General features: G+C 34.6%; 55 protein-coding genes and 2 tRNA genes (2 of these 57 cut by a window edge). 18 read left to right on the forward strand and 39 right to left on the reverse strand.

Annotated features, from left to right (window positions below; translation table 11 throughout):
* The 9 genes from secA to rho form a co-directional block, all read right to left on the reverse strand.
* Positions 1-2,941 carry the 5' portion of a preprotein translocase subunit SecA gene (gene secA, locus HX049_RS03030; RefSeq protein WP_286413956.1) on the reverse strand. The gene continues 161 nt to the left of window position 1, outside the view, so 2,941 of the gene's 3,102 nt are visible here — the first part of the coding sequence; the start codon lies at positions 2,939-2,941; its stop codon lies off the left edge, out of view.
* Between the two features lie 90 nt (positions 2,942-3,031).
* Positions 3,032-3,253, reverse strand: coding sequence for a DUF2795 domain-containing protein (locus HX049_RS03035; protein ID WP_002986941.1), 222 nt, complete (start codon positions 3,251-3,253; stop codon positions 3,032-3,034).
* Positions 3,254-3,387: 134 nt separating this feature from the next.
* The gene (locus tag HX049_RS03040; protein ID WP_286413957.1) at positions 3,388-3,963 is read right to left on the reverse strand and encodes a cob(I)yrinic acid a,c-diamide adenosyltransferase; all 576 of its coding nucleotides are present in this window, start codon (positions 3,961-3,963) and stop codon (positions 3,388-3,390) included.
* 166 nt (positions 3,964-4,129) lie between these two features.
* Positions 4,130-4,819 carry an ABC transporter ATP-binding protein gene (locus tag HX049_RS03045; protein ID WP_286413959.1) on the reverse strand — a complete coding sequence of 230 codons (690 nt, stop codon included), beginning with the start codon at positions 4,817-4,819 and terminating at the stop codon, positions 4,130-4,132.
* A 120-nt stretch (positions 4,820-4,939) separates the two neighbouring features.
* Positions 4,940-5,428, reverse strand: a complete 489-nt coding sequence (locus HX049_RS03050) for a hypothetical protein (protein ID WP_286413961.1) — start codon at positions 5,426-5,428, stop codon at positions 4,940-4,942.
* Positions 5,429-5,500: 72 nt separating this feature from the next.
* Positions 5,501-5,574 (reverse strand) — tRNA-Arg (locus HX049_RS03055).
* A 53-nt stretch (positions 5,575-5,627) separates the two neighbouring features.
* Positions 5,628-5,701: transfer RNA gene (locus HX049_RS03060), tRNA-Arg, on the reverse strand.
* 286 nt (positions 5,702-5,987) lie between these two features.
* Entirely contained in the window at positions 5,988-6,317 is a 330-nt protein-coding gene (locus HX049_RS03065; RefSeq protein ID WP_286413963.1) for a hypothetical protein, read from the reverse strand.
* Between the two features lie 261 nt (positions 6,318-6,578).
* A complete protein-coding gene (rho, locus tag HX049_RS03070; RefSeq protein WP_286413965.1) occupies positions 6,579-8,489 on the reverse strand; it encodes a transcription termination factor Rho in 1,911 nt (636 codons plus the stop codon).
* A 189-nt stretch (positions 8,490-8,678) separates the two neighbouring features.
* On the opposite strand from rho, the gene HX049_RS03075 reads away from it, so the two are divergent.
* A complete protein-coding gene (locus HX049_RS03075) occupies positions 8,679-9,095 on the forward strand; it encodes a DUF4293 domain-containing protein (protein WP_286413966.1) in 417 nt (138 codons plus the stop codon).
* A gap of 41 nt (positions 9,096-9,136) precedes the next feature.
* Here HX049_RS03075 and HX049_RS03080 read toward each other — a convergent pair whose 3' ends face one another.
* Entirely contained in the window at positions 9,137-9,649 is a 513-nt protein-coding gene (locus HX049_RS03080) for a metallophosphoesterase family protein (protein ID WP_286413967.1), read from the reverse strand.
* 52 nt (positions 9,650-9,701) lie between these two features.
* The gene (locus HX049_RS03085) at positions 9,702-10,970 is read right to left on the reverse strand and encodes a M64 family metallopeptidase (RefSeq protein ID WP_286413968.1); all 1,269 of its coding nucleotides are present in this window, start codon (positions 10,968-10,970) and stop codon (positions 9,702-9,704) included.
* 544 nt (positions 10,971-11,514) lie between these two features.
* Between HX049_RS03085 and truA the strand changes: the two genes are divergently transcribed.
* The 3 genes from truA (at position 11,515) to lpdA (ending at position 15,729) form a co-directional block, all read left to right on the forward strand.
* A complete protein-coding gene (truA, locus tag HX049_RS03090) occupies positions 11,515-12,252 on the forward strand; it encodes a tRNA pseudouridine(38-40) synthase TruA (RefSeq protein WP_286413971.1) in 738 nt (245 codons plus the stop codon).
* Entirely contained in the window at positions 12,249-13,997 is a 1,749-nt protein-coding gene (locus HX049_RS03095) for an ABC transporter ATP-binding protein (RefSeq protein ID WP_286413973.1), read from the forward strand. The genes truA and HX049_RS03095 overlap by 4 nt, the downstream gene beginning before the upstream one ends.
* 340 nt (positions 13,998-14,337) lie before the next feature.
* A complete protein-coding gene (gene lpdA, locus HX049_RS03100; protein ID WP_006257123.1) occupies positions 14,338-15,729 on the forward strand; it encodes a dihydrolipoyl dehydrogenase in 1,392 nt (463 codons plus the stop codon).
* 85 nt (positions 15,730-15,814) lie between these two features.
* Here the strand turns inward: lpdA and HX049_RS03105 are convergent, their stop codons facing one another.
* The 8 genes from HX049_RS03105 to HX049_RS03140 form a co-directional block, all read right to left on the reverse strand.
* Positions 15,815-16,243, reverse strand: a complete 429-nt coding sequence (locus HX049_RS03105) for a YjdF family protein (protein WP_286413974.1) — start codon at positions 16,241-16,243, stop codon at positions 15,815-15,817.
* 31 nt (positions 16,244-16,274) lie between these two features.
* The gene (locus HX049_RS03110) at positions 16,275-17,030 is read right to left on the reverse strand and encodes a helix-turn-helix domain-containing protein (protein ID WP_286413975.1); all 756 of its coding nucleotides are present in this window, start codon (positions 17,028-17,030) and stop codon (positions 16,275-16,277) included.
* Between the two features lie 91 nt (positions 17,031-17,121).
* Positions 17,122-18,471: an adenylosuccinate lyase gene (purB, locus tag HX049_RS03115; protein WP_286413977.1), complete on the reverse strand. Its 1,350-nt coding sequence runs from the start codon at positions 18,469-18,471 to the stop codon at positions 17,122-17,124.
* A 278-nt stretch (positions 18,472-18,749) separates the two neighbouring features.
* A complete protein-coding gene (locus tag HX049_RS03120) occupies positions 18,750-19,595 on the reverse strand; it encodes a DUF2911 domain-containing protein (RefSeq protein WP_286413979.1) in 846 nt (281 codons plus the stop codon).
* A 243-nt stretch (positions 19,596-19,838) separates the two neighbouring features.
* Positions 19,839-21,824 carry a protein-disulfide reductase DsbD family protein gene (locus HX049_RS03125; protein ID WP_286413981.1) on the reverse strand — a complete coding sequence of 662 codons (1,986 nt, stop codon included), beginning with the start codon at positions 21,822-21,824 and terminating at the stop codon, positions 19,839-19,841.
* A complete protein-coding gene (tilS, locus tag HX049_RS03130; RefSeq protein WP_286413983.1) occupies positions 21,821-23,140 on the reverse strand; it encodes a tRNA lysidine(34) synthetase TilS in 1,320 nt (439 codons plus the stop codon). Before tilS ends, HX049_RS03125 begins: the two co-directional genes overlap by 4 nt.
* A 177-nt stretch (positions 23,141-23,317) precedes the next feature.
* Positions 23,318-24,373, reverse strand: a complete 1,056-nt coding sequence (locus HX049_RS03135; RefSeq protein WP_286413985.1) for an RluA family pseudouridine synthase — start codon at positions 24,371-24,373, stop codon at positions 23,318-23,320.
* Positions 24,374-24,391: 18 nt separating this feature from the next.
* The gene (locus HX049_RS03140; RefSeq protein WP_286413987.1) at positions 24,392-25,027 is read right to left on the reverse strand and encodes a PASTA domain-containing protein; all 636 of its coding nucleotides are present in this window, start codon (positions 25,025-25,027) and stop codon (positions 24,392-24,394) included.
* A gap of 124 nt (positions 25,028-25,151) precedes the next feature.
* Between HX049_RS03140 and HX049_RS03145 the strand changes: the two genes are divergently transcribed.
* Entirely contained in the window at positions 25,152-26,132 is a 981-nt protein-coding gene (locus HX049_RS03145; RefSeq protein WP_286413988.1) for a D-alanine--D-alanine ligase, read from the forward strand.
* A gap of 11 nt (positions 26,133-26,143) precedes the next feature.
* Positions 26,144-26,596 (forward strand): pantetheine-phosphate adenylyltransferase, encoded by a 453-nt coding sequence (gene coaD, locus HX049_RS03150; protein WP_286413989.1) that lies wholly within the window; start codon positions 26,144-26,146, stop codon positions 26,594-26,596.
* Between the two features lie 60 nt (positions 26,597-26,656).
* Here the strand turns inward: coaD and HX049_RS03155 are convergent, their stop codons facing one another.
* Positions 26,657-27,265, reverse strand: a complete 609-nt coding sequence (locus HX049_RS03155; RefSeq protein WP_286413990.1) for an NUDIX hydrolase — start codon at positions 27,263-27,265, stop codon at positions 26,657-26,659.
* Between the two features lie 7 nt (positions 27,266-27,272).
* Between HX049_RS03155 and pyrE the strand changes: the two genes are divergently transcribed.
* Complete coding sequence (gene pyrE, locus HX049_RS03160; RefSeq protein WP_286413991.1) at positions 27,273-27,914, forward strand: orotate phosphoribosyltransferase; 642 nt, start codon at positions 27,273-27,275, stop codon at positions 27,912-27,914.
* 23 nt (positions 27,915-27,937) lie between these two features.
* Positions 27,938-28,330 (forward strand): SRPBCC family protein, encoded by a 393-nt coding sequence (locus HX049_RS03165; RefSeq protein ID WP_286413993.1) that lies wholly within the window; start codon positions 27,938-27,940, stop codon positions 28,328-28,330.
* Positions 28,331-28,390: 60 nt separating this feature from the next.
* Here the strand turns inward: HX049_RS03165 and HX049_RS03170 are convergent, their stop codons facing one another.
* The gene (locus tag HX049_RS03170) at positions 28,391-29,143 is read right to left on the reverse strand and encodes a hypothetical protein (RefSeq protein WP_286413994.1); all 753 of its coding nucleotides are present in this window, start codon (positions 29,141-29,143) and stop codon (positions 28,391-28,393) included.
* Between the two features lie 469 nt (positions 29,144-29,612).
* Here HX049_RS03170 and HX049_RS03175 point away from each other — a divergent pair, with 469 nt between their 5' ends.
* Together HX049_RS03175 and prfH are read left to right on the forward strand one after the other, a co-directional pair.
* Positions 29,613-31,004: an RtcB family protein gene (locus tag HX049_RS03175; RefSeq protein ID WP_286413996.1), complete on the forward strand. Its 1,392-nt coding sequence runs from the start codon at positions 29,613-29,615 to the stop codon at positions 31,002-31,004.
* Positions 31,005-31,006: 2 nt separating this feature from the next.
* Positions 31,007-31,627 carry a peptide chain release factor H gene (gene prfH, locus HX049_RS03180; RefSeq protein WP_286414000.1) on the forward strand — a complete coding sequence of 207 codons (621 nt, stop codon included), beginning with the start codon at positions 31,007-31,009 and terminating at the stop codon, positions 31,625-31,627.
* Positions 31,628-31,906: 279 nt separating this feature from the next.
* Here prfH and HX049_RS03185 read toward each other — a convergent pair whose 3' ends face one another.
* Both HX049_RS03185 and prmA read right to left on the reverse strand, forming a co-directional pair.
* Positions 31,907-32,182, reverse strand: a complete 276-nt coding sequence (locus tag HX049_RS03185; protein ID WP_286414002.1) for an ATP-dependent Clp protease adaptor ClpS — start codon at positions 32,180-32,182, stop codon at positions 31,907-31,909.
* A 21-nt stretch (positions 32,183-32,203) separates the two neighbouring features.
* Entirely contained in the window at positions 32,204-33,037 is an 834-nt protein-coding gene (gene prmA / locus HX049_RS03190) for a 50S ribosomal protein L11 methyltransferase (protein WP_286414003.1), read from the reverse strand.
* Positions 33,038-33,158: 121 nt separating this feature from the next.
* Here prmA and HX049_RS03195 point away from each other — a divergent pair, with 121 nt between their 5' ends.
* Both HX049_RS03195 and HX049_RS03200 read left to right on the forward strand, forming a co-directional pair.
* Entirely contained in the window at positions 33,159-34,394 is a 1,236-nt protein-coding gene (locus tag HX049_RS03195) for a porin (protein ID WP_286414005.1), read from the forward strand.
* Positions 34,395-34,544: 150 nt separating this feature from the next.
* Entirely contained in the window at positions 34,545-35,024 is a 480-nt protein-coding gene (locus HX049_RS03200) for a hypothetical protein (protein WP_286414007.1), read from the forward strand.
* A gap of 80 nt (positions 35,025-35,104) precedes the next feature.
* Here HX049_RS03200 and HX049_RS03205 read toward each other — a convergent pair whose 3' ends face one another.
* From HX049_RS03205 to HX049_RS03230, 6 genes are all read right to left on the reverse strand, one after another.
* Positions 35,105-35,341 (reverse strand): hypothetical protein, encoded by a 237-nt coding sequence (locus tag HX049_RS03205; RefSeq protein ID WP_006257142.1) that lies wholly within the window; start codon positions 35,339-35,341, stop codon positions 35,105-35,107.
* 83 nt (positions 35,342-35,424) lie between these two features.
* Entirely contained in the window at positions 35,425-36,591 is a 1,167-nt protein-coding gene (lysA, locus tag HX049_RS03210) for a diaminopimelate decarboxylase (protein WP_286414009.1), read from the reverse strand.
* 12 nt (positions 36,592-36,603) lie between these two features.
* Positions 36,604-37,923 (reverse strand): aspartate kinase, encoded by a 1,320-nt coding sequence (locus tag HX049_RS03215; protein WP_286414010.1) that lies wholly within the window; start codon positions 37,921-37,923, stop codon positions 36,604-36,606.
* Positions 37,924-38,269: 346 nt separating this feature from the next.
* Positions 38,270-38,938 (reverse strand): hypothetical protein, encoded by a 669-nt coding sequence (locus HX049_RS03220; RefSeq protein ID WP_286414011.1) that lies wholly within the window; start codon positions 38,936-38,938, stop codon positions 38,270-38,272.
* A 133-nt stretch (positions 38,939-39,071) separates the two neighbouring features.
* Positions 39,072-39,533: a hypothetical protein gene (locus HX049_RS03225; protein ID WP_286414012.1), complete on the reverse strand. Its 462-nt coding sequence runs from the start codon at positions 39,531-39,533 to the stop codon at positions 39,072-39,074.
* A gap of 47 nt (positions 39,534-39,580) precedes the next feature.
* Positions 39,581-40,408 carry a siderophore-interacting protein gene (locus HX049_RS03230; RefSeq protein ID WP_286414013.1) on the reverse strand — a complete coding sequence of 276 codons (828 nt, stop codon included), beginning with the start codon at positions 40,406-40,408 and terminating at the stop codon, positions 39,581-39,583.
* Positions 40,409-41,208: 800 nt separating this feature from the next.
* Between HX049_RS03230 and udk the strand changes: the two genes are divergently transcribed.
* From udk to scpA, 4 genes are read left to right on the forward strand one after another with little or no spacing between them, the layout of a single operon-like run.
* On the forward strand, positions 41,209-41,817 hold the full coding sequence (gene udk, locus HX049_RS03235) for a uridine kinase (protein WP_006257147.1): 609 nt from the start codon (positions 41,209-41,211) through the stop codon (positions 41,815-41,817).
* A gap of 17 nt (positions 41,818-41,834) precedes the next feature.
* On the forward strand, positions 41,835-42,158 hold the full coding sequence (locus tag HX049_RS03240) for an FtsB family cell division protein (protein WP_286414015.1): 324 nt from the start codon (positions 41,835-41,837) through the stop codon (positions 42,156-42,158).
* 22 nt (positions 42,159-42,180) lie between these two features.
* Positions 42,181-43,551 (forward strand): methylmalonyl-CoA mutase subunit beta, encoded by a 1,371-nt coding sequence (locus HX049_RS03245; protein WP_286414017.1) that lies wholly within the window; start codon positions 42,181-42,183, stop codon positions 43,549-43,551.
* Positions 43,552-43,554: 3 nt separating this feature from the next.
* Positions 43,555-45,684, forward strand: a complete 2,130-nt coding sequence (gene scpA, locus HX049_RS03250) for a methylmalonyl-CoA mutase (protein ID WP_286414019.1) — start codon at positions 43,555-43,557, stop codon at positions 45,682-45,684.
* Between the two features lie 493 nt (positions 45,685-46,177).
* Here the strand turns inward: scpA and HX049_RS03255 are convergent, their stop codons facing one another.
* The gene (locus HX049_RS03255; protein WP_286414021.1) at positions 46,178-46,777 is read right to left on the reverse strand and encodes a hypothetical protein; all 600 of its coding nucleotides are present in this window, start codon (positions 46,775-46,777) and stop codon (positions 46,178-46,180) included.
* Positions 46,778-46,978: 201 nt separating this feature from the next.
* Here HX049_RS03255 and HX049_RS03260 point away from each other — a divergent pair, with 201 nt between their 5' ends.
* Both HX049_RS03260 and HX049_RS03265 read left to right on the forward strand, forming a co-directional pair.
* Positions 46,979-48,226, forward strand: a complete 1,248-nt coding sequence (locus HX049_RS03260; RefSeq protein ID WP_286414022.1) for a DEAD/DEAH box helicase — start codon at positions 46,979-46,981, stop codon at positions 48,224-48,226.
* Positions 48,227-48,278: 52 nt separating this feature from the next.
* Positions 48,279-48,944 carry a SanA/YdcF family protein gene (locus tag HX049_RS03265; RefSeq protein WP_286414024.1) on the forward strand — a complete coding sequence of 222 codons (666 nt, stop codon included), beginning with the start codon at positions 48,279-48,281 and terminating at the stop codon, positions 48,942-48,944.
* Positions 48,945-49,027: 83 nt separating this feature from the next.
* Here HX049_RS03265 and HX049_RS03270 read toward each other — a convergent pair whose 3' ends face one another.
* From HX049_RS03270 to recR, 9 genes are all read right to left on the reverse strand, one after another.
* On the reverse strand, positions 49,028-50,419 hold the full coding sequence (locus HX049_RS03270; protein WP_286414025.1) for a hypothetical protein: 1,392 nt from the start codon (positions 50,417-50,419) through the stop codon (positions 49,028-49,030).
* Between the two features lie 33 nt (positions 50,420-50,452).
* Positions 50,453-51,388: a hypothetical protein gene (locus HX049_RS03275; protein WP_286414027.1), complete on the reverse strand. Its 936-nt coding sequence runs from the start codon at positions 51,386-51,388 to the stop codon at positions 50,453-50,455.
* 8 nt (positions 51,389-51,396) lie between these two features.
* Positions 51,397-52,344: a DUF6175 family protein gene (locus tag HX049_RS03280; protein WP_286414029.1), complete on the reverse strand. Its 948-nt coding sequence runs from the start codon at positions 52,342-52,344 to the stop codon at positions 51,397-51,399.
* Positions 52,334-52,840 (reverse strand): hypothetical protein, encoded by a 507-nt coding sequence (locus HX049_RS03285; protein ID WP_286414031.1) that lies wholly within the window; start codon positions 52,838-52,840, stop codon positions 52,334-52,336. Before HX049_RS03285 ends, HX049_RS03280 begins: the two co-directional genes overlap by 11 nt.
* 45 nt (positions 52,841-52,885) lie before the next feature.
* Positions 52,886-53,386, reverse strand: a complete 501-nt coding sequence (locus HX049_RS03290) for a hypothetical protein (protein WP_286414033.1) — start codon at positions 53,384-53,386, stop codon at positions 52,886-52,888.
* Positions 53,387-53,814: 428 nt separating this feature from the next.
* Entirely contained in the window at positions 53,815-54,345 is a 531-nt protein-coding gene (locus HX049_RS03295) for a hypothetical protein (protein ID WP_286414034.1), read from the reverse strand.
* Positions 54,346-54,605: 260 nt separating this feature from the next.
* The gene (feoB, locus tag HX049_RS03300) at positions 54,606-56,783 is read right to left on the reverse strand and encodes a ferrous iron transport protein B (protein WP_286414036.1); all 2,178 of its coding nucleotides are present in this window, start codon (positions 56,781-56,783) and stop codon (positions 54,606-54,608) included.
* A gap of 23 nt (positions 56,784-56,806) precedes the next feature.
* Positions 56,807-57,040 carry a FeoA family protein gene (locus HX049_RS03305; protein WP_006257162.1) on the reverse strand — a complete coding sequence of 78 codons (234 nt, stop codon included), beginning with the start codon at positions 57,038-57,040 and terminating at the stop codon, positions 56,807-56,809.
* A gap of 596 nt (positions 57,041-57,636) precedes the next feature.
* Positions 57,637-57,671, reverse strand: partial view of a recombination mediator RecR gene (gene recR, locus HX049_RS03310; RefSeq protein WP_025126055.1) — the end only. Its footprint extends 586 nt past the window's final position; 35 of the gene's 621 nt are visible here — the last part of the coding sequence; the start codon falls outside the window, past its right edge; the stop codon is at positions 57,637-57,639.

The raw sequence follows: 57,671 nt of genomic DNA on the forward strand, positions 1-57,671 counted from the left end.
CTAACTGAACAGATTGCTTTAATTCATCCATTTTTCTTAAATGCTTCTTCCATGCCTCATCTAGGATAGTCAAAGTAATGTTTTTCTCAAAATCATTAATTAATGACATTCCTTCAGTAGCATAAGCTTCTTCTAAGTTAGTTACGATATTAATCGTTTTAACACCGTCTGTAAAAGGAACTACGATACGCTCAAACTGACCTGCATTGTTCTCATAAACATTTTTGATCACTTTGAATGCTTCTGTTGCACTACGTTTACATTTATCAGCATAAGCATTATAAACGATATCGTATTGCTTATTAGCGATAGCAACTACATCGCCTTTTGCAAATTCTTCTTCACTAACTACATTGTTCGTACCGAAATTACGGATAATATCAAATTCGTAATTTTTATAGTCACTAGCTAATTTGTTAGTTTCTACAATACGCTCACATAGGTCATACATCATATTCGCGATATCCACTTTAAGGCGCTCTCCGAATAAGGCATGCTTTCTACGTTTATAGATTACTTCACGTTGTGCATTCATTACGTCATCATATTCTAATAAACGCTTACGAATACCGAAGTTATTCTCTTCTACTTTTTTCTGAGCTCTTTCTATAGACTTTGTCATCATAGAGTGTTGGATAACTTCTCCATCCTCTAATCCCATTCTATCCATTAATTTAGCTACACGGTCAGATCCGAATAGACGCATCAAGTTATCTTCAAGTGACACATAGAACTGTGAGCTACCTGGATCCCCTTGACGACCTGCACGACCTCTTAACTGACGGTCTACACGACGAGAGTCATGGCGCTCAGTACCGATGATAGCAAGACCTCCTAAGTCTTTTACTTCTTGAGAAAGCTTAATATCCGTACCACGACCTGCCATGTTTGTAGCAATAGTTACGATACCTGATTGTCCTGCTTCTTCTACGATTTGAGCCTCTTGTTTATGCAATTTAGCATTCAACACATTGTGTCTAATACCACGCATTTTCAATGATCTACTTAATAACTCAGAAATTTCAACTGATGTTGTACCGATCAACACTGGACGTCCAGCATTTGATAACTCTACTACATCCTCGATTACTGCTTTAAATTTCTCACGTACCGAACGATAAATCTTATCTTCTTTATCATGACGAGCAATACCTCTATTTGTAGGAATCTCTACAACGTCTAATTTATAAATCTGTAAGAACTCACCTGCTTCTGTAATCGCCGTACCAGTCATACCTCCTAGTTTGTTATACATACGGAAGTAGTTCTGTAATGTAATTGTAGCAAATGTTTGAGTAGCTGCTTCAATTTTCACATTCTCTTTAGCCTCGATAGCTTGGTGTAATCCATCTGAGTAACGACGTCCATCCATGATACGTCCTGTTTGCTCATCTACGATCATAATTTTGTTATCCATTACTACATACTCTGTATCTTTTTCGAATAGAGTATAAGCTTTTAATAACTGGCTTAAAGTGTGGATACGCTCACTTTTCACTCCGAAGTCTTGGAACAATACTTCTTTTGCTTCAGCCTCTTCATCCTTAGATAAGTTTAGCGCTTCGATCTTAGCGATTTCAACACCGATATCTGGAAGTACAAAGAAGTTTTGATCTGTATCTTTTGATAAGAATTGAATACCTAAGTCCGTTAACTGTACTTGATTATTCTTTTCTTCGATCACGAAGTATAAAGCCTCATCTACTTTATGCATTTCTCTATTGTTATCCTGCATATAGTAGTTCTCTGTTTTTTGAAGTAATTGTTTTACTCCTTCTTCACTTAAGAACTTAATTAACGCTTTATTCTTAGGTAAACTTCTATATGCTCTAAACAATAAGAATCCACCTTCTTTAGTATTTCCTTCACGAATTAATTTTTTAGCTTCTGCTAAGAATCCGTTAGCTAGCTTTCTTTGCATTTCTACTAGGTTAGCTACTTCTGGTTTTAATTCATTAAATTCATGACGATCTCCTTGCGGTACAGGTCCAGAAATAATCAATGGCGTTCTAGCATCATCGATTAATACAGAATCCACCTCATCCACGATTGCAAAGTTGTGTTTTCTCTGTACTAATTCTTCTGGAGTATGTGCCATATTATCACGTAGGTAATCAAAACCGAATTCGTTATTTGTACCGTATGTAATATCTGCTGCATAAGCCGCTTTTCTACCTGGAGAGTTTGGTTGGTGATTATCAATACAATCAACAGTCATTCCGTGGAACTCGAACAATGGAGCTTTCCACTGACTATCACGTTTTGCTAAGTAATCATTCACTGTTACTAAGTGAACTCCATTTCCTGTTAATGCATTCAAGTACAATGGTGAAGTTGCTACTAATGTTTTCCCTTCCCCTGTATGCATCTCTGCAATTTTACCTTGGTGTAATACGATTCCCCCGATTAACTGTACATCATAGTGAATCATGTCCCAAGTAACTTGTTTTCCTGCTGCAGACCAGGTATTAGCCCAGTGTGCCTTATCCTCTACGATAGTCACATAAGGTTTAGTCTCTGCGAAGATTCTATCTTGTTCTGTTGCAGTAACGATTACTGTTTCATTTTCTTTGAATCGACGAGCTGTTTCTTTTACTACTGCGAATGCCTCTGGTAGAATATCCAATAGCAATTTCTCAGAGTTGTTATAAGCCTCTTTTTCTAAGCTATCAATGCTAGCGTAGATAGACTCTCTCTTATCGATATCTTGCGTTTTCTCAATTTCTTCTTTATAAGAAGCGATTTTAGCATCTTGATCTGCTCTAGACTGCTGTATCTTTTCTTTGAAGTAAATTGTTTTCGCTCTTAGTTCATCGTTTGAAAGGCTAGATAAAGCTCCTTCATACGTTTTTATTTTCTCAATTAAAGGCTTGATGTCTTTGATATCTCTTTCTGATTTATCTCCTACAAACACCTTTAATATGCTGTTTATGATACTCATAAATTTATGTGGTTTATTTTTTTATTACTGTCAAATCGTAAAATTAAATAAAAAAAAAGCCTTTTTAGAGGCTTTTTTCTTATCTATATCTTAATACTCATCCTCGTTCCAAAGGTAATCTTCGTCAGTCGGATAGTCTGGCCATATCTCTTCCATTGATTCATAGATCTCTCCCTCATCTTCTATAGATTGAAGGTTTTCTACTACCTCTAGAGGAGCACCTGTTCTAATTGCATAATCAATAAGCTCATCTTTCGTCGCAGGCCATGGAGCATCACTTAGGTAAGATGCTAATTCTAATGTCCAATACATCTCTATTCGTTTTAAATTTTTAATGCAAAAATAATTTTTATTATGAAATTATCAAGCTTTTTTTTATTTATTTCAGCTGTTTTCAAGAACGTAGCTTTTTAAAATCTACAGATTTTAAGAAAAATAACACTTTTTTAGTCTTCTTTTCTTGGAATCCATTTCACTTCTTCAGCCTGTAAATCAAAAGTCAACTTTCGTGCCAACACAAAAAGATAGTCAGAAAGTCGGTTTAAATATTTTAAAACTGACTCGTCTACAGGCTCTGACTCATTCAGACTCACTGACAAACGCTCTGCTCTACGACAAACACATCTTGCAATATGACAATATGACACAGTAGTATGTCCACCTGGCAAAACGAAATGAGTCATCTGTGGTAATGATTCTTCCATACGGTCAATTTCATTTTCTAACAGCTCTATATCCGCCACACTTATTTTTGGAATATTTAGTCTTTCTTTTCCATTTTTCAAAATTGCTTTCTCTGGATCAGTTGCTAATATAGCTCCCACAGTGAATAATCTATCCTGAATCTCTATCAATACTTTTTTATACAAGGGATTCATCTCTTGATCGCGGATTAAACCGATATACGAATTCAATTCATCTACAGTACCATAACTTTCTATTCTGATATGATGTTTTGGCACACGTGTACCGCCAAATAACGCTGTTGTTCCCTTATCTCCAGTTTTTGTATATACTTTCATAATATTGTTCTTGGTTTAATTAACTCACAAAGTACAACAAAAAAAGAATTGTATAATATTTATTCTCTAATCAAATAGCTATTATTTCTAGTTGAAGACTTATACTCACTAAATAAAACAATGCTATCCCTAAAGCTAGTTACTTTTAAACATCAAATATCAACGTCTACTTAATACGTTCATCACTTTCTATCACACCATCTCTAAGTCTAATGATGCGATGTGCATGCGCAGCTATATCTTCTTCATGTGTTACTAGTATAACTGTATTTCCATTCGCATGTATTTCATCGAATAGACTCATTATTTCTACAGAAGTCTTAGTATCTAAATTTCCTGTTGGCTCATCAGCTAATATAATAGCTGGTTTATTCACTAGAGCACGAGCTACAGCTACACGTTGCCTCTGCCCTCCTGAGAGTTGATTAGGATGATGATCTATACGATCACTTAATCCCACCTGATCTAGTACTTCTTTTGCACGCGCATTGCGTTCTGCTTTAGAATTACCAGCATATACCATAGGTAGCGCCACATTGTCTAACGCAGTCGTTCTAGGCAATAAATTAAAAGTCTGGAATACAAAACCGATATGCTTATTTCGAATCTCTGCTAATTGATCATCTTTTAGAGCACTAACATCTTTACCATCTAGGTAATAGCTACCCGAAGTAGGTGTATCTAAGCACCCCAATATATTCATCAAGGTAGACTTGCCGCTTCCTGAGGGTCCCATTAGAGCAACATAATCTCCTTTTGCTATTTCTAAATTTACACCTTTCAACACATATACTGTTTCAGAGCCTAATTTAAAATCGCGTTTAATATCTTTTATTTGAATAATATGAGTAGACATAATAGATAGTTTAGTTATGCTTTTAGTTCATTATCTTTTCTGACGATCTGAAAGACTCTTCTAAGATAAATAAATTACTAGAAATAATACATCTACGTGCTAACTATCTGATAGAAACTATTACATACGTAGAATAAAATGTTGTTTTAATTGCTCTGATCTAACAAATGCCACACCGTAATAATAGAAATCTACCGTAGCACTGAAGCCTTCATCTAACACAATCTGTTTCCATAAAGCCTCCACATCTTCTCGTCCTTCTCTTCTATCAATCACAAGGACGCTATCATTATGCATTCGAGTACGTAGTTTAGTTATATCGACGTCATTAACACTAGACATATAGATCATATCTACTACATCAGAAGATTCATTCAGTGATTCAGCACAAGCCACCTCCACAGATAAGACTCCATGTACAGCAAGAGACTGAGGTTGATAATAGCTTAGCATGCGCAACATAAAAGCATCTTTCTTAGCCATTCCTCTCCATCTGCTATCTTTAGGATATAATCCTTTAGTCAGTAAATTAAATATAAATGGAGAGTGTACCCCATGTTCATTACTTGACTTCCACCAATATCTAAAATAGTTCTCTTTCTTAGTCATCCCATTATAGTAAAGATTCTTCTACAAAAATACATATAAATAAAAAAAGCTTCTCAAATGAGAAGCTTTTAGTGACCGCGGCAGGATTCAAACCTGCAACCTTCTGAGCCGTAATCAGATGCGCTATTCAGTTGCGCCACGCGGCCATTAATTCTTTTATTTATTTCTATCACAGTCTTGATTCAAATCAAGACTTTAGTGACCACGGCAGGATTCAAACCTGCAACCTTCTGAGCCGTAATCAGATGCGCTATTCAGTTGCGCCACGTGGCCTATTGCTTAATTGCGAGTGCAAATATAGGACGATATTCTGTAAATACAAACCCAGCAATAAAAAAATATCAATTAATTTTCACCTCTATTTTTTAACTTTCTTACTATTAATCGTTTAATGATTTGAAAAAAAATAATTTTAACATCTCTTTTATTAGATCTTTTCTACCAAAACCTTAGCTTCTTTCATTTCTTAGGTAATATTTATTTGAATCTATAAGAGAAAAACAAATCAAAAGTGAGTCTATATCTAATACCACAGAGAGTATTACAAACAAATAAAACTTTAAAAATCTCCTTTAGACGGTAAAAAATGTAGGAATAATATCGCTGTAATAACGAAAATCATCAAAACAAAATAGAATGGATTACCTGTAAAAAGACCACAGACCAAAAATAACACAGTTGCCACAACTCCTATAAATAAGAAGTCAAAACTCTTTTTATCGATTAAATCATCGTCCCATTCCTCTTCTTCTTCTCTCAACATTTCCTCTTGTTCCTGTTTATATTGAAGATATTCTTCCTTGGTATTAAAACGCTTAATAGAGAAAAACCTTCTAACGATAAAATAGGCTAGTATAGCTACTACTATAAATATTGTTAGTTCATACATAATCTTCTTCTTTTACACCCTATACTCTGACAAAAAACAACTAGACAAAAACCAATACAGCATTCTACTACTGACTTCTCTTTATATCGTCATTTCTTCTGTCATTAAAACTGAGTCAAAGAAACAACTTTTGTTTTATTCTCAAAACATTTTATATTGAAAATTACACATTTACATAATATTTAAGAAATTAATCATAAAAAAAAAGAGAACACTTATAAATTATAAATGTCCTCTTTTCCAATATACATACAGGTTATTTTACTTGCTTAATGTTTTTAATACCTCGTCATTATTCGTAGTATTTTTCACATTGTCAATGATAGATGTCATCGCTTCTACAGAGTTCATATCATCTATATATCTTCTAACCATAAGAGCACGCTTAAGCTCCCATTCGTTTAATAATAAATCATCTCTACGTGTACTAGATGAAGTAATATCTATCGCAGGGAAAATACGTTTATTTGCCAACTTACGATCTAGCTGTAACTCCATATTACCAGTGCCTTTAAATTCTTCGAAAATCACCTCGTCCATTTTAGATCCCGTATCCACTAAAGCTGTAGCAATAATACTAAGAGATCCTCCATTTTCTATATTACGAGCCGCTCCGAAGAAACGTTTTGGTTTTTGTAATGCATTAGCATCTACCCCTCCACTTAACACCTTTCCAGATGCTGGCTGTACAGTATTATAAGCTCTTGCTAAACGCGTGATAGAGTCTAATAAGATTACTACATCATGACCGCACTCTACTAATCTCTTTGCTTTCTCTAATACGATATTAGCTACCTTCACATGTCTTTCTGCTGGTTCGTCGAATGTAGAAGCAATTACCTCAGCATTCACACTACGTTGCATATCTGTCACCTCTTCAGGACGCTCATCTATAAGTAATACGATTAAGTATGCCTCAGGGTGATTAGCAGCGATAGCATTCGCTACATCCTTTAAAAGAACAGTCTTACCTGTCTTTGGTTGAGCTACGATCATACCACGTTGCCCTTTACCGATAGGAGCAAACATATCCATTAGACGGGTAGAAATAGTACTACTCTTCGCATCTAGATTAAATTTTTCATTCGGGAACAAAGGAGTCAAATGCTCAAAAGAAACTCTATCTCTAACAGACTGAGGGTCATGACCATTAATTTTTAACACCTTTACTAATGGGAAGAACTTCTCTCCTTCTTTTGGAGGGCGCACCACTCCTTTTACTGTATCACCAGTCTTAAGACCAAATAATCTAATCTGTGACTGAGATAAATAAATATCATCCGGAGATGATAAATAGTTGTAATCCGCAGAACGCAAGAATCCATATCCATCAGGCATCATCTCTAATACCCCTTCACTCTCTATAATACCATCAAATTCATAATCAGGTTCTCTGAAATTATTCTTTTTGTTGTTATTATTTCTATTCTGTTGATTGTTATTTCTTTTTTGATTGTCGTTTTCAGACTGTTGCGTAGTAGTATTGTCTACAGTAGACACTTCCTCTTTCGTTACAGGCTCTCTATCTACTGCTGTAGCATTACCTCCTTCAGTAGAAGTATTATTCTTTGGTTGTGATTGTTGTTGACGAGATTTAAAATCACGTTTTTGTCCATCACGTCTATTATTATCAGATTGTCTCTTTTTGAAATCCCTTCTATTTTCGTTTGTAGAACCTACTTTTTCTTCAGCAGTTGATTCACTTACGGTTTCTTTCTTCTGTTCTTGTTTCGCAGGAACTTCTTCATTTCTGTGCTGAGATGTTTTGCGTTGCGCATTATCAGCTAAAACACGAGAAGCCTGTTCCACTTTACTCTCTACCTTACCCTCATCCTCATTAGGTTTACCTAGTCTAGGTCTTTTTGATTTCTCAGTAGTAGGAGTTGTATTTTGATTAGCTATTTTATCTGTTTTTACATCGTTATTAGCATTATCTACAGCTACTTTTTTAGCCACTGCAGGAGCCTTCTTTTCCTCTAAAGGAGCTTTATCCACAGGTTTAGCTTTTACAGGTGCTTTTTTTCCCTCTGCATTTGTCGCTTGTTGATGTTCTAATATCTGCCCTATAAGTTCGTCTTTTTTCAAAGAAGCCACCTTAGCAATTTTTGCTTTTTTAGCAATCTCCTGAAGATCTGCGACCTTCATTTTTTTTAGTTCGGAAATTTCAAACATATAAATGTTTATAGATTATAAAAATATTGAGTTGTGTAATTTTAAATAAGAATGGAAATTTAAAATAGAATTGTCGTATTATGAAGAACTTACGACAGTACTGATGCAATATTACGAATAAAATTTTATAAACAATAGGTTTTTATAAAAAAGAAACACTATTTTTGTACTTCATACATTTTTACAATTATGTTACAGAGAATACAGACTGTTTATTTGATTCTTGTTTTTATCATTATGGGAGTGCTACCTTTTTTCTTCCCATTATGGACAAATGGTGCGAATGAACCTATCTATTTCATGATGATGCCTTCATCTACTATCCTATTTGGATTATCTACTGCTCTTACTGTAGTAGCTATTATGGGGTATAAAAATAGAAAGAGACAGTTTGTAATTAATAGATTGAATATAATATCAAACTTTATACTATTAGGATTATTTGTATATCGTACACTAACAGTATCTGGAGAAACTGCGGAAGCTATTTCTGAGAAAGGTATTGGGATGTTCCTCCCTATTATTTCTATCCTGTTCCTTGTCTTAGCGAACAGAGCCATTAAAAAGGATGAAGATCTCGTAAAATCTGTGGATCGTTTACGATAAACCTAACATCTTAGTTTATTAGTGCGTTAAAAAAGCCGAACCTATATGAGTTCGGCTTTTTTGTTTTTAGGCCATTCGATAATTTCCATATCCTTTATAGTTCCATTATCTATCACAAAACGCAACATCGTACGTACCTGATGAAAACCACTTATACCGGCAGCACCAGGATTTAGATGAAGTACTCCCATCATCTGATCATACTGCACCTTCAGTATATGAGAGTGCCCACAGATATAGATGCCTGGTTTTTCTAGCTTTATTCGCTCTTTTACTTGAGCTCTATACTTCCCAGGATAGCCCCCTATGTGGATCATATAGACTTTCATCCCTTCACAATCAAAGAATAACTCTTCTGAAAATTCTAGTCGAGCCTCTTTACCATCTATATTCCCCCATACGCATCTAAGCGGTTTTAACGCCTTTATGGTATCGGTCACTACTAAGTCTCCTATATCACCTGCATGCCATACCTCATCTGCCTGTCTGACATACTTAAGAATAGACTCATCTATAGTGCCGTGCGTATCTGATAGTAATAATATTTTTTTCACCTGTATCTATTTATAATAAGATAGCCTCTCTTAGTGAGAGGCTATACTATGATTACTCTGTATAAAACAAAATTAATTCTTCTATTGCATTCTGACAAACAGGACAGAACTCTGGGTACTGATTCGTTTTCATTCTACAGTCTAATGTACCTTTATACACCTTGCGTCCTTCTAATCCTTCATATACTCCTAACGGGTATTTCTTACTGTCTTTTTCTAAAGTAGGTACCGGAGTTCCCTTTTTAAGCATTTTTTTCCACTTGCTATCAAAGTCTACTAACGTAGTTATATTCTGCTCCCAAGGTTCTGTCTGATTAGAAATCAAATCACTCAACACATCATTTGGATAAAAATACTCATCTGCTAATCCTGCAAAACTATGCCCAAACTCGTGTACTACCACAGGTTTAAAATCCTTATGTCCTGTAGTCGTCAATGTATACGAATTATAGATTCCTCCTCCTCCATACACATCTGTATTTGCAAGAATGATGATGTGCTCATAAGGAATACCTGCCAATACATCATGTAACTTCTTAATTCTATTTGTAGTCAAATAACGCTCCGAATAAAAAGTATCAAAATTAGACTCTACAGCTGTCTTTTTCCAATCTCCTTGTCTTGGAACACTTACCCCTGAGTCTTTAGAAGCGCTCTGTACAGCAATAAAATTAAAATTATCAGCAAATTTATCGAAAGGCTTATGCGCTAATAATTGTTCTATAGACACCTTTACAGCATCCATAAATTTTCCCATTTCTTCTTCTTTAAATCCTTCTGCTACGAATACAACATTGATTGCCTTAGCGTTATCTTTCGCTTTATGTACATATTCATGTTTAGTTACGTCTTTAGTTCCCTTAGTATGGATTAATATATCTTTAGGATCCACATGGTGTACTAATTTATCTTTTTCTTTTCCATCCGCATCGAAGAGTATTAGCTCTATACGCACATTATCTTTCGGAAACGGTACTAAAAACACATTCTCAAAGCTTTTTGTATTCTTCTGTGCTTCCTCTGTAGATAACCACTCTTGGAATAGTGTACTGAAGCTATTGGTATAGATTAATGTATTTGTTTGCTCATCATATACACGCACTTGTCCATTTCCTTTTAAGGCATTCTCTCCTAAGTTATGTGTACGCCCAGCCCATGAAGGCAAAGAGATTAATTCATCTAACAAAATAAATTGTCTCTCGTTATTTCCTCCGAATACATAATCTAGACGCAATGTTTTGTCTTCAAAATATTGATTAAAATCCTGTGCCTGTACATAAGAGCCTATACACAAGCCCAGTAATACTAGTAGTTTTTTCATTATTAATATAGTTAGGTTAATTGGGTTAATTACTTGTTACAACAAGTCAAGTCGTAAAAATAAACATTATTCTAAACTATCTCTTGGTTTTAACGTTGTTTACTTCGTATAGAGTTAATTGACCTGTCCATAGAGTTAGTCTTTCTGCTATAATCAACATAATTTTATCAGAGCCATCAGCCTAATGCACTGCTCACAGTAGAGTTATACACATTAAGCACGCAATTACGAAAGATCAAAAAATTGATTTTTTCTGAAGTCATCGCATAGTGGTCGGATAGTGATCGCATAGTGGTCACATAAAAAAAGGATAATACTATGCGATCACTATACTATCAAACTACGATCATTATTCTATCATAATAGCTCTAAATAAATCTAATTTTCATTCTTGCCTAACACGAATAGCAATTCATCTAGCCCTTTCACTTGATAATTATTTGTTCTTCTATTAAAAATATGAGTTCCTAATTTTATAATAACATCAACTACCTAGTCCCGATTTTAAAGTATATTTGCGTTTTACAAAACAAAGAGAATTACATTGAGATACTTTTTAGAATTCGCATATAACGGAACACATTATCACGGATGGCAATTACAACCTGATGCTATATCAGTACAGGAAGTACTGACTAAAGCAATCTCTACCCTACTACGCACCACTATAGAGCTAGTGGGAGCAGGTAGAACAGATGCTGGAGTACATGCTAAGCAGATGTATGCACACTTTGATCACGAGTTACCTTTTGACAAAGATTCTTTAGTACAACGAATGAATTCTTTTTTACCTGAAGACATTGTTATTTATAATATACATACCGTAGCAGATGATGCCCACGCACGCTTCGATGCGACGGCACGTACCTACGAGTATCACATTCATCAGTATAAAGATGCGTTCTGTAACGCGGGTAGCTACTACCACTTTAGACCACTGAATGTAGCATTAATGAATCAAGCTGCTCAAATCTTATTTGAGTATGAAGACTTTGAATGTTTCTCTAAGACACATACAGATGTATTCACCTTTAATTGTACTATTTATAAAGCACATTGGGACATTCTACCTGATAACAGACTAGTATTCACCATATCTGCTAATCGCTTCCTCCGCAATATGGTCAGAGCGATAGTGGGTACCTTAGTCAATGTAGGACTTGAAAAAATAACACTAGATGACTTCAGAACGATAATAGAAAGTAAAGACAGAGGCAAAGCTGGCTTTTCTGTACCTGGAAAAGGTCTTTATTTAACTCAAGTTAGTTACCCTTACTTATGAAAAAACTAAAATCATTATCTCTACAGAAATTATTACAATATACTAAGCCGTATCAAAAGCGATTTAATTGGGTAGTTGTATTTGCGATTTCCCTTTCTATATTCGCTGCCATACGTCCGTATATGCTAAAGATAACTGTAGACGAATACGTACAGAAACAAGATCAATCTGGACTCTTACTCTATATCCTACTGATGGGATTAGTACTCGTACTAGAAGTATCTTCACAATTCTTCTTTACCTATTGGGCGAACTGGTTAGGACAAGATATCGTAAAAGACATTCGAGAGAAACTATTTGATAAAATCATCAACTTCAGAATGCGCTATTTCGATAACGAACCCGTAGGAAAATTAGTGACACGTGCAGTCTCTGACATAGAATCTATCGCTAGTATCTTCAGTCAAGGGCTCTTTATGATCGTCAGTGACTTACTAAAGATGTTCGTGGTACTGTGTATCATGTTCTATATGAACTGGAAGTTGAGCTGTATCGTACTGATAGCTATGCCTATTCTATTATATGCTACGCGAGAGTTCCAACGACACATGAAAACTGCGTTCCAAGAAGTGCGTACACAGATATCTAATCTAAATACATTCGTACAAGAGCGATTAACCGGAATGAAGATCGTACAACTCTTTACGAGAGAAGAAATAGAATACGAAAAATTCAAGGAGATTAACCATAAGCACAATGTAGCTTGGCTAAAGAATATTCTGTATAACTCTATCTTCTTTCCGATAGCAGATATCGTATCTTCTCTTACACTTGGTTTTGTGATTTGGTATGGAGGGATGTCTATCGTACAAGGGGACAACCTAACTTCTTTCGGAGATTTATTCGCTTATACGATGTTGATCACCATGCTATTTAACCCATTGAGACAGATAGCTGATAAGTTTAATGTCATGCAAATGGGGATTATCGCAGCAGAGCGTGTATTCGAAGTATTAGAAACGGAAGAACAAATAGATGATAGCGGAACAGTCACTGCTCCACAGTTTGACGGTAAAATAGAGCTAAAAGATGTTCGCTTTAGTTATATCGAAGGAACAGAAGTACTGAAAGGGATTAACCTAGATATAGCACCTGGTAGCACTATTGCGATCGTGGGAAGTTCTGGTGCTGGTAAGTCTACTATCATCAATCTATTAAATAGATTCTACGATATAGACAGTGGTACGATCTGTATCGATGGTATTAATATCAATGACTATAAACTGGCTACACTGCGCAAACAAGTAGCAGTAGTACTTCAAGATGTATTCTTATTTAGTGACACGATATATAACAATATTACGCTACACGATAAGAGCATCACAAGAGAAATTGTCATCCAAGCTGCTAAGAAAATAGGGATACACGACTTCATCTTACAACTCCCTGGTGGGTATGATTATAATGTGAAAGAACGCGGTGTCATGCTATCATCTGGACAGCGCCAGCTGATCGCTTTCTTACGTGCGTATGTTAGTAACCCTAGTATTCTGATACTAGATGAGGCCACCTCTTCTATCGATACGCATTCAGAAGAGTTATTACAGAAAGCGACTGACTATCTAACTAAAGATAGAACGTCTATCATTATAGCACACCGATTAGCAACGATAGTAAACGCTGATCAAATCATCGTAATGGATAAAGGTAAAATAGTAGAAAAAGGAACGCATAAAGACCTATTAGAAATCCAAAACGGATACTATAAAAATCTACATGAGTCACAGTTTAACAAACAAATATAGCTCAATATACAGAAGCGATAGGTTCACATCTATCGCTTTTTTATTGTTCATTATAAAGATGGTTTCTCTACTCAACATGAATTAGACGAAAACTTCCGAAGAGTAGAAATACTTTTGTTCTAAAATTTCAATATTTTTAGCACACTATTCTATCCTAGTTTTTTAAAAGATTATCAACAATATTGCCTTTTTGATAATAATTGTCACGTCCTAATAGCCAAATAAGCTACACTCCTTGCAATTACCTTAGTTACAGCCTATCAACTTTTCGTATTGAAAGTTTCAATAACAGAAATAAATGATTATTTTCGTAGCATAAAATATAGAAATATATAGATATATGAAATTCGATATTATTGTTTTAGGAAGTGGCCCTGGAGGTTACGTTACTGCGATTAGAGCTTCTCAGTTAGGTTTTAAAGTTGCAGTTGTTGAAAAAGAAAATTTAGGAGGTATCTGCTTAAACTGGGGATGTATCCCAACGAAAGCTCTTCTTAAATCGGCACAGGTGTTTGAGTACCTTAAACACGCTTCTGACTACGGATTGACTATCAATGGTGATGTAGATAAAGATTTCAATGCTGTTATCGCACGTTCTCGTAACGTAGCTGAAGGAATGAGCAAAGGAGTTCAATTCTTAATGAAAAAGAATAAGATCGAAGTTATCGACGGATTCGGAAAAGTAAAACCAGGTAAGAAAGTAGACGTTACTGACAAAGATGGAAAAGTAACTGAACTATCTGCTGACCATATTATCATCGCTACAGGTGCTCGTTCTAGAGAGTTACCTAACTTACCTCAAGATGGTAAAAAAGTAATCGGATACAGACAAGCACTAACATTACCTCAACAACCTAAGAAAATGATTGTTGTTGGTTCTGGAGCTATTGGAGTGGAGTTCGCTTACTTCTATAAATCAATGGGTACCGATGTAACTATTGTTGAGTTTATGCCAAATATCGTTCCTGTAGAGGATGAAGATATCTCAAAACAATTTGAGCGTTCTTTAAAGAAAAATGGTATCAACATTATGACTAACTCTTCTGTAGAGCGTATCGACACTACAGGTGAAGGAGTAAAAGCATATGTAAAAACAGCTAAAGGTGAAGAGGTATTAGAAGCTGATATCTTATTATCTGCTGTAGGTATCAAAACGAATATCGAGAACATCGGATTAGAAGAAGTAGGTATCGCTACAGATAGAGATAAAATCTTAGTAAACGACTTCTACCAAACTAACGTACCTGGATACTATGCTATCGGTGACGTAGTACCTGGACAAGCGTTAGCTCACGTGGCTTCTGCTGAAGGTATCTTATGTGTTGAGAAAATCGCTGGACACCATGTAGAGCCATTAGATTACGGAAATATCCCAGGATGTACTTATGCTACTCCAGAGATCGCTTCTGTAGGTATGACTGAGGCTAAAGCGAAAGAGGCTGGTTATGAACTTAAAGTAGGTAAATTCCCATTCTCTGCATCTGGAAAAGCAAAAGCTGCTGGTACTCCTGATGGATTCGTTAAAGTTATCTTCGATGCTAAATACGGTGAGTGGTTAGGATGCCACATGATCGGAGCTGGTGTTACAGATATGATCGCTGAGGCTGTAGTTGCTCGTAAATTAGAAACTACTGGATACGAAATCCTTAAAGCTGTGCACCCACACCCTACTATGAGTGAGGCTGTGATGGAAGCTGTAGCTGATGCTTACGGTGAAGTAATCCACTTATAAGAATTAGATTATTCAATATATAGAAACGGGCTGCCTTAAGGTAGCCCGTTTTTTTATTTATCCTTACTTCTTTTATACTTTAAAATTAATGTCCTCTATGTTTTTCCTTTTTCTTCTTTTGCCTTAAGACATACTTAAACTGCTCACGTTCTTCTTTTAGTAATCTATTCTCTTTTTTGCGCACACTCTTATCTATCTCTAGTTGCTCTTTCAACATGAGTTGTGCTTTTGTAAAAACATATTTCACTTTTAAGTCACTTTGTAATAAACGATTTTTCTTAACTTGTTTCTTAAATCTATACTTGTTCTTCTTACAAGCCCCTTTAATACTAAAGGTATATTTCAATTCATTAAAATCAAGTTCACACAGAAACTTATTAATGGTAGAGTAATCTGGTTCTGCTGTTCCTATAACTTCCTTAGCTACAGAATACTGTTTACCCTCTGTCTTCTCAAATAAAACAACCCAATAAGGTTGATCAAAATACACTGTTACCATTTGTTCTGTTATCATTTGTTTCTTTCTTTTGATTAAAAAGACAAAACTAAATATCGGAGAACTTTGATAATTGAATAAAACGGTCATTTTTATTTTGAAATAATTCTCTTGGTGTCACCCCACATAACTTTCGCGTTTCACGAATAAAATGAGCCTGATCTGAAAAACCTATGTCAGGAAAGAAACTTCCTCTCTTAACCCCTGCTACGTTAGAATAGAACCTCAAAATATTACAATACTTCTTTAAGGATATACCAAAACCATTATTAAAATATCTATTCATTTGTCTTTGGCTCCAAAAAATAGTTGATTCCAACTCTTTAATCACAATATTCCCACTATTCTTAGTAACAATATCAAATAAATCAATCTTCTTATGATCAACACCTTCTACATCAATAGAAGTAGCCCACATATAAGCAGAAGTTATTAGCTTTTGAATATTTCCTCTACTAAAATCAATTTGAGGCAAAAAATCTGAAGGTAAACAACATTGACTATCTACAATATCATTAATATTAATTTTCAAGAGATACTCTATACCAAGTGGAGTGAAACTAATCACTCTCATCTCACTATGAGGAGGAATGACAGTCATTTCTGGCTTAGTACACAAACCGAACAACATCTTCTGCATATTCCCTTCCAAATCGTAAAAACAACACATATCTATCATTCCATCAGGAATTAAAACAATCTCATGTCCAAAAGAACTAGTATTATTCAATACCCATACAGAACTGATATATATAGCAAGCTGATCCTTAAAAAGGTGTTCTTCAAAATTAATGATATCCGTCATTTTTAAATCATTTCGAATTAATATTAAAATTAATAAAAAAACGAGTCTTTCTTTCGAAAGACTCGCTTATTCATTTTATTGTAAATTCTTATTACAGAATATCTACTCCTAAATAATTAGCTGGTGTGATTGCTTTAAGTTCAGTTTTAATCGCATCAGATACATTTAACGTGTCGATGAAATTATGCATTGATTCTTTATTAATCACTGTATTCGTTCTAGTTAAATCTTTTAAAGCTTCATACGGATTAGGGTATCCTTCTCTTCTTAGGATAGTCTGAATAGCTTCTGCTACTACAGCCCAGTTATTCTCTAAGTCTTGAGCAAACTTATCTGCATTCAGCAATAACTTATTCAATCCTTTTAATGTAGACTCAAATGCAATAAGCGTATGTCCAAAAGGTACTCCTACGTTACGCAATACTGTACTGTCAGTCAAATCACGTTGAAGACGTGATATCGGTAACTTAGCTGCTAAGTGTTCAAAGATTGCATTAGCGATACCTAAGTTTCCTTCTGAGTTTTCAAAGTCAATAGGATTCACTTTATGAGGCATAGCCGAAGAACCTATCTCTCCTGCCTTAATCTTCTGTTTAAAGTAATCCATCGATACATACGTCCAGATATCTCTATCTAAGTCTATTAGTATCGTGTTTATACGTTTTAATCCATCAAAGAATGCCGCGAAGTGATCATAGTGCTCTATCTGTGTAGTCGGGAAAGAATGCTTAAGCCCTAAAGTCAATTCTACGAAGTCAGTTCCAAACTGTTTCCAATCTTGTTTTGGGTAAGCTACATGATGTGCATTAAAGTTACCTGTAGCACCACCAAATTTAGCTGCAAAAGGTACTTGCTCTAATAATGCTAACTGCTGTTCTAGACGCTCCACGAATACGTAAATCTCTTTACCTAGACGTGTAGGAGAAGCAGGCTGACCATGCGTACGTGCTAACATAGGTACATCCTTCCACTCTATGCTTAACTCTTTTAATCTATTGATAACAGTGACTAAAGATGGTTTATACACATCCTCATACGCTTCTTTAGTCAATAAAGGTATAGAGGTGTTATTAATATCCTGAGAAGTTAGTCCAAAGTGAATAAACTCTTTATATTCTTCTAACTTTAAAATGTCAAATGCGCTTTTCAGAAAGTACTCTACTGCTTTCACATCGTGATTCGTAGTTTTCTCCATCTCCTTAATCCACAAAGCATCTTCTGTAGTAAACTCTTGATACAGTTTACGCAATTCAGGAAAGATAGAACTTGGGACATTGGCTAATTGAGGAACATTGTGCTCACATAGAGAAATAAAGTACTCTACTTCTACTAATACTCTGTACTTGATTAATGCTTCTTCTGAGAAATAATTAGCTATTGCATTGGTCTTACCTCTATAACGCCCATCGATAGGCGAAATAGCATTTAATTCTGTTAGCATATTTTAGATTGTGTTGTTAAGACACAAAGATAAAGCATTCAATACAGAATCAAAATAACTTAAATAAAAAAGATAGTTGATAGTAGGTTTGTTTTTTTGTGAAGGTGGTTTTCTATTGTTTGCCTACGGCATAAGGTAATAGGAATTAGAGATATGATTAATTAACAGTTCACAACTTCATAGAAACAAAAAAAGATAGCTCATTAGAACTATCTTTTCTTTATATATTCAGCTATAATACTTCATAAATCAGTATTTTAAGCACTTCTTAATTAAAATTACTTGCTCCACTCTCTTATAGCGTCTTTATTGATCTTTATATAATCAAGGTTATTCGCTTTCTCTGCTAACTCTAATGCCCATTTGGCAGTTTCTACAGCAGCAATTTTATCTCCTCCTTTAGCTTGGATCTGTGATTTTAAGCGTACAAAGTAGTACGGTATTTTCTCCCCTGATTTTTCTATAGCCTTATTTACCCAATCTAGAGCTTTTACAAGATCTTTATTCGTTAGGTAGTAATATTCTGCTGCGCCATAGTAGTCAACGATTGTAGGTCCATCAAATGTCTCTTCTATACTTTGCATTGCCAATTGATCTGTTGGTACTTTAAAACGGATAGGCACAACAGTCTTCTCCCACATAATCTCTAAGTCCGCATAGTCTATGTTCACATTATTTACTGCTACAGTTAATGTCTCAAACTTGCGATCAGAACCAATAGGTTTAACCTTAGTCGATAAAGCTACTTTACTCTCGTCCCATTTCTCTGGTAATCCCCAGTTATTCGTATCTGCATAGAATATTACTTCCCATTCTTCTACTTTAGGAATAGTAAATAATGCGTATGATCCTTTCTTTAATTTCTTACCACCGATCTCTACATCATTACCAAAAGTAACTACCGTATTCATATTCGCTCCTGTTCTCCACATTCTTCCATAAGGAACTAAATCACCAAATACTAAACGCCCTCTCATATTCGGTCTTGAGTAATCAATTTTGATATCTGTAAGTCCCACTACTTGATGTGATTCTGCTTTTGTACTTGTAGGTGGAGTGTGAACTTGTGCTTGTGTACACAGTGTAAACAATGCAAATGATAATGCAACTAAACTTCTTTTCATTTTTCTTAGCTTATTTTATACGCTCTAATTAATCATCTAATATTCTGAAGAATACATCCTCTATTATTGATTAACAAAAGGTACTTAAATTAAATATTGTGTTTTGCTACCCTACTTTAGAAGGTTATCAAATGTATTAACTTTCTTGTTAAAATTAAATCAAAACACCTTTGTTTTTTTATACTACTACCATAAAAAAAGCCACGTGATATCACGTGGCTTATCTTAAAATATAATCGTAAGTTATTTTACTTTATTAATACCGCTTTCTAACCATGCTTTATAGTCTGGTGCATCTGGCATATAACCAACAGCTTCATTTAAGCGATTACCTTCTTTATCTAATACGATATAATAAGGCTGTGCATTCGCTTGGTAATGTTTCATTTGGAAATCACTCCATTTATTACCAATCGTTTTTATTTTCTTACCTGTAGTTTCAGAAATATACTGTTCACTCTCTGGTAATTCTTTCTTATCATCTACATATAATGAAATTAAAACAACTTCATTTTTTAAGATAGATAATACTTCTGCTTCTGACCATACATAGTCTTCCATCTTACGACAGTTTACACATGCAAAACCTGTGAAGTCAAGTAAGACTGGTTTATTTACAGACTTAGCATAAGCCATACCTTTTTCATAATCTGTAAAGGCAATAATATCATGTGCTCCTAGTTTAGCTCCGTCTGGAATAGCAGTAGCTACTCCTCCTCCGTTACCACCTTTTCCTCCTACACCATAAGGACTTTCTGAATATGTCATTGGTGGAGGGAAACCTGAGATAATCTTAAGTGGTGCTCCCCATAGCCCTGGTATCATATAAATCGTAAATACAGATACCAATAAAGCCATAAACAACCTTCCTACTGATATACTATCTGTAGGGCTATCATGAGGTAACCTGATCTTTCCTAATAAATACAACGCCCATGCTCCAAAGATAGCAATCCAGATCGCTAAGAATACTTCTCTCTCTAACCAATGTGCTTGTAACACAAGGTCTGCATTAGATAAGAATTTAAACGCTAAAGCCAACTCTAAGAATCCTAAAGATACTTTCACAGTATTTAACCATCCTCCTGAACGTGGCATAGAGTTTAACCATCCCGGGAACATAGCGAATAACATAAATGGCAATGCTAATGCTAGAGAGAACCCTAACATTCCTACTATAGGTGCTATACCTCCTTTAGATGCTGCTTCTACCAATAGTGTTCCTACGATAGGTCCTGTACATGAGAAAGACACTATAGCCAGAGCTAATGCCATAAATAAGATCCCTACAATACCTCCTCTGTCTGCTTGTGAATCTACTTTATTAGCCCATGAGTTAGGTAGCATAATCTCAAATGCTCCTAAGAATGAAGTAGCGAATATCACTAACAATAAGAAGAAGATAATATTAAAATACACATTCGTAGAAAGTGCGTTTAATGAATCTGCTCCAAATATTGCAGTCACTATCGTTCCTAATACTACATAGATAAGGATGATAGATAATCCATAGATAATTGCATTCTTAATTCCTTTCGCTCTAGTCTTAGACTGTTTAGTAAAGAAACTCACTGTCATCGGAATCATTGGGAATACACATGGTGTTAGTAATGCTGCAAATCCTGATAAGAATGCCAAAAAGAAAATAGTAAACAATCCTTTTTTCTCTTCCTTCGCATTCCCTGTTGTAGCTACTGTTGTATCAGTTGTATCACTGTCTTTTTTAGTATCTACAGCAGTAGTTGCTATGTCCTCAAAGTTCTTTACTTCCTTCGTTTCAAGTGTTTTTAAGTCGTAAACAAATAAATTGCTCTGACTAATACACATTTCATCACATACCTGATAAGCTAATTCTACTTGGATAGTTTCCACAGCAGGATTAGTTATCTTAATGTCTTGAACTAATTTAGCAGAGTCTACGAAGTAGATTTCATCCACACCAAAAACGTCATTAAATGAAGTCTTTGTCTCACTCTCCTTTGCTTTACCTTCTAATGTATAATTACCTTCTTGATTATTATAAATAAACTCTAAAGGCAACGAACCTCCTTCTGGATTATATTGGGAGTATAAATGCCAGTTCTTTTCTATTACAGCATCCCAAGTAATGGTGTATTCTGTATCAGACTTTTTCTCAATTTTAGATTGCCATTTAGCAGGATTAGTAATCTGAGCCTGAATTGATATAAATGACAATAAAAAAAGTAGCAAATAAGCTAATTTTCTCATAGATTAATTTGAATTTTAATAATGTTTGTTGTTGTATCTTTTATCTTAAATCGTTCATCCATTCGACTACCGATAACCCATACAATCTTATTTTCTGAACATAAAAGCCAAGTATTCTCTTTATCAAAAAGACTATACTTCTCATCTTTAAAGAACTTACTCACTTTCTTTGTTCCTTTCATCCCAAATGGGATAAATCTATCTCCACTTCGATATTTACGTATAGTCAATGGAAAAGTCAATAAATCTCCATCTACATAAATGGTCGAAGCATCGCTTGTTAACTGTTTTTCTTCATAAGGTGTTATACTAATCGTTAGTGGTTGGGTTAATGTTTGTTTGTTCTCTAAAAAATATATTTGTTCTTTATTCTCTATTTCTTCTGAAAGAGGTTTTATAATAAACTCTCCTCTATTCTTCAACAGTACATGAGTAGATGAATAAATCATTTTTCCCGATGTTCCATTAATTAAATCTTCAATGTCAGACCAAGCCGTAAATCCTAATGGGGATAACCACTTATACAAATACGCCTTAGGTGAAGAAAGACTTTTTAACTTCTCTAAGTTAATACTTATCTTCTCACCGCCATGTTCGGTAACTACCTGACTGTAATAATATTTACTAGCATCTTCACTCAAATCTACTGTCTGTTGCAAATATTCTATTGTCTGTAAAAAAGACTGACAAAAATATTCATTCGTCTCTTTTAGAAGTGGCAATATATTCCTACGAATTTTATTACGCAAATATTTTGTCTGACTATTTGTTATATCTTCTCTCCAAGTAATATTATTCTCTTCTGCATAATGGGCGATATCCTCTCTAGTAAATGGCAATAATGGTCTTCTGATATAGCCATTTCTAGCAGGTATTCCTAACAATCCTTCTATACCAGTCCCTCTAGATAAATTAATTAAGAACGTCTCCATTGAATCATCTAAATGGTGAGCAGTTAACAGAAAAGTCTTTCTCTGTTGTGCAGCTAGTTCTCTAAACCAATCATAGCGCAATTCTCTAGCTGCAATTTGTATAGACACTTTGTTCTCTATAGCATACTGTTCTGTGTCAAACTCTGCTACAAAAACGGGTATACCTAATCTAGCACCGAACTCTTCTACAAATCTTTGATCTTCATTACTATCCTCTCCCCTTAAATGAAAGTTACAGTGTGCTATAGTGATATCTAATCCTATTTTATGACATAAGTACGCTAAAACAATACTATCTATCCCTCCGCTTACTGCTAATAATAACGGTTCTTCTAATAACTCTTTGAAGTTATTCTCTATATGTAATTTAAACTGATTAAACATCTTCAACTAAAGTCAACAAAGTAACTAAAATAATTTAATTACTTTCCTTCTATTTATGTTTTTTTAACCTAGATTAAAGCTTTTTTCTCCTTTTTTAAATGATTTTTTAGGACAACTTAAAAAAAGCAAATAAAAAAAGCCTCATCATCAGATGAGGCTTTGATATATTAAAACAGACTATAGTCCATCTACTTTATTTCCAAAATTAGAAGCTTGAGCATACGTTCTCCATTTCTCTATACACTCTATCATATCTGTAGGTATCTCAGAGTTAAACCTCATTCTTTCTTTCGTGATAGGATGTGTGAAACCTAAAGTCTTAGCATGTAAAGCCTGTCTAGGCAAAACAGCAAAGCAATTATCTACAAACTGCTTATACTTCGTGAAGGTCGTTCCCTTTAGAATCAAATTACCCCCATAACGCTCATCGTTAAACAGTGTATGACCAATATGTTTCATATGAACACGTATCTGGTGTGTACGACCTGTCTCTAGACGACAAGACACTAAAGTTACATACCCCAAGCGCTCAAGTACTTTATAGTGTGTCACAGCCCATTTACCCATACTTTCATCATCAAAGGCTGCCATCTGCATTCTATCTTTTACATGTCTACCGATATAGCTCTCTATCGTACCTTCATCCTCTTCTACATTTCCCCATACCATAGCGATATACTCTCGCTCAGATGTCTTCTCTGCAAACTGCTTTTGAAGCTCAGTCATTGCCCATTCAGTCTTTGCAACAACTAATAATCCACTAGTATCTTTATCAATACGGTGGACCAACCCTGGTCTTTCACTACTATTTAGAGGTAAATTCTCAAAGTGATAAGCTAAAGCATTTACTAATGTCCCAGTATAGTTACCATGTCCTGGGTGTACTACTAGACCTGCTGGCTTATTCACTACTAATAATGAATCATCCTCATATACTATATCAAGAGGAATATTCTCAGGTATTATAATATTTTCGAATGGTGGTTGTTTCATCAGCACACGCACCACATCATTTGCTTTTACTTTATGATTTGATTTTACAGGTACATCATTTACAAATATGTTCCCATTAGTAGCAGCTTGTTGTATTTTATTACGTGTAGCATTCTCTACTAAGTTCATTAAAAACTTATCCACTCTTAAAGGAGCTTGTCCTTTCCCAGCTTCAAATCTATAATGCTCAAATAACTCACCTTCTAAGTCATCGAACATTTCTACATTATCTTCTTGCATTAATCTTATTTAAATCTTTTAAAAATCAAATTCACTAGAATTACTAGAGTTGCCATTAGCATCTTCAATAGCTGGTGCAACATCCAATTCCTCCTCAGAATAGCCTGCTCTACCATCTCCTAAAACAAAATCAATTCTAGAGTCTTTCGCTATTTTATCACCTTCATTTAAAACCTTTCCTTTTTGGTAAACTTTAAGAACTACATCTTTCCCAATAAAAGTCTGATATGAAATAGTTCCTTCTTTTAAACCTAATGACTTAATAGTCGCTAAGGCCTGACGGTAAGTTAACTCTTCTAGTTTTGGCAATTTTACATTACCATATCCAGATGCATTAATCTTTACATATATCTTTCTATTTGTTTTCACTCCAGTCTTAGGAGCTGGGTCTTGTTCTACAATGCTTAATGGAGGAAAGTCTTTATCATAGTCAAGTGTATCTAACACAACCATGTTCAACTCATTCTTCTGTAACAATTGTAATGCCTGATCAGTATCTAGCTTAATCAAACTTGGCACTTCTATTTTTTCACCGTGATTAGTTGTATGTGCTAACCATCTAAGTGCTAATAATACACCTAGTATAACGATTACGACAGCACTCGCTAAGGAAATAAAAAAGGCTCTACTTTTTAGAAAATCCATTAATTTCATATCTACTTATTTTGAGCAAAGATATAAAATCGAAAACATTTTTTGTTTCTATGTTTTATTATAAATTTGTTTTGAACAAATACAAAGTAGTAATTTATACTAATGTATTAAAATTTAGCTCTATATGAAGCACGTAGCAGTAATTATGGGGGGATATTCTAGCGAATACAAAATCTCATTGACTAGTGGTAAAGTGGTATGCGAAACACTAGACCGCTCTAAATATATTCCTTACCCAATACATATCTTTGAAAACAAATGGGTGTATGTAGATGATAACAATGATGAATTCCCTATTGATAAAAATGACTTTTCGGTAAACTACAAAGGCAACAAAATAACCTTTGACGTTGTATTTAACGCTATACATGGTACTCCTGGAGAAGATGGACTAATGCAAGCTTATTTTTCTCTAATCGGAATGCCTCATACTTCTTGTGACTACTACCAAGCTGCTTTAACAATGAATAAAAGAGACATGCTTTCTGTCTTAAAACCGTTTGGTATTAAAACTGCAATATCTTATTACTTAAATGAAGGGGATGTAATCAATACTGAAGAAATTATTCAACGTGTTGGGTTACCTTGTTTTGTAAAACCAAATAGATCTGGTTCTAGCTTTGGTATCTCTAAAGCAAAAACTACAGAAGAATTAATTACTGCCATAGAAGTAGCTTATAAAGAAGATAACGAGATTATAATCGAAAGCTTCTTAAATGGTACTGAAGTATCCGTAGGCGTTATTGACTATCAAGGAGAAATTAAAGTATTACCTATGACAGAGATAGTTTCTGAAAATGACTTCTTTGATTATGAAGCTAAATACTTAGGTAAGTCTCAAGAGATAACTCCTGCTAGAATAGATGACAAAACTAGAGATAGAGTTGCAGATATAGCAAGTAGAGTATATAAAATATTAAATATGCAAGGCTTCTCTCGCAGCGAATTTATCATTGTAGACGGTGTACCTTTCTTATTAGAAATGAATACTGTTCCAGGATTAACGAAAGAAAGTATTTTACCACAACAAGCAAAAGCGGCTAATATTGCCTTAGCTGATTTGTTTGACAACGCAATTGTTTTAGCTTTGCAAAAAGCAAATTAATTTTAGATACTATGAGAAGAGCAGTCTTGCCAGGTTCTTTTGATCCTATTACCAATGGCCATTATGATATTATCAAAAGAGCATTACCTCTATTTGATGAGATTATTGTTGCTATAGGAGTAAACTCAGATAAAAAATATATGTTTTCACTAGAAGACAGAAAGCGGTTTATTGAAGAAACATTTAGAAATGAACCTAAAATTAAAGTTGCTACTTATGAAGGCTTAACTACAGATTTTTGCTTTAAAGTAGATGCACAGTTCATCCTAAGAGGGCTAAGAAATCCAGCTGACTTTGAGTTTGAAAAAGCAATTGCACATACTAATCGCTTCTTAACAAAGATAGAAACTGTCTTCTTACTAACAGCAGCTAGTACATCATTTATTAGCTCTAGTATAGTAAGAGATGTTATTCGCAATAAAGGAGACTATTCTAAACTAGTCCCTCCTACAGTAAAATTCTAATCTAGTATAGAATCAAAAAAAAAACCTATCTAAATAATTTTAGATAGGTTTTTTTTTGATTTACTTATCTTTCAATATTCCTAGCTCATCTATAAGCAACTTAATATTCTCATACGAGTTATTCATTGCTTCTCTAATCTGTTCTTTATTTAACCAAGCTACTTGTTCTATATCTTCTTCTATCTGCCCTACTAATGGTCCATCAAAAGAAGAAGTCATTTCATACCACGTAGTAATTTTTAATCTATACTTACCATTTCGCTTAAAGATATGATATGTCTTAGGCAACTTACGCACTATCTTTAGATTAGATACACCTGTTTCTTCTTCTACTTCACGTATAGCCGTTTCCTCCATTTCTTCTCCTTTCTCTATTCCTCCTTTAGGTAAATCCCACTTGCCTCCTCTAAGAATAAACAGTACTTCTCCTTTAGGATTAAAGACCACTCCACCACCTGCTTTTTGCACAGGAATTTTCTCTTTTATCTTCTTTAAGATCTCTTTTTCATCAGGATGATATAAAAAAGCCTTATCAATTTTATTTTGAAAATATTTAATGATAATTTTGTCAATATCGACACTATCTAATAAGAACAGTTGAAAATCGGTTTCTTTCTCGATTTTATCTGTTAAGAACAATGGTTTGTCGTTTACAAAAACTTTATACATTTGTATTATGATTTTTAATAAAGAAACAGCACACAAAACTGCCGAGTCACTTCTGCAAATTAACGCAATTAAATTAAATCCTAAAAATCCTTTTACGTGGGCTTCAGGATGGAAATCTCCAATCTACTGTGATAACCGTATTACATTGTCTTATCCAGAGATACGTAAATTCTTACAAAAAGAGTTTGCTGAGAATATCGTAGCTAAATATGGCAAACCAGATGTTATAGCTGGTGTCGCAACTGGAGCTATAGGTATTGGTCTTTTAGTAGCTGAAGCATTAGAATTGCCTTTTGTATATGTTCGTCCTGAGCCTAAAAAACACGGAAGACAAAATCAAATCGAAGGACAATTAGAAGCAGGTAAGTCTGTTGTGGTAATCGAAGACCTAATCAGCACTGGTAAAAGTAGTCTACAAGCTGTAGAAGCACTAAAAGAAAACGGAGCTAATATCTTAGGGATGGCTGCTATCTTTACATATGAATTCCAAGTAGCTGAAGATAACTTTAAAAGCGCTGGTATCGAACTTACAACACTAAGTAACTACACTTCTTTATTAGAAAATGCTGTAAATCAAAAATACATTTCTGACAGTGATCTAGAAACACTACAAGAGTGGAGAAAGAATCCTTCAGAGTGGAATCAATAATAATATCCTAAATACTAGAATATATGAACTTAGAAAGTCCAAAAGTAACCGTTGCTAAATCAGCTGAATATATCTTCAACGCTTTGACAGACGTTAAAAACTTCGAAAAGTTAATGCCTGAATCAATTGCTAAGTTTGAAGTTACAGGAGATGATTCTTTTATATTTGCACTTAAAGGAATGCCTGAAATCAAATTAAAACAGAAAGATCAAACTCCTAATTCTAAAGTTATTCTAGGGGCTGCTAGTGATAAACTTCCTTTTACATTAACTGGAAATATTACTGAGATAGATGCTAATAACTCTGAGATACAACTTCAATTCGAAGGTAGCTTTAACCCAATGATGGCGATGATGGTAAAAGGTCCTATCGGTAAATTCATTGAAGCTTTAGCTGGAAATATGAATAAATTATAAATAAGAAAAGAGCTGTTTGATGAAACAGCTCTTTTTTTTATTGTACTAAGTTTAAAAAATTTACTTAAACTCCACTTTATACTCTAATACTTTAGGATTAGCTATAATATCAGACATAGAGAATTTCTTTTCAAAAGATTTACCATCTTTACTGATTACAGCATCCTCATAAGATACAGACTTAATCTTCTTGTCAAAACTTGTTTTTAGAACATAAGTAAACATCGCTTCCATTCCTCCCATCTCATTAGCTTTCTTAGCTTCTTCAGTATCTTTTACACTAACCTTTCTTTCGAATTGTTTGCTGTCTAGGCTATACTGACTTTCTACTAATAAAGGTGGCTGTTTTTTCCCATTTTGCTTCTTATCTAATTCACTTGTTTTATCTGTTATTTTATTGATATTTATAAGTGATTGATTTAAATCTGCTACATCCTTTGCTATCACTTTTAAATTAAAATCAGCCAAAGAGTCTTTCATATTAATCATAAAGCGCACATTCTTAGTATTATCAAACAACTCTTTATTCGCTTTAATGATACTATCTTTCTTCTGTTCTCCGTTCTTTTCTTTTAACATCGCAAAGTCAAGTATCTGATCTATACTTAGCTCTTGTCCACTAATTAATTCTAACTTCTCGGCATCTCCTTTAAAAATAGCATTCTTATCAGGCACATTTTGCAATAACTCTTTAAAGTCCATTTTAAAGGTGTAATCTACAGCCCCACTATCCTTCACATACAGTTCTTCCTTCGTCACACATGACTGAAGTGATAAGCTCAATCCTAAAAGGAATAAATAAATCTTTTTCATTTGTTTTATTTTTTTTGATACACAAAGGTAAGAGATAGTTACCTTTAAAATCAACTTTATCATCTATTTACTTTTAAAATTTCTTTTCATTCAATATCAATACATCTAAAAATACTTTTTTAAATATTACATATATCCTTGCACAATTCAAATATTTTACTGAATCTTTGCAACGAAATAAAGTTTAACTATTAAAAACGAAGAACAATGTTTGTACTAAATTATACTTCTACATCATTCGCATCAGCAGGGATTGCTGGGGTGTGTCTTCGTGCTACTTTTATCTAAAATATCTAAATTTTACATATAATAGAAAAGCCCGAAGATTGATTCGGGCTTTTTTTTGTTTATTCCGGACCCTTAACGAGATTAACCCCGAATTGACTGATAGATGCTAAAGATCTTCAGTAAAAATCAAATCAGTCCTATTTATAAGGATTGAGCATTTAGTCAATTTAAATTTTACATCATGGGAAGGAAACTTTCTGGGAAAGACTTTATTAAAATAGGCTTTCCTCAAAATAATACCATAAACATCGCCTTAGGGCAAGTAAATAGATATAAGAAAAAAGAGAATAAAAACAGCATACTTGAAGAAGCTAAACTTGTACTACAGAATCCTGAATCTTTTATGGGAGATGGTATCTGGGGAAAAGTAGCAGAGAGTATGATCAAACAAGTAGAAGTCAAAAAACATCAACTCAATACCAATAGAGTTCCGTTCTCTATTTATGGAGAAGATGCTATTGACGAACAGACGAAGTATCAACTGTTCACTGCTTTAAAACTACCTGTAGCAGTACAGGGGGCACTAATGCCTGACGCACACTATGGATATGGTTTACCTATAGGCGGGGTATTAGCTACTGATAACGCAGTTATCCCTTATGGAGTTGGAGTAGATATAGGCTGTCGCATGAGTATGTCAGTCTTTAATTTACCTGCTAATTTCCTAAAAGGTAAAGACCATCAGTTACTAAACATTTTGTCAGAACACACTAAATTCGGTATGTATGACACACATAAAGTAAAAGCTGATCACGAGGTATTCAGTAGAGATGAATTTAAGAATATCCCCTTTGTCAAAGGTTTATTAGACAAAGCCTATAAACAATTGGGAACATCAGGTCGTGGTAATCACTTTGTAGAGTTTGGCATCGTCAGATTGACAGAGACTAAACCTGAGTGGAAACTTGAGCCTGGAGAATATATTGCAGTTCTTTCACATAGCGGATCAAGAGGATTAGGGGCAAACATCGCTAAACATTATACATACTTAGCGACTAAACAATGTCCCCTACCAAGCAATGCTCAGCATTTAGCTTGGTTAGACCTCAACACACATGATGGACAAGAGTATTGGTTAGCCATGAATCTTGCAGGAGATTACGCAAAAGCTTGCCACGATGATATACACCGTCGCATTGCTAAAGCATTAGGTAAGCAGATAGCTTTCACCATAGAAAACCATCATAACTTCGCTTGGAAAGAAGTGATTAACAACAAAGAGTTAATTGTTCACCGCAAAGGGGCTACTCCTGCTGCAGAAGGACAATTGGGAATAATACCTGGATCTATGACTACTAATGGCTATATAGTCGAAGGTCTGGGAAATGCAGAGAGCCTAAATTCTGCCTCTCATGGAGCAGGACGCCTACACTCACGCGCGGCATGTAAACAGAAGTTTACCAAGAGTGAGATTAAAAAAGAACTTAGTTCTACTGGCGTACAGCTTATAGGAGGTAGTGTAGATGAAGCCCCAATGGCTTATAAAGACATCAACGCAGTAATGCAGGCTCAAAGCGAATTAGTAAAAGTATTGGGAAGCTTTACCCCAAAATTTGTAAGAATGGATACGTAATTATGGCAAAAGTTATTCAGATTACATCAGGTAGAGGTCCTCAAGAGTGTGATTTTGCCGTTAAGAAAATCGCACAACTTTTTATAGACGACGCAGTCAAATCCAATATTAAAGTTGATCCAATACAGGATAATACCGACGCACATGGCGCGTCGGTCTTTATCCAAATCGTCGAAGCGTCTAAAGAAGTTGATACTTTTTTGAGAACTTGGTTGGGTACTGTACAGTGGATTTGTGAAAGTCCATTTAGACCTAAACACAAAAGAAAGAATTGGTACATTGGTATATTTGAAAGTACTAAATCAAGTAATAACATAATTCTTGACACTGATATTCAATACCAAGCCGTACGCAGTTCAGGAGCTGGCGGACAGAATGTCAATAAAGTTAGCTCCGCTGTCAGAGCTACTCATACCCCTACAGGTATTACTGTACTGGCTATGGATAGTAGATCACAGCACCAAAATAAAAAATTGGCTACAGAAAGACTTTTTGAGAAATTTCAAAAAATGGCATTAAATGAAATCAAACTAGAAGAAAAGAGTACGTGGCTAAACCAAACGAAAATAGAGAGAGGTAACCCTACTCGAACTTTCATTGGCATAAAATTTAGAGAAAAATAAATACTAAAAGGGCTATTCTAAACAGATAGCCCTTTTTTTGTTAATCTATATCCCTATGATAGCATGTCGGTGGAATAATGAAGGGATAATGGTCGCATTAAAATAGCCTAAAACTATGCGACCACTATGCGATCACTATGCGACCGTTATGTGACCACTCCAAAAAAAGCTCAATAATGAGCATAAAAAAACAGATTACCCCTTATTGTGATAATCTGTTCTTACTTTCTTTACGATCTTTTAGATACTATACCTCATTGCTTAGATAGCAAAGACAATCTACACTATTTCTGCACTTAATCCGGCATCTAATAACTGTAAACACTGAGATTTAAGTTTCTTAAACTCTCCTGTCTTCACTGTGCATTTTCCTGTATAATGTACTAACATAGCACATTGCTCTGCTTGCTCAGATGTATGATCACATACACGAATAAGAGTGTCAATTACATGGTCAAATGTATTAACATCATCATTGTATAGAACGATTTCACTATTTCCATTCAACAACTCTTCTACATTGACTTTTTCTTGAATCTGTTCCTGTGTACTCATAATATATTATAATAACGTTTTTTATGCTTTAATGAACTTCAAAGATACCCAATTATTTCTTTCAAAATTACTTTCAAAAACCAAACCAATTTTTTCTGCACAATTTTTTATTGCTGTAATATCTTCTGTATAAAAACCACTAAAGTAAATTTCACCTCCTTTTTGTAAACTAGCTACATACTTATCCATATCATTCAATAAGATATTTCTATTGATATTAGCTAAGATAACATCATATTTTGGCTCCTTACTAATGATAGAAGCATCTCCTTCGAACACCTCTACATTAGTACACTTATTTCTCTCTGCATTCTCTATAGAGTTAAGGTAACACCAGTTATCGATATCGATAGCATCTACGTGTTTAGCTCCGCGCATAGCAGCTAGTATCGCTAAGATAGCAGTACCACACCCCATATCTAACACTACCTTATCCTGCATATCATTATTTAATATCTGACGAATCATCATAAAAGTTGTTTCATGATGTCCTGTACCGAAACTCATCTTTGGTTCTATAACGATATCATACTGAGCACTTGTCTTCTCGTGAAATGGTGCTCTTACATAACATATTCCATCTACATCGATTGGATCAAAGTTCTTTTCCCACTCCTCATTCCAGTTTACCTGAGCTATCTCCTCTTTTCTATAAGTAATAGTAAACTGTTCTGACTGTAAAATAAAAACATCTTCTAGAATATCCTCTGTCCACAAATCTTTTTGAACGTAAGCACTAACACCTGTTGCTGTCTCTTCAAAACTCTCAAATGCCTTCTCTCCTAACTCAGCAATTAGTATTTCTGTACCAAGTTCTCTTGGTTCTACATTAAAATGATAACCTATATATACCATAATTTTTAATTAAATCCGTTTCCTTAACCTTTTGGTAACATTAATTTTACATTGAACTAACAACATAAGTATTTCAATTGCAAAACTAATGTTATTTTTGCACAAATAAATACAACACACTATGAAAAAGCTTTTACAATGTCTTTTTTTGCTTTGTCCAATGCTGATAATGGCACAGGACATTAAGCATGAAACCACTAGTAATGAATTAAAATTAGAACAACTACCATACTATAGTTATGGTAAAGGATTAGGGATGACTTCCGCAGATAGTATATTTCAGTTGAATATACGATTCAGAATGCAGAACAGATTAACCTTCAATGAGAACGATGGAGAGAAAAACACCTATGAAGGAGAAATCAGAAGATTACGTCTAAGATTTGATGGTTTCGTAGGTAGCCCTAAGTTCTTATATGTAATTCAGCTTTCATTCGCTCCTAAAGATTTAGGTACAACCAAAGAAAATGAACCTATCAATATTATCCGTGATGCTGCCTTAACTTATCGTCCTAATGAAAACTGGAACTTTATCTTCGGACAGACTAAATTACCAGGTAACAGACAGCGTATTAACTCATCAGGAGCTCTTCAGTTAACAGACCGTTCTATTAATAACGCTAAATTTAATATCGACCGTGACTTCGGTATCCAAGCTTATTATCTACACGAAAAGAAGAATGAGTTCGGATATAACATTAAGACTGCAGTATCAACAGGTAGAGGTCGTAACTTCTCAGGTAGCGAAAGCGATAGTTATGCATTGACAGGTAGAGTAGAGTTATTCCCTTTAGGTAGCTTTTCTAAAAACGGAGCATTCTTTGAAGGTGATTTAGCCAGAGAAGCAACTCCTAAACTAATGTTGTCAGGTACCTTCCATCGCAATAATAATGCAATGAAATCACAAGGTCAAACAGGAAATAAGTTAGGAGAAGCTAAATCATTCAACTCATTAATGCTAGACGGTATCGTGAAGTATAATGGGTGGGCTGGTATGGTATCGTATATGAACAGAACCTTAGATGACGCCTTATCACTAAACAATCTTGAAGACCCTACAGCTGGATATAACTACATCTTCGCTGGTCAAGGGATGGACTACCAGCTGAGTTATATATTCCCTAGCAATTATGAAATCATAGGACGAGTATCTACTCAAACAATGAAAGATCAACTACACAAAAACACAGACTTTAATTTGCCGAATACAACTCAGTTCTCATTAGGAGCGAACAAATACCTTTGGGAGCACACTTTTAAATTACAAGCTGAGTTAACGTATGATAAACAGAAGTTCTATCAAGGCCCTACAAAGAACAATTGGTATTTTAGACTACAGTTCGAAATAGGAATATAATAAAAAAAATGTCAATAATTTATTATTATCAAAAATACACCCCCTAAATAATTAACTATTATTTAGTATTTTATCAAACCTACTATAACCAAACTTTAAGTTCTTATTGTTTACTTTTGAAACATAATTCAAAGCTAAAATTAAATAAGTATGAAAAAGATTATCGTTGTAGTAGGTTTTATTTTTGCTTTCATTTCTATGGGTTGTGGGAATAATAGTGCTACTGCAGGCAATGCTCCTGTAGATCAACCGAATTTATTGACTTCAATTACAGCAGAAGATAGAGAGTTTAGAATAATCGAACAGAGTGAAATCAACACGCTGAACAAGACTATTATAGAACAAGAGCTAAACTCTATCGAGAAGATTATGCAAGAATATGCCCCTGAAGATATGGAGGCTGAAGGAAACTATACCTATATCATCACAAAGGCAACTACAACAGATCCTAATAAATTCACTCTTTCTTTATTAGAAGATGGTATAAATGATGATTCGTTAAAAGCACTGAAAGTAATCATGACTGTAGAAAAAAAGAAAGACACTTTTAGAGTACTAGGTATTAAAGAAAGTTACCAGTGCTGGAAAGACAGAGGTCACCAAGACTGGGGAGCCGATTACTGCTTATAACATAAAGAGATACATTACCTCAATTAACTATAATAAAAAAGTCATACTAATAAGTATGACTTTTTTTTGTATTATTTAGCTTATTCAGCTTGCTCTGCTTGAGGCTCATCTTCTTTTCTTCCAATATTCATATTTGGGAATTTTTGTTGAATAGATTTCAAAGCGAACTCATTGATTTCATTCATTGCTTCTGGTGAAGGCAATTTCATTGTTTCTGCATTGTGCTTTAAAACTTCTTCTAATAAAATCTGTGTTCTTAATAATTGAAAATTTAAATCAATTATTTCTCCTGCTACATCAATGTCTCCTAATGTCATTATTACTCTTTTTTAAATTTATAACTTTCTATTGTTCGAACTCAAATTTAACAAACTATTCTTAATATGAAACTATTTTAATGTTATTCTTTGAAAAAATATTCTAACTCTTGTCTCAAGTTATAACGCGATGACATCACCTCTCCGTAAGCTCCTGCAGAACGTATAGCGATTAGATCTCCTCTTTTTAATTTTGGAAGTAAAACATCTTTGCCAAAACAGTCACTACTCTCACAGATCGGCCCTACTACATCATATTTCACTTCTGTTTCGTTAGTCACCTCATCTGTATATTTATCAGATAGCAATTCTACCTTGTGATATGCTTGGTATAAGGCTGGTCTTAATAGCTCTGTCATACCTGCATCTAGAATAGCAAAGTTCTTCTTCAGTCCTTCTTTTATATATAGCACTCTACTAATCAGAGTTCCACTATTAGCAATGATAGAACGCCCTAGTTCAAAGTGAATTTGTTGGTGTGGTCTCACGTCTAAAAACTCGTGGAACAAATAGAAGAAATTAGAGAAGTTAACAATAGCTTCTTCATCAGGTTCACTGTAATTAATTCCTAATCCTCCTCCTAAGTTTAACACAGGTACATCATGTCCTCTCTCATAGAACCAAGTATTCCACTCATTTACTTTTAGACATAGACGTTTAAACACATTTAGGTCTGTGATCTGTGATCCCACGTGAAAGTGCAATCCTATTAATTCTAAATATTCATTCTTATTGATGATCTCGATACAGTTCGTTAACTCGTGCATCATGATCCCAAACTTATTCTCATCTAATCCCGTAGTGATATAGTGATGCGTCTTTGCATCGACATTAGGGTTTATACGCAAGGCTATACGCCCTTTTAGCTGATGCTTAGTAGCCAAATCACCTATCACTTGTAGCTCTTGTACAGACTCTACATTAAACGACATAATCTGATTCTCTAACCCTATCAGTATCTCTCTATCGGTCTTCCCTACTCCTGCGAATACGATATCTGAAGGAGCAAAGCCTTCTGCTATAGAGCGCTCTATCTCTAGTCCACTCACACAGTCCGCCCCAAAACCATGAGCACTAATCTCTCTTAAGATACGAGGATTATTATTAGCCTTTATAGCATAGTGAATATGATAACCAAAACGATCTGCTGCACTCTTCGCAACAGATAGTGTTTCTCTTAAAAGTGGTAAATCGTAGTAATATAAAGGAGTCTCTACTCCTTCTAATTCTTGTATTATCTCTCTTGTCATCCTATTCCTTGTTTAAAATAATCTACTGTGTAATGATCTCAATGCTTCTAACTTCTGGCTAGCTGGAACTAAAATAGAAATATTATGCTCACTTCCTCCATACGATATCATACGGATAGGCAAGTGCTTCACTGCTTCAGAGACGATAGTAGCATGTCCTAATTTATTATTTCTAAAATCTCCTACGATACAGATGATAGCCTGATCTGTATCTACTTCTACATGACCGAAGAAGTTTAGCTCTTCTATGATCTCTTTTAGATACTGCGTATTATCTATAGTTAATGATACAGCTACCTCAGACGTAGTGATCATATCTATCGGTGTTTTATACCTTTCGAATACTTCGAATACTCGTCTTAAAAACCCGTATGCTAATAACATACGTGAAGAATGAATACGTATAGCTGTAATACCATCCTTAGCTGCTATTGCTACAATCTGATCATCGTTCTGACAGTTATCTGAGATTAAAGTACCTGGCGCACTTAACTCCATCGTATCTAATAATCGTACAGGTACATTAAATCTCTTCGCAGGGAATACACTCTGTGGGTGTAAAATCTTTGCTCCAAAATAAGCCAACTCTGCCGCCTCATCAAAGCTCAGATTAGCAATAGGCTTTGTATTCGGCACATAACGAGGATCATTGTTATGGAATCCATCTATATCTGTCCAGATCTGTATCTCTTCTGCCTGTAATACTGCTCCTATTAGAGAAGCGGTATAGTCAGACCCTCCTCTTCTAAGGTTGTCGATCTCTCCAAAAGCATTTCTACAGATATACCCTTGAGTAATAAATAAAGTCTCCTCAGGATATTGTGCTAATAGAGTACTTGCTTGAGTGCGGATATAGTCAAGATTAGGTTCTTGTTCTTCATCGATACGCATAAAATCAAGTGCAGGAAGTAACACAGAGCTTACCCCAATCTCTTTTAAGTAAAAGTGAAATAGCGTAGTAGATAGTAACTCTCCTTGTGCTAATGCTATTCTTTCTTCTATCGCAGTAAATAGATCATTGCTAAAAGACTCTAACAAATTAAAGTGGTGATCTATCACTTCTGTTGCCATCCGCAGACCCTCCTCTGTTTTAAATAATTGCTTTATGAAAGTTTTATAAGTAGCATATAGGTTATCGATTTGTTTCTTTGCATCCTCCTTTTTACCATTAGTATACGCTTCTGCTATTCCTACTAAGGCATTAGTAGTACCTGACACAGCAGATAAGACTACTAAATGGCGATCGCTTTGCTGCGAGTGAATAATCGGCAACAGCTGTTGCATCCTTTCTGGGCTTCCTACTGAAGTACCTCCAAATTTTAAAACTTTCATATAAAATTAATTTGTTATTAAATGTATTCTCTTTACTCAGATCAAAAACTATACTATTCTGTAATACCCTCTGACCATAAACCAAAAAAAGGGGCTTGTCGTGATGACAAGCCCCTTTAGTATATCTTTAGTTCATATCCATAGGAAAGCTGCTCACGACGTCGGACGTAAGTACTGTTTCTTTCCCTTCTTTATAATTGATATAAACATTTTCTTCATTGATTTGGGACAAATATAAACACTTTATTTAATAACCAATACTTTAAAACAACTTTTTTAAATAAACTGTAAAGCTTAATCACCTCTATTTTAAAAGTATTCATAATTACAACTCTAATTCTATTGCTTATTCCCAAAAATGTAAATCGTCAAAATCTTTTATTTCAGATAATCGAAGAAGCTTAGGAAAGTCAATAGATGACCACTTACTCACAAACTTCACTTCTAATTCATCACCTTTGTCAGCATTCATATTCTCTCGATCTAATCTTTTTTTCGTAGAAAAATTAATACTGGTATCATATAATACTATTGGCCCTCTATGAGAGCTACTATCATATCCTATTAATTCCATATCTCCATTCTGATACCTCAATGTATACTTCCAGTATCCATATCGCCCATGAGAATAGTGTATATATAGCTTGCTGTTATTTATTGTAAAATACAAATCAGGTGGCATATATACTCCGCCATCTTCATTCTCTGATGAAAAACATGAATAATTTTTTGAAACTACTTTATACTGTCCTGCTACATTAAACAGAATAATTATTCCTCTTCTATTCTTATCTACTATCTCATTTCCCCATTGATCAGGTAGTTGCATTTCCTCATCTGTCCCTTTTATCAGCAAGACGATATCCTCTACTCCATCTTTGTTCAAGTCCCCCTTTATTACTTCCTGTAGTGAATACTCCATAGGAACATACTTTTTAAAGGCGTTACTCTCCTTAGTCTGTGCTGACACTATCATTGTGAACAACATCACTAATAAGGTTAATGTTTTTTTCATATATACTTTATTATAATGCTAATTTACGTCTAATTAAATTCTTAATACCTGTATTATAACACCTCATCAAAAAAAAAGAGACAATACAATAATATCGTATCATCTCTTCTTGTTCAATTTATGGAAAACTATTTTATTTCTTCACTAATATATAATCTCCAGACTCATGCTCATTCACCACATCTCCTTCACTATCTAGAAAATATAATTTGCCCTCTTTTACTAAGAAAGCATGTGCAGCACTATATTCATCTTCTCTCAGATATATCCTATCTCCTTCTAGCTCCCACTCTCCTTCTTCATGATGTGTACCTGTGGAGCTAATGACTCTATACACATACTTATTATCTTCTTTGATCTGAGCAGATACTTGGAGTACCTCCATATCTTCTCCTTCTTCTGTCCAAGGATACTTTCCGTCATAAGTACCATATATGACCTCCTCCTTTACTACATCTTCAGCAGGGAGTATAACACCTTGTTCTGATGGAGTAGACACTTCTATAGTCTGCTTTACTTCTTTACTCTCCTTACACTGTGAGAAAAACACACCTAATAAGGAGAACAACATTACCGCAACACTTCTTTTCATCATTCTATTTTTTAAGACAACAAAGATGAAGCATTTCTATCAAAAATTGATTATTCTAGGCTCGCTTTTTCAGCTCTACGGTCAGCTTCAGAAGCAGACTCTGCTTTACCGAACTTCCAGTAAGAATAAGCGTACAACTCATCCTTAGTCCAGTTTAATTCTTTTCGAAGATAGTTTCTCAATTCTTTTACTGTATCAAACTCAGCTGCTACATATCCAAACTTAGATATCTCATCACTGTGCTCTGCTATGATTTCTTTTGCTCTCTTCGCTAGTTCAGAGTTTTGCCCAGAAGTAGGATTGATCAGCCATTCTATTTTAGACTCTGCATGAGTAGGTAATTCCTGTATATCCTCTACACTTTCTACCTCTATCACAGCATTCACTCTAGCATCTACAGGTAGAGACTCTAATATAGCTCCTAGTACTGGTATAGCTGTACCATCTCCTACTAGGATATACCATGCAGCCTCAGGATATAGCTCACTAGGATCACATCCCATAGCTACACCTAGCGGATCACCGATCTCAGCATTAATAGCCCAGTTAGAAGCTGGCCCTTCATCACCATGTGCTACGAAATCTATGTATAACTCATTCTTCTCTAGATCTATTCCTCTATGTGTATAAGTACGTACATAAGGCTTAATCGCCTCGTCTTGAGGTTTCCATGCCCCTTTCTCGTAGTCAAACTCTGGTAGGTGTACCTCAGCACATCCTTCTGGAGCGATAAATATTTTATTATTTACTCCTATCGTTGTATCCTTAAAATCAGCCACATCATTCCCGCTTAATGTAATACGTATATAATGTGGCGTGATATACTCTCTATTCTTTAATGTAAATACTTTGCGCTGTATGTTACCTTTCTTTGCCATATTGTTGTTTTATTCTTTGGTTCTATTTCTATAAATCACACAAATATAACTTTTTTATTTAGATTCAATATAAACAGCTGATTAAATCAGTATTTTATCCAATACGCCCCTCTTATTGTCCAATTAATTCTCATACCTAAGTACAGCTAGTATTATCATACTATTGCAGACGTCAGTATATAGGCTGATTCTGGTTATAATCTATTCTTCCTTTTAGCTATCATTACACTCTACAGCATGGCTATACTACCTTATAATTAGTATTATTTCCTATATACTAGCTCATATGTTGTACTTAAAGGAGAATACATGGATAATAAAAGATGTATCCTTCGACAAACAATACCTCAACTCCACTAAACTCGACTTACTCTCCATGTATTGTCGAACAACTTAAACACCATTCTATATTTTACAGGGGTTGAGCAACATACTTTCAATACACTAACAAAACACAAAATCAAAACAAACCATTATAGTTCAATACATTAACAAATAATCTGTTTAAAAAAAGTATATCATTTATTTTGAAAAACGACCATATTGACCGCTAAAAACTACTTTTTAGAAAAAAAAGAGGATATACATTCTATAAAAGGAAGATTTGAAAACTAAAAAAAGGACGTGAAAACAAAAAAACAACAGTCCTTTTTTAAAATACAACTCCAAATAAGAAGTCTGAATCAGCATATAGAAGCTTATTAAACTTTTGATAATAAAAGCCAAAAAACAGTGAATCGATAAAAAATGTTTCTATGCAAGATTATTAATTTATACTTTTGCTAAAAATATATTATAACATGCTTATTATAGGAATTGCAGGAGGTACTGGAAGTGGTAAAACTACAGTAGTTCAACAAATTATAAATGAACTACCCGAAACTGAAGTAGGAGTTATATCACAGGATTCATACTACAAGGCGACTGATAATCTTTCGTTAGAAGAAAGAACGTTAATTAACTTTGACCACCCTCGTTCAATTGACTTTGAATTATTGGTAAAACACCTAAAAGAATTAAAAGAAGGAAACAGTATTAACCAACCTGTGTATTCATTCGTAAAACACAATCGTACTGATGACTATATCTTAACTCACCCTCGTAAAGTAATGATCGTAGAAGGTATTCTTATTCTATGTCATCCAGAGCTACGCGATATGTGTGACATTAAGATATTCGTTCACGCAGATTCTGATGAGCGTCTGATTAGAAGATTAAAGAGAGATATAGCGGACAGAGGTAGAGATATGATGGAAGTAGTAAATAGATATCAGACAACTTTAAAGCCGATGCACGACCAGTTTATCGAGCCTTCTAAGGCATTCGCAGACATCATTATCCCTAATGACACCTATAATACTGTTGCTATCGATATTGTTCGTACAGTTATTAATGAAAAAATCGGTTAATTTACTATCTTTAGGCTATGAAAATAGTTGATACCTTAAAAAATTATAAATATGTAAGCCTACTAAAAAATCCTTTTTTTTTAGTAGGTCTTTTATTTGTAATTTGGATAATATTTTTTGACAGTTCTTCTTTATTAGAACAGCGGGTTATAGATCAAGAGATTAACAAGCTGGAGGACAATAAGAAGTACTTCGAAAACGAAATAGCAAAAGATAGACAGGCTATCAAAGGTCTAAAAAGTGGAGACGCTACAGAAAAATATGCTCGTGAAAATTATTATATGAAGCGGGAGAATGAAGATGTCTTTATTATAGAGTTTGACACACTGTCTGCACAATAAGTTTCACTACCAACCAAAAATTATGACTAACCAATTATTCGAAGAATTTGAAAAAGTTTCTTCTAAAGCGTGGAAAAACCAAATACAGTTTGAGTTAAAAGGCGCTGACTACAATGAAACACTTGTTTGGGAAAGTTTAGAGGGAATTAAGGTAAAGCCATTCTATCACAATGATGCTGATCACCGTCCGATTCCTGTACAGACTCGTACCTCTCATTTTAACATTGTACAGAGGGTATACGTTTTTGATATTGAGAGATCGATAGCAAAGACGCTTGATACACTTAATAGAGGAGCTGAAGTGATTTACTTCACGATAGACAATCCTTCTATAGATGCTACAGAATTATTAACTGCACTACCAAAAACGCACCAATACTTCTTCGTATTTAACTTCCTAGATACTGCATATACTAGAAAGTTATCTACGTATGCTACTAGCAATGGATATAAAATAACTATCTTATTAGACCCTATACACCAACTAACAACTGATGGTAACTGGTACACTAACCTGAACAGCGACCTAAGTAATCTAAATGAATGTGTAGGTATAGCTAATAATGTAGCTATACATGTGGATGCTACTGTGTACCAAAATGCTGGTGCTAATATGACACAGCAGTTAGCATACGCAATAGCACATCTAAATGAATACCTCAACAGAGTAGAACTAAAGAATACTCCTATTTATATAGAAACGGCTGTAGGAACTAACTATTTCTTCGAAATAGCAAAACTACGTGCACTTCGCTTACTAGCAGAACTAGTAACTAAAGAGTACAATATAGATACGAAGATACACATCATCGCTATCCCTACTAAACGAAACAAAACATTATATGACTATAATGTGAATATGCTACGTACTACTACGGAGAGTATGAGTGCTGTATTAGGAGGTGCCGACTTGGTTAGTAATTTAGCTTATGATGCTATCTATCACAAAGAGAATGAATTCGGTGATCGTATATCTCGTAACCAACTCCTAATCTTAAAACAAGAAAGTTATTTCGATGCAGTGGACAATCCTGCTGAAGGGGCATACTATATCGAATCACTTACTGCTCAACTAGCTGATAAAGCATTAGAGCTGTTTAAATCAATAGAAAAAGCTGATGGATTAATCACTTCCTTAATAGAAGGAACAATCCAGAAAAAAATTAATGAAAGTGCTCAGAAAGAACAAGAGCTTTTCAACAATGGTAAAGAAGTCCTATTAGGTACTAATAAGTATCCTAATCCTCAAGATGTGATGAGTCACGAACTTGAGTTATTCCCTTTTGTTAAACAGAATCCTCGTAAGACGCTTATCGTTCCGATTATAGAGAAACGACTGGCAGAAAGCTATGAACAAAATAGATTAGAGGAAGAAAAATCAACTAAACAATAAGGCATGAAAAGAAAGGACTTACAACATTTGACTATAAATACCTCAACAGTGAGAACTCAGTCAGAAGCATCTGACTTCACTACTGCTGAAGGTATCGATATAAATAAAGTCTACAGTGAAGCTGACTTAGATAAAGTAGAGCACATTGGCTTCGGAGCAGGGTTTGCGCCTAACTTACGTGGGCCTTATGCTACCATGTACGTACGCCGTCCATGGACTATACGTCAGTATGCGGGATTCTCTACTGCAGAAGAGAGTAATGCTTTCTACAGACGTAACTTGGCTGCTGGACAAAAAGGACTATCTGTAGCCTTCGACTTAGCTACACACCGTGGATATGACTCGGATCACGAGCGCGTAGTAGGTGATGTAGGTAAAGCTGGTGTAGCGATAGATAGCGTAGAGGATATGAAGATCTTATTCGATCAGATACCACTAGGCGAAATGTCTGTATCTATGACGATGAATGGAGCTGTGCTTCCTGTTCTGGCTTTCTATATCGTAGCTGCTATGGAACAAGGAGTAGATAAAAAACTGTTATCTGGTACGATACAGAATGATATTCTAAAAGAATTTATGGTGCGTAATACGTATATCTACCCACCTACTCCTTCTATGAAGATCATCGCTGATATCTTTGAATACACAAGTAATCATATGCCGAAGTTTAACTCTATCTCTATCTCTGGATATCACATGCAAGAGGCAGGTGCTACAGCAGATATTGAGTTAGCTTATACCTTGGCAGATGGACTAGAATATATCCGTACTGGACTTAATGCTGGTATGAAGATAGATGACTTCGCACCTCGACTGTCATTCTTCTGGGCGATAGGAATGAACCACTTCATGGAAATCGCTAAGATGCGTGCAGGTCGTATGTTATGGGCAAAGTTATTAAAACAGTTTGAACCTAAATCTGATAAATCATTAGCTCTGCGTACACACTGTCAGACATCAGGATGGAGTCTTACAGAGCAAGACCCGTTTAACAACGTGGCTCGTACTGCTGTAGAAGCGGCTGCGGCTGCATTTGGAGGGACACAGTCTCTACATACGAATGCTCTAGATGAGGCTATCGCCTTACCGACTGACTTCTCTGCGCGTATTGCTCGTAATACACAGATATTCTTACAAGAAGAGACTAAAATATGTAAAACAGTAGATCCTTGGGCAGGTAGCTACTATGTAGAGAGTCTTACACAAGAGATCGCTGAGAAAGCGTGGGCGCTGATAGAAGAAGTGGAAGAATTAGGTGGGATGACTAAAGCTATCGAAGCAGGTATTCCTAAACTGCGTATAGAAGAAGCAGCTGCTCGTAAACAGGCTCGTATTGACAGTGGACAAGATGTTATCGTAGGAGTAAATAAGTATCGTCTTGAAAAAGAAGATCCATTACATATCTTAGAGGTAGATAATCAGACTGTGCGCAAAGCTCAGATAGATCGTCTAAACCATATTAAAGCTACTCGTGATAATGCTAAGGTAGCTGAAGCACTAGCTGCATTAACACAATCAGCTAAGACTGGAGAAGGTAACCTACTAGCTCTAGCAGTAGAAGCTGCTACACATAGAGCTACACTAGGAGAGATAAGTGACGCGTTAGAAAGCGTATTCGGAAGATTTAAAGCACAAATCCAATCTGTAAGTGGTGTGTATAGCAAAGAGATAAAAGATGATAAGAGCTTCAAGAAAGCTCGTGAACTAGCTGATAAATTCGCTGAAGTAGAAGGTCGTCGTCCTCGTATTATGATTGCGAAGATGGGACAGGATGGTCATGATCGTGGCGCAAAAGTAGTGGCTACGGGTTATGCTGATGTAGGATTTGATGTGGATATAGGTCCATTGTTCCAAACACCTGCAGAAGCTGCTAAACAAGCTGTAGAAAATGATGTACACGCATTAGGAGTTTCTTCTCTAGCGGCAGGTCATAAAACATTAGTTCCTCAAGTAATAGAGGAGTTAAAGAAATACGGTAGAGATGATATTATGGTTATCGTAGGTGGAGTTATTCCAGCTCAAGATTACCAATTCTTATTCGATGCTGGTGCAGTAGCTGTATTTGGTCCTGGTACTAAAATCAGTGATGCTGCAATAACAATGTTAGAAATATTATTAGGTGACGAAGCTTAATCGTCACAAGATTATAAAAACAAAAGCTCTTCAGTCATTCTGAAGAGCTTTTATCTTTTTAATATGCATCTCTATAATATTTAATAATAAATACGATATTAAAGATGAACATAGGGCATATACATACTACTAATATTAAGAATTTAAAGTCTATTCTCCCTAATACTATTGCAACTATAATGGGAATTAATAACGTCGCTATCCACAACCAACTTCGTTTTAATGATCTTTTAGTTTGAATATAATCGAGATGTCTTTTATTTATTTTATAAAGTAAAACAAGAACTCCTACTATAACTAGTGTAAACACTAGACAAAAGACTATATCTGATGTCATGGCAACGGTGAGAAAACCAATTAATAAACCTCCTATAGCAAGCAGATAGAATGATAATACATAAATAATAGTATAAAGTAAGTCTTTCATAAAATGAATATGATACTAGTAATTATGGTTTTATAGTATAATATGTTATCTACCTGATTACCTTCTTTAGAAAAAGCCTTTTATAGTATCAACTACATTATGTTCTATCAATACAGATACTAAGCATATCACTACGATAACACTTAAGATATAGATAAACTTAAGCAACCAGCCTAAATCTTCCATCACAAACTGTTTTGCTGTAAAAGTATCAGGTCTATCTCTATCATAAGTAATATCAAATTCTTCTCCTACAGGATTATAGTCTCGTAGAGCAATGTATTTTTCATTATAAGGATACTCGAAGTCAGTATCTTCTAGTTCTGGTTTATTCAATTTATACTGCATAGGTTTACCACGTACTACTTTGTTATCCTTAGTAGTAAACTCCACGATAAGAATCTCTTTTTTTACATCTCCTCTACGGCTAGTAGCTAGGTCTTCATCGAAGTTTAGGTATGATTCGTATTGTACTATTTTAGCAGTTGTGGTTATACCTGCGTATTTTAAACGCTGATTAGTGGTATAGATCTTAATCATTGCTAAAAGTAGTAATACAGGTATAAATAATAATAGATAAATCATATCCTGAATAGCTGCATAGATAACTATGACAATCATAATAATTGCTGCAGGATAGTATATTTTTTCAAGTTGTCTGACCATAATAAAGTAATTTACATTACAATTTAATCATTTTTTTATTAATACGAAAAACAGATGCTTAGAAAATAGACTAGCTCCTACATATACTGATGACAAAGAGCATTACCCTACATACAATACAAAAAGAAAAAGCTTATCAATAGCACTTCGTGTAATAAAAATAAAATAAAGTACCTTTGTATTCATAAATAGATGAAGTATATGACATTCGAAGACTTACAATTAAATAAGAATATATTACGTGCCATAGATGAGTTAGGTTACAAAGAGCCTACTCCTATTCAACAAAAAGCAATCCCTTTTATCTTAGCTGAAAAAGATCTAATAGGGTGTGCACAGACTGGTACAGGTAAAACAGCAGCCTTTGCTATGCCCATTATTCACTATTTACACAAACTTGGAAATACTAAAAAAGCAAAGAAAGCTAAAGTACTAATCGTTACCCCTACTCGAGAACTAGCTGTTCAGATAGGTGATAACTTCGAAAAATACGCTAAGTATACTAATGTGACGTATATCACACTATATGGAGGGATGTCTATCAAGCCTCAAATAGAACAATTAAACAAAGGAGCAGATGTTATCATTGGTACTCCTGGTCGTCTATTAGACTTATATAAACAAAAACACTTAGACTTAGATCATCTACACTTTTTAGTATTAGATGAAGCAGACTTAATGTTAGATATGGGATTCATTGATGATGTAAAAAAGTTAATACAACTTACCCCTTCTAATAGACAGACCTTGTTATTCTCTGCTACGATGCCACTCCCTATTAGAGAGTTAGCTCATGAATTCTTACAAAAACCAGAATATGTAGCAGTAGACCCTATCTCATCAACTGCACAATCTGTTAAACAAAAAGTGTATTTCGTAGAGAAAGGAGACAAGAAAAAGTTATTATATCATATCATCCGTAACGAAAAATTAGCTGATGTACTTGTATTTACTCGTACCAAGGCAGGTGCTGACACTGTAGTGGAATCACTTAAAAAGAATGGTGTCAATGCTGAGCCATTCCATGGCGATATGTCACAAACTGCTAGACAAGCTGCTTTAGATAGCTTTAAAAACAAAGAAACTAAAGTACTAGTAGCTACTGATATAGCTGCTCGTGGTATTGATATAGATAATCTACCTGTTGTGATCAACTATGACTTACCTAATATTCCAGAAACCTTTGTACATCGTATCGGGCGTACTGGTAGAGCTGGTAATGATGGTATAGCTATTTCTTTCTGTGATAAGTCTGAGAAGACCTATTGGGAGGCTATTTGTAAGTTCGGTAGATTACAACCAAAGATTGTTACAGACCATCCTTTCCCATGGAAAGAGACTACCACTAAAGATGGTCAAACTCCTAAAAAAGATTATAGAAAAAAACCTGGTCAGAGCAATTCTCGTAAATCAGAAAACTCTAAAAAGAATAAAAAACGTTGGTATTAGTACTAACGTTTTTTGCTTTATATTTGATCTTAACAATTGCTATTATACTATTATGAAAAAGATCTTTAAATACACTTTCTACTTAGCTCTACTCGCTTTATTCCTAATATGGTTTGCAAACTATAGGGTAACTAATACAACCAAAGACCAGTTGTATAACTCTGTACATGAAATACCCCATAACAAAGTAGGTATGGTACTTGGGACTACTAAGCTACTTGCAGGAGGCTATGTAAACTACTATTTCACTTATCGAATAGAAGCTACAGCAGCTCTCTATAAAGCGGGTAAAATAGACTATATAGTAGTAAGTGGAGACCATAGTCGTAATGATTATAATGAACCCCAAGACATGGAACAAGCACTTATAGAAAAGGGCGTTCCTAAAGAAAAGATTTATTTAGACTACGCTGGGCTTCGTACATTAGACTCTGTTTATCGAATGAATGTTATCTTTGGACAAGATAGCTTTACAATAATCTCTCAACCCTTTCACAATGAGCGTGCTGTGTATATTGCTAATCATCTAGACCTTAACACTGTTGCTTATAATGCGCAAGATGTTTCTCGTAATTATGGCTTTAAAACCATGCTTAGAGAAAAATTTGCAAGAGTTAAAGTATTACTAGATAACCTAATCAATAAAAAACCTAAGTACTTAGGAGCACCAGTTCTTATAGGAGAAGGAAAAATACAAAAAAGAGCTCAAGATAAATAACCTTGAGCTCTTTTTATAATAACAAAGTCCCTGATTTCTCAGGGACTTTGTCTGCAAAAAAATATTAACAAAATACTAGAATGTTAATTAATCTGTCTAATTAACATACCTGGATATATGTTCTTAGCATTACCTGAGAATGAAGTAGCTTTAATCTTTTGTACTTCTCCTGCATTATTTGCAGCATTCTCAGCTTGTTCTACATCAGCCTCAAATCGGTTATCCCATATTTTATTCTTCTCAGCTTTAATAACTGTAACTCTTTTATATTTTGTAACCTTAGTTTCTGGATCTTCTGTTTTCTCTAATACTTCAAATTTGTCTCCTGCTTCTACATCTTCTTTCATACCAATAAATGCAGTAATTTCTGATTCAGTTGTAGCCAATGGTGTCTTAGTACGGAAAGGTTCATACTTTTTCTGTAATTTAGCAATAACATTATCAATAGAACGAACTGTTGCACGTTCTACCAATTCTTTTTCAGAAACTTTAGAGAAAGTAGTAGATTGAATATCAGCCCAAGCAGTCTCTGTCCCAACTAGTTTTAACTTAAACAATCCTGATTTAATTAATTGATCAGCACTATTAGCATTGTAGTATTTTGTATAGAACGTAGCTGCGGCTTCCTCAGTCCAATCTAATTGGAATAAAAATGCTGTCGCTTTTACCACATACCCTTTACCAGCTACAGAAGCTCCTGATTGTACAGCAGAGTTAGTAGCTGCAGCTGCTTTACCTCCGATTAATCCAGTAACAGCAGCAGTAGTAGCAGACAATTGTCTAGCCATTTCTTCTTTACTAACATAGTTAAAACGAACTCCCACTACGAATGTATTCGAGATTAAGTTCTCTCCCGCATCTTCTAACATTGCTTTACCTCTAGTTGATTTATCAGCAATATCTTTATCAAATACAGAAGCATTGTATAATCCTCGTTCTTTAATCAACTCCATATTATAAGGAGATTGAGTAGACGCATTATATTTACCTGCGTTAAACCATTTAGCAACTAACTTATCTCCTACATTATTCTGAGCTAAAAACTTGATAAATTGAGCAGTTACTTTATCCGTACTAGTAGTATCCACAACACCTGCTGTATTATCATTAGCTACACTCTTACCGAATTTACCTAAAGACTTACCTAACCCACCTTTTTTCTTACCTGAATCAGATTTTCCACTAACAGCAGCGATCTCTGCTTCAGATACTGGATACTGACTAGGTTTAAAAGAACGCAAAGACTTATCTAAATTATGATCATTAAACTTCTCTGGCAATGGCGTTTTATAGAACGTTTCTTTGATGATTTGTCCTTTTAAGTTTCCATTTCCATTAATACCGTGGTCATCCACGATGATAGTATACAATGAACTACGCATGTAGTCATCTGCTACTTGTTTTTTATCTTGTGCTAATGCAGCTATTGATGTACCAATCAATGATGCTACTAACATTAAACTTATTTTATTCATATCGTTTATTTTGAATATATTATTCTGAAGTATTTATTTTCTAAAGACTACATAAGTATTCCCTTTTCTTTTAGCAAATGTAGTACCTACAGCTTTCCATGCTTCTATTCGTTGTTGTTCTAAACTTACTGCATCATTATATATCTTGATTTCAAAGTCCAAATCAGCTTTTACTTGTGCCTTCATTTCGCGTTGTAGAGCTATTGCAGCAGAATAACATTTAGATTCAGGGAAAATAGTTACTAAGTATTGACCAGCTTCATGTGCCCCATAAGCATCTTGCTGTGCATTCCAAGCAGCCTTAGCCTTATTAAAGTTTTCCATACAAGAATGATCTACATATAACTGATAAACTTTTTCAGTCGCCTTCATTCCTGCATCATAACCTTTACTACACTCAGGAATAGCTGTTAATAAAAACATAGCTTCTTCAAAGTTCTTTTGATTAGCTAAGCTCTCTGCTTTCTTGATAATTGTAGTATAGTTACCATCATAATATTCAATAATCTTCTTCTTACTATCTTCTATAAAAGCAACTACATCTTTATTCTTTGCATTTAGTTTTTTAAATGCATTGATATAAGCTTTTGTTTCACTTTCTCCTACTCCTTTTAAGTTCACTGAAGTAGATGCAAATACCTTTTGCCCAAAAGAATCTCCTATGAATAGATTCATCTCTAAGTCTAATACAAAAGATCTTGGTGGACCAGGTAGTATATTCTTCTCTACCACATTAAACTCAGGTGTAATAGCGAACTGAGCATAACCATCTGAAGATCCTAACCCATTAGCTGCAACTATACTTTTTAACTTTGTTCTTAATTGTCCCTCTGCTCCAGAGTACAAACCATCTGTCTGCTCTGGTATAGAAGCCATTAATGATATTTCACATTTATCTGTTTGTCCATACGTAAACAAACTTGCGAATAACAATAAGACTACAGATACTTTTCCTATAACTCTCTTCATAGCACTTATTATTTCTCTCCGATGACTAAAGCAGCTCTTCCTAATCCTCTATTGATTAATTTAGCTTCTAAACTATACGGTGCTTTCTTTAAAAAACTTCTTAATTCTCGAGCAAAGCCATCAGTGTCTTGAGCCATACCATTCGCTTTATAAAGAGGAATACGTACACTCTCATATAAAGTCATTGTCTCTGTAGCATCTGCTTTACTAAAACGGTGATTAACAGTTTTCTCTGCTAACCAATTATCAATAACCTCTGTCAACTCAGTACCATCAAACTCAGTTTCTAAATCAACACCTGATCCATTGTCAAACACTAAGATATCTAGTGTTACCTCTCTTCCGTTTGTTAATAAGTCATCGAAGTGAGCTTGTAACTGATTAACGAAACTATCCATATTCACTAATACAGCTTCTTCTAATAATACAGCTACATCAGCAGAAAAAGAAGGCGCTCCAGTACCTTGTGCACCTGCTACTTGCTTACTAGTATAAGCATCTAAAGCTCTTAAGTTATAAGTAATAGACTTCTTAGGTCCTGTAGCATTTATAGTCCAGTCTACTTCTAATATAATATCAGACTTAGCTGTACGTCTTACTCTATCTAATGGGCTTTCTGCTAATGCTGCACCGGATGCTTTACTTGTAATCAAGTTATTCTCAGCATTAGTTTTATTAATAGCTTTCATCGTTGCAGATAAGTCTTTAAGAGGGAATCCTCTGTCTGCCATTAGAATATTAATCTTAGAAATTACATTCATCAAATCAGAATGTAAAAGTGCTAATTTATAATCTGGAATATACTCTTCTACTCCTTGATTATAATATACTTCCATTACTCTATTCTTCGTACACCATGAGTCAGAAGGAACTACCATTAAAGATGGCTTCTTAGCTTGTGCAAACATCCCTACACTCAACAGGCATAGACAAATAGTCAAAAATTTATTTTTCATAGCTTTTTATTTTTACAATTTTATCTTTTTCAAGTCTTTTTATTATCTCTTTACGAGCTACAGTTACCTCTACACTATATGATTCATAACTGATTCCATGTTTAACCACATTACTTTGAAATGCTACTCTTTTTACAGAGGTATACTTTCTATTCTTACCTCCTTTTTTAAAGAATTTATCAAAGTACTTTTTATACTTCTCTTCAGCATTTGGCTCAGTAACGATAGGTTTTACAGAACACTCCTTTTTATCCGTTACGATCCCTTGAAACATTACTGTTTTTATAGCCGTCTCTTTAGCTTCAGCGATAGCCGCACTTCTATTTTTTCCAGTAGCATATACATGTACTACTTCATTGCCGTACATATCTGCACTTACACACTCTACAGTCTTTCCTGTATAGAAGCTAGCCATAGTATTAGTAGGTTTGCTTTTACACGACAGAACTAAGAATATTAGAGATAGTACGGATAACCGAATTACTTTATTGATCATCCTATTATTGTTTTAATTAGTAGCACCAGCATACATATAAGTTGATTAGAATCCTGCTGATAAGCTTTTTACAATACCAGCTACTTCTAAATCTTTACGCAATAAATCTTTAGATACAGATACTACATATCCTACTTTGTATTCTTTTTTGCTTACCTTGATTACTTCAGGAACAGAAGAAGAAATAGTAGCGTATTTTAAATAAGGACTTTCTTTACCAAAAAAAGAGTTGAAGTAATCTGCTTTTTCATGTTGTACGGAAGCATCCTTGATAAGAGGTCGTTGAGAAACACACCCTACTCCATTCGCTGCAAAACCACGGAACAGGACTCCATGTACAGCATTTTTCTTAGCTTCTTCATTAGGAATGGTTCCCTTATTACTATAAGTCCATATTTTCACTAAGAAGGTTCCTTCACTTCCTGTACCTGCACACTCAATATCATATTTCCATTGAGCGGCTTCTTTTTTTGGACTAGAAGCGAAACTTATATGAGCAGAAAAAGTTAATACTGCACATACTAAAACAAGTAGATATCTATTCATTTTTTCAAAACTTTATGTTATACAAATATTTTATTATATATTTTTAACACAAATTTATACCATATAAATAAATATATTACAAAAAACACTTATACTATTCAAACACATTGTAGCAAAGCCAATAAAGTCATAATAAAATGGGTGAAAGAATATTTTTTATGAGTAAACCATATTACTATTCACCTCTTTCATTGTGTTAATCAACTATACTACACTAAATAATTAAGAAGTAGACCTACTGAATATTTGATTTATTTCATTAGATAAATAAATAGGTAAATAATAAAAATCACAATACAGACTAATCAATGCATTGTACATGTACATTTTGTACATCTTACACCTGTTTCTAAAACGGAAATACCTCCTTAATAAACCATTGGTTTATCAAGGAGGTATTTTATAACATACTGTTTTACAAAACAATATTACAGCTTATTCTTCTGTCTCTTAAGTATTTCTTTTTGTTGCTTATACTCTGCTTTTCTATTATTCTTTGCTATCTTCCTTTTAGAATCATTGTCCTTATAGATGATTTTGATATTTTTAATATCTCTTTCATACTCTATCTCTAACATATCTAATTGGTATTCTATATCTTCCTTACTTCTTTTATTTTGATACTTATGATAAGATGCTTTATCCCACTTCACCCTCTGAGAGTCATTTAAAATAATATAAATATCTTGTCTGAAACTAATAGCTAACTCCCTCTTTTTTAAACCTTTTTCTCTACCTGACAGTGAACGGTCACGTCCTATTGCTTCAAACTCTCTACCGATAGTACGCTTTCGTTCTATAATCTTAGTTCTCTGACTTTCTGTTAGTTTGTAATAATCCCCTTTATCTAATAACTCTGAAGCACTTACTTCATAATCTGTCTGTTTGCTATTCTTAGGTGATTGTGCATATATACTAGTAAAGACTAGCAATGCTCCTAATACTAAAACTCTTCTCATAGCTCATTTTTTTAAAATTAAAGAATAATCCCTATAAAGATTATTACTCAAATAAAACAATTCGTATGCAAGACGACAAACATAAAGAGTTAATTCACATAAAATATGTACTTACACTAAGAGAATCCATATGGTCTATCATATAATCTCTTGATTTATCTAATAATAAAGCAATTATGCAATTATGCATAAAAAATCCCCTTCTCCATATCAAATGAAAAAGGGGATGCTATAATAAATATAATTATACTCTTAAGAAATTAGGTAAATAAATACCATAACTGAGCTACTACAAAACACACAATAACTCCAAAAAGAACAGGTAATAATGACGCTACTGTAGTCCATTTTACACTATTCGTTTCTTTATAAATCGTATATATTGTAGTACTACATGGATTGTGTAGTAAACTAAACAACATCAAGTTCACTCCTGTCAATGTAGTCCAGCCCGCCATATGTAAGATAGTCGCTATCTCACCATCTGATACCTCAAACATGACACCTGCTCCTTCACCGATAGATGCATCTCCTAATACCATAGCGGTCAACATTAACACCGTCGGGATAACAATCTCATTGGCAGGAATAGCTACAATATAGGCTAATAAAATAACTCCATTTAATCCTAAAAACACTCCTACAGGATCTAATCCTTGAATAGTCCATAAGGCAATACTTTTATCTCCTATATCTATATTACAGATCAACCAAATAACTGCTCCTGCAGGTGCTGCAAAGACAATAGCTCTCCATAATACGATTAACGTTCTATCTATTAACGATGTGTAGATCGTCTGTAACACTCTTGGAGGTCTATAAGGAGGCAATTCTAAGGTAAAGAATGAAGCCTGCCCTTTTAGCATAGTCTTAGACAGCATCCATGAAGTAAAGAATGTAAATCCTATCCCTAATACTACGATCCCCACTACTGCAAGTGTAGAGATAGTATTAGACAAATACGATGGTACTAAGGCTCCGATAAAGATACTTGCCATCAATATCTGTGTAGGCCAACGACCATTACACAGCGAAAAGTTATTTGTAATGATAGCAATTAGTTTCTCTCGAGGACTGTTAATAATACGAGTAGAGACCACTCCAGCAGCATTACACCCGAAGCCCATACTCATTGTCAAAGCTTGCTTACCATGTGCTCCTGCTCCTTTAAAAAGTCGATCTAAGTTAAATGCTACTCTTGGTAAATACCCAAAATCTTCTAATAAGGTAAACAGAGGGAAGAATATAGCCATAGGTGGTAACATCACTGCTATAACCCAAGCTGTAGCTAGATATACTCCGTCTACTAAAAAACCGGATAACCACCATGGAAAATGAAGACTCTCTGCTCCATTCTTTAAAATAGGATATAATTCTTCTAATAATAAGGTAGATAATGCACTAGATGGATAGTTAGACCCGATAATAGTCAGCCATAGAATACCCCCGAGCATCAATAACATAATAGGAAAGCCAAATCGCTTACTCGTCACTACATTATCGATCATACGGTCTACTCTGAAAGCACGCTGATTTATATCTGATTTCACAGTACTCTTCACTGTCTTCGATACTTGAGTGAAGATAGCTCCAGCCACATTATCAGAATAGTCTAATCCTAGCTTTTCGTGATAACTATTCGCCAAAGTGATCACCTCTTTAATATTCTCGTTATTGACTTTAGTAGATAAAGTTTGGTTTACTAAAGCGGATTGAATAGTAGTATCTTGTTGTATCAATCTCATCGCTAGCCATGACGGACTAGGCAAATCTGCATCTATATTTAATAACTTAGATGCTACCTGCTGTACTGCCTCTCTAGATTCTCCTGATATACCAGATATTGTCTTATGCTCAGGTACATATTTACCTGTTGCTACTTGATCTATTGCTACTAATAAGTCTGTAATACCTTCTTTTCTTCTCGCAGAAGTAGGGATCACAGGTACTCCTAGATCACGAGATAACCCTCTCACGTCTATTTCTACACCATGGCGCTGAGCCTCATCCATCAGGTTCAGACACACCACCACCTTATTTGTAATCTCCTGTATCTGTACTACTAAGCTCAAATGACGTTCTAGTCGACCAGCATCTACTACTACTACAGTAACATCAGGACGACCAAATAAAATAAAGTCACGTGCCACTTCTTCATCTTCAGAAGTAGACATCAGTGAGTAAGTACCCGGAAGGTCGATTATCTTATACTTACTATCCTTAAACTGAAAGTTTCCTTCTGCACGTGTAACTGTTTTTCCTGGCCAGTTTCCAGTATGTTGTTTTAGACCAGTAAGAGCATTGAAGATCGTACTCTTACCTGTATTTGGATTTCCTGCTAGAGCGATAGTATAATCATACTTACCAGATGACTCACCTAGTTTTTTTAATTCTGCTGTTGCATTAAGATCACAAATATCACAGGCTGATTGCGCCATAATTTTTTCCCTTCTTTTATAATTTAGTTAGCTAAAGTCACTAATACCATCTCTGCATCCTCTTTTCTCAACGAAATAATGGTATTATAGATAGAATAAGCTACAGGATCCTTTAGTGGGCTGATATTATGGATATAGATTTCAGCACCAGGTACAAACCCTAAGTCTAAAAAACGCTGATGTACCTCCACAGGACACCCTCGCTTTATACCTTGTATAGTAGCTTTTTCTCCTTTAGCTAGTTCTGATAAATTCATTACAATTTTCTTTAGATGTGTAAAATTACAAAATTAGACACGTCTAACAATTAATTTAGTGTTAAAACCTCTATCTAAAAACATTCTAATTTAAGGTTATGAGTCTATTTATAAGCAAATAAGCCCATACGTCTAGCATAAACAAGCCTTTCATACTAACTTATGATAACACTATTCATTACTTAATTAAAATTCAAATCATTCTAAGGTGATTTTATACTATTCTTGTAGGGTAATGATAGGATAGTGGTCGCATAAAAAATAGCCAAAACTATGCGACCACTATGCCATCACTATGCGACCACTATGCGATCAGTCAAATTAGGATTTGCCTCATCCTACTATAGCTGTACAGTTATTATTTATAATCCTGATTTTAACTATACACTTATTTTTATAATCCTATGATGTAAATAGCAGTTTGCATGAAGATAGGGTAAAATATATAAATAATAACTGATCTCAATGCTACTATCTTCTAAAGCTAAGATCCTTAAACAAGACATCCTAAATCTCAAGCTTAAGTCCATAAAAAAAGAGTAATTGGTAAGGGCTACTAATTACTCTTCTATGATTTTCTTTTAAAAACTGTAATACTATACAGCCTTAAATGCATTCTCAAAAGGTACAC

The sequence above is a fragment of the Myroides odoratimimus genome (genome assembly GCF_030326305.1).
In the GTDB taxonomy this organism is placed as follows: Bacteria; Bacteroidota; Bacteroidia; order Flavobacteriales; family Flavobacteriaceae; genus Flavobacterium; species Flavobacterium odoratimimum_A.

Coding starts and splice junctions, on each gene's coding strand:
- HX049_RS03110 (WP_286413975.1), bottom strand. CDS start 17,030: ATGACGGATATCATTAATTTTGAAGAACACCTTTTTAAGGATCAGCTT.
- HX049_RS03295 (WP_286414034.1), bottom strand. CDS start 54,345: ATGAGAAGAGTTTTAGTATTAGGAGCATTGCTAGTCTTTACTAGTATA.
- HX049_RS03125 (WP_286413981.1), bottom strand. CDS start 21,824: ATGAGAAAATTAGCTTATTTGCTACTTTTTTTATTGTCATTTATATCA.
- HX049_RS03200 (WP_286414007.1), top strand. CDS start 34,545: ATGAAAAAGATTATCGTTGTAGTAGGTTTTATTTTTGCTTTCATTTCT.
- HX049_RS03035 (WP_002986941.1), bottom strand. CDS start 3,253: ATGTATTGGACATTAGAATTAGCATCTTACCTAAGTGATGCTCCATGG.
- HX049_RS03255 (WP_286414021.1), bottom strand. CDS start 46,777: ATGGTCAGACAACTTGAAAAAATATACTATCCTGCAGCAATTATTATG.
- HX049_RS03050 (WP_286413961.1), bottom strand. CDS start 5,428: ATGACTAAGAAAGAGAACTATTTTAGATATTGGTGGAAGTCAAGTAAT.
- HX049_RS03145 (WP_286413988.1), top strand. CDS start 25,152: ATGAAGCACGTAGCAGTAATTATGGGGGGATATTCTAGCGAATACAAA.
- HX049_RS03275 (WP_286414027.1), bottom strand. CDS start 51,388: ATGAAGAGAGTTATAGGAAAAGTATCTGTAGTCTTATTGTTATTCGCA.
- HX049_RS03220 (WP_286414011.1), bottom strand. CDS start 38,938: ATGAAAAAAACATTAACCTTATTAGTGATGTTGTTCACAATGATAGTG.
- udk (WP_006257147.1), top strand. CDS start 41,209: ATGCTTATTATAGGAATTGCAGGAGGTACTGGAAGTGGTAAAACTACA.
- rho (WP_286413965.1), bottom strand. CDS start 8,489: ATGTTTGAAATTTCCGAACTAAAAAAAATGAAGGTCGCAGATCTTCAG.
- HX049_RS03175 (WP_286413996.1), top strand. CDS start 29,613: ATGGGAAGGAAACTTTCTGGGAAAGACTTTATTAAAATAGGCTTTCCT.
- HX049_RS03065 (WP_286413963.1), bottom strand. CDS start 6,317: ATGTATGAACTAACAATATTTATAGTAGTAGCTATACTAGCCTATTTT.
- tilS (WP_286413983.1), bottom strand. CDS start 23,140: ATGTTTAATCAGTTTAAATTACATATAGAGAATAACTTCAAAGAGTTA.
- HX049_RS03240 (WP_286414015.1), top strand. CDS start 41,835: ATGAAAATAGTTGATACCTTAAAAAATTATAAATATGTAAGCCTACTA.
- HX049_RS03225 (WP_286414012.1), bottom strand. CDS start 39,533: ATGATGAAAAGAAGTGTTGCGGTAATGTTGTTCTCCTTATTAGGTGTG.
- lpdA (WP_006257123.1), top strand. CDS start 14,338: ATGAAATTCGATATTATTGTTTTAGGAAGTGGCCCTGGAGGTTACGTT.
- prmA (WP_286414003.1), bottom strand. CDS start 33,037: ATGGTATATATAGGTTATCATTTTAATGTAGAACCAAGAGAACTTGGT.
- HX049_RS03095 (WP_286413973.1), top strand. CDS start 12,249: ATGAAAAAACTAAAATCATTATCTCTACAGAAATTATTACAATATACT.
- HX049_RS03230 (WP_286414013.1), bottom strand. CDS start 40,408: ATGGCAAAGAAAGGTAACATACAGCGCAAAGTATTTACATTAAAGAAT.
- HX049_RS03270 (WP_286414025.1), bottom strand. CDS start 50,419: ATGAATAAAATAAGTTTAATGTTAGTAGCATCATTGATTGGTACATCA.
- HX049_RS03045 (WP_286413959.1), bottom strand. CDS start 4,819: ATGTCTACTCATATTATTCAAATAAAAGATATTAAACGCGATTTTAAA.
- HX049_RS03205 (WP_006257142.1), bottom strand. CDS start 35,341: ATGACATTAGGAGACATTGATGTAGCAGGAGAAATAATTGATTTAAAT.
- HX049_RS03265 (WP_286414024.1), top strand. CDS start 48,279: ATGAAAAAGATCTTTAAATACACTTTCTACTTAGCTCTACTCGCTTTA.
- HX049_RS03170 (WP_286413994.1), bottom strand. CDS start 29,143: ATGAAAAAGATTTATTTATTCCTTTTAGGATTGAGCTTATCACTTCAG.
- HX049_RS03290 (WP_286414033.1), bottom strand. CDS start 53,386: ATGAATAGATATCTACTTGTTTTAGTATGTGCAGTATTAACTTTTTCT.
- HX049_RS03135 (WP_286413985.1), bottom strand. CDS start 24,373: ATGCAAGAAGATAATGTAGAAATGTTCGATGACTTAGAAGGTGAGTTA.
- feoB (WP_286414036.1), bottom strand. CDS start 56,783: ATGGCGCAATCAGCCTGTGATATTTGTGATCTTAATGCAACAGCAGAA.
- HX049_RS03105 (WP_286413974.1), bottom strand. CDS start 16,243: ATGATAACAGAACAAATGGTAACAGTGTATTTTGATCAACCTTATTGG.
- HX049_RS03260 (WP_286414022.1), top strand. CDS start 46,979: ATGACATTCGAAGACTTACAATTAAATAAGAATATATTACGTGCCATA.
- lysA (WP_286414009.1), bottom strand. CDS start 36,591: ATGACAAGAGAGATAATACAAGAATTAGAAGGAGTAGAGACTCCTTTA.
- HX049_RS03155 (WP_286413990.1), bottom strand. CDS start 27,265: ATGTATAAAGTTTTTGTAAACGACAAACCATTGTTCTTAACAGATAAA.
- HX049_RS03285 (WP_286414031.1), bottom strand. CDS start 52,840: ATGATCAATAAAGTAATTCGGTTATCCGTACTATCTCTAATATTCTTA.
- HX049_RS03185 (WP_286414002.1), bottom strand. CDS start 32,182: ATGAGTACACAGGAACAGATTCAAGAAAAAGTCAATGTAGAAGAGTTG.
- HX049_RS03040 (WP_286413957.1), bottom strand. CDS start 3,963: ATGAAAGTATATACAAAAACTGGAGATAAGGGAACAACAGCGTTATTT.
- HX049_RS03305 (WP_006257162.1), bottom strand. CDS start 57,040: ATGAATTTATCAGAACTAGCTAAAGGAGAAAAAGCTACTATACAAGGT.
- HX049_RS03195 (WP_286414005.1), top strand. CDS start 33,159: ATGAAAAAGCTTTTACAATGTCTTTTTTTGCTTTGTCCAATGCTGATA.
- coaD (WP_286413989.1), top strand. CDS start 26,144: ATGAGAAGAGCAGTCTTGCCAGGTTCTTTTGATCCTATTACCAATGGC.
- prfH (WP_286414000.1), top strand. CDS start 31,007: ATGGCAAAAGTTATTCAGATTACATCAGGTAGAGGTCCTCAAGAGTGT.
- HX049_RS03280 (WP_286414029.1), bottom strand. CDS start 52,344: ATGAAAAATAAATTTTTGACTATTTGTCTATGCCTGTTGAGTGTAGGG.
- pyrE (WP_286413991.1), top strand. CDS start 27,273: ATGATTTTTAATAAAGAAACAGCACACAAAACTGCCGAGTCACTTCTG.
- HX049_RS03215 (WP_286414010.1), bottom strand. CDS start 37,923: ATGAAAGTTTTAAAATTTGGAGGTACTTCAGTAGGAAGCCCAGAAAGG.
- scpA (WP_286414019.1), top strand. CDS start 43,555: ATGAAAAGAAAGGACTTACAACATTTGACTATAAATACCTCAACAGTG.
- HX049_RS03245 (WP_286414017.1), top strand. CDS start 42,181: ATGACTAACCAATTATTCGAAGAATTTGAAAAAGTTTCTTCTAAAGCG.
- HX049_RS03165 (WP_286413993.1), top strand. CDS start 27,938: ATGAACTTAGAAAGTCCAAAAGTAACCGTTGCTAAATCAGCTGAATAT.
- HX049_RS03085 (WP_286413968.1), bottom strand. CDS start 10,970: ATGAAAAAACTACTAGTATTACTGGGCTTGTGTATAGGCTCTTATGTA.
- HX049_RS03120 (WP_286413979.1), bottom strand. CDS start 19,595: ATGAAAAGAAGTTTAGTTGCATTATCATTTGCATTGTTTACACTGTGT.
- HX049_RS03140 (WP_286413987.1), bottom strand. CDS start 25,027: ATGAAATTAATGGATTTTCTAAAAAGTAGAGCCTTTTTTATTTCCTTA.
- HX049_RS03075 (WP_286413966.1), top strand. CDS start 8,679: ATGTTACAGAGAATACAGACTGTTTATTTGATTCTTGTTTTTATCATT.
- purB (WP_286413977.1), bottom strand. CDS start 18,471: ATGCTAACAGAATTAAATGCTATTTCGCCTATCGATGGGCGTTATAGA.